The sequence below is a fragment of the Methylosinus sp. shoA genome, assembly GCF_059718125.1.
Map to the genome: position 1 here is coordinate 4,622,972 of NZ_AP046091.1, position 57,275 is coordinate 4,680,246.

A 57,275-nucleotide genomic window follows, 5' to 3' on the forward strand; every position below is an offset into this window, starting at 1 on the left:
GAGCGTGGCGCCGAGCGCGAGCGCGGCGGCGCCGGAGAGAAGAGCCATGCGGAAGGGACGATGCTCGGGCCGGCGCCAGCGCGCCGTCCGGCCTATGGCGAGAGCTCGACGAAAAAGCACAGGCAAGGTCATCAAACCGTCTCCATCGATCTGGCGCGCCCGTCACGGGCGCGGGGCGGGTCGCCCGCCTTGCAGAGGAAGATGGGGTAGGCCGGCTTACGCTGCAGTGGCGGCCGCATGAAACTTTCGTAAGGCGCGAGCGTCGGCGGCGCCGCGTTGCTCACGGGCAAATCTCACGAAGCAGAGCGGGCGCTCGCCATTGGACGGCGGGCCGTCTTCGCCGGATTCTCCGACTGTCCACAACGGTCAGGGAGGAGCGCCCCCATGCCGAATTTCGCCTTCGACGACCACAACATCGAATGGAAGCGCCTCGCCGGCGCCGATCATCTGTGGCTCTCGGTGCTCGATATCGACGACGTCAACGGGATCATCCACGTGCTCTACAAATTCGCCGGCAATGAGAAGATCCTGCTGCATCGTCATAAGACTGTGAACAAAACCTTCGTGATCCAGGGCGAGCACCGGCTCTATCACCCGAATGGAGAGATCGAGGAGATACGCCCGGTCGGCAGCTACAAGGTGAGCCCGCCCTCCCCGGACCCGCATCGCGAGGGCGGCGGCGACGAGGATGTCATCGTGCATTTCACGATCTATGGCGGCAAGGAGATTCTCTATGAGATTCTCGACGACGATCTGAACGTCGTCGCGCCGCTGACAGTCGAGGATTTCCGCGCGCTGATGTGAGGCGCCGCCTACTTGTCCGGCCGCCCGCCCGCGCGTAAGTGCTCCACGATGCTCATGCCCGGACGAGATTCATGAACGATACGTCGCAGAGACCCGCCCGCGAGCCCGGCGTCGTGGCGGCCGCCGTCTATGCGGGCGGCAAGCGGCTGCAGGACATCGACATCGATTCGGCCGGAGCCTTTGCGGCGCGTCCCGGCCATGTCGTGTGGATCGGGCTGCACGACCCCTCGCTCGAGCTGCTCGCACGCCTGCAGCGCCAGTTCGGCCTGCATCCGCTCGCCGTCGAAGACGCCGGCAAGGCGCATCAATATCCCAAGCTCGAACAATATGGAGAGGGACTGTTCATCGTCGCGCGCACGGCGCAGATGGAGAACGGCCGCATCGCCTTCGGCGAGACGCATCTCTTCGTCGGCAAGGGCTATGTGCTGTCGATCCGTCACGGCGCCTCGCGCTCCTATGCGCAGGTGCGCGAGCGCTGCGAGGCCGCGCCGCACGGCCTCTCCGAGGGCGAGGATTATATCGTCTACGCCATTCTCGACTTCATCGTCGACGATTATTTCCCAGTGCTCGCGACGATCAACGCCGAGGTCGAGGCGATCGAGGACGATATTCTCGCGCGCGCGCCGGGAAGGGCCGAAATCGATCGGCTCTACACGTTGCGCCGCGATCTCCTGCGGCTCGGCAACGCCGTCGCCCCGCTGGTCGATGTGTGCCAGCGGCTCGAGCATACGCAGGTCATGGCGATCGATCCGGTCATGCGGCCGCATTTCCGCGACGTGACCGACCATATCCGTCGCGTTCGCGAATCGATCGAGACCCTGCGCGAGGTGCTGGCCTTCGCCTTCGAGGCGAGCCTGATGAACGGCCAGATTCAGCAGACCGAGATCGCCCGGCGGCTCGCGGCCTGGGCGGCGATTCTGGCCGTGCCGACGGCGATCGCCGGCATTTACGGCATGAATTTCGAGCATATGCCGGAGCTGAAATGGCGCTTCGGCTATTTTCTCGTGCTCGGCGCGATTTCGGGGATATGCGCCCTGCTCTATTGGCGCTTCCGGCGTAATGGATGGCTGTGACGCCGCGCCGCCGGGGCCCCGGAATTCAACCCCCCTCGTCCCCGAGGCGCTGTTTGCGGTAAAAAGCCTCGAAGGATGCCCCGGCGCGCGGCGGCGCACCCTTCGAGACGCCCGCTGCGCGGGCTCTTCAGGGTGAGGGAGTGGAATTTGGGCCGGCTGCGCACCATCACCCCTTCGGGCCGCCGCGCGCGACGCCGACCTTGGCCGGGCGCAGCACGCGCTCGCCGATCAGATAGCCGGGCTCGACCACTTGGGCGATCGTCCCATTGGGCACGCTCTCGTCCGGGATCTCGAACAGAGCCTCGTGCTGATTGGGGTCGAAGCGCTGACCCTTCGCGTCCATGCGCTTGACGCCGAAACGGCCGAGGCGGGACAAAAAATCACGCTCGGTGAGCTCGACGCCCTCGATCAGCGTGACGACGCTCTGGTCCAGCGTCTCGCGCGCCGCCGGCGGCACGCTTTCGACCGCGCGGCGCAGATTATCGGCGAAGGTCAGCATTTCGCGCGCGAAATTGGCGACGCCGTAGATCTTGGCGTCGGCGACCTCCTTCTCCGTCCGCCGCCGCATGTTCTCCATATCGGCGAGGGCGCGCAGCAGCTTGTCCTTGAGACTGGCCGCCTCCGCCTGGAGCGCCTCCAGCTCGGACCCGGCGGCGGCGGCCGCCGTCTCCGCCGGCGCGTCGGCCTCGCCCGGGAGCGGCGGGACCCGGTCGGGCGGCGTGGTCTCGGTCTTCTTATCGTCGCTCATGATCTCTTCCATTGGCGATGAAACGTCCCCGATATCAGGGCGCCGTCCCGCAAAATCAAGTCGGCGCGGCGCCCGCCTCGCGGGCGCGGGCGCGCTTCTCCCGCGCCGGGGCGAAGACCTCGAGCAGCTGCCGCTTGATCGTCGCCTGGCGCGAGGCGGAGAGGATTTTTCCGCCCGTCAGATCGGTGACATAGAAGGAGTCGACGGCCCGCTCGCCGAAGGTGACGATATGGGCCGAGCCGATGTTGAGATTGAGGTTGGAGATGGCGTTGGTCAGATCGAACAGCAGGCCGACGCGGTCGAGGCCCGACACTTCGATGACGGTCGCGACATTGGAGAAGCTATTGTCGATGACGACGTCGGGCGCGATGTCGAAGGCGAGGGAGCGGTCCTTGGCGCTGCGCGCGGCCACCGCCTCGGAAATGGCGATCTCGCCGCGCAGCGCCTTCTCGATATAGTCGGCGACGCGGCGCGCGCGCCGCAGCTCGTCCTCGTCGAGCGGAAAGGCGCGCGAGAAGAAGATGGTGTCGAGCGCGAGCCCGTCGGCCGTGGTGAAGATGTGCGCGTCCACGATATTGGCGCCGCTCGCGGCACAGGCGCCGGCGATGATCGACAACAGGCGCCGATGATCCTGCGCGACCACGGTCAGCTCCACTGCGCCGCTCTTGGTATCGAGATCGACCGTGGTGGCGAGCGGGGCCCTGGCGTGGTTCAATTCGCGCAACAGGCGCGCGTGGCGTACCTTGCGCGGCAGATCGGCCTTCAGCCAATAAGCCGAATAATGCCGCTGCGCATAGGCCTCGAACTCGGCCTCGCTCCAGGCGCCGAGCGCGGCGCGCAATTCCTCCTTGGCGTGGGCGACGCGGCTCTTGCGGTCGGCCGCCGAATGGCCGCCGCCGAGCACCACCTCGGTCTCCCAATAGAGCACGTTGAGCAGTTGCGCCTTCCAGGCGTCGAGCACGCCGGGGCCGACCGCGTGAATGTCGCACATGGTGAGGACGAGCAGCATTTTGAGCCGCTCCATCGTCTGGACGACGCCGGCGAAATTCTCGATCGTGCGGCGGTCGGAGAGGTCGCGGCTCTGGGCGATGCTCGACATCAGGAGGTGATGCTGCACGAGCCAGGCGACCGTGTCGGTTTCGGCCGGCGTGAAGCCGAGGCGCGGACACAGCGAATAGGCGATGCGCGCGCCGACCGCCGAATGGTCCTCCTTGCGGCCCTTGGCGATGTCGTGCAGCAGCAGGCCGAGGTAGAGCGCCTTGCGATTGGCGATGGTCGGCAGAATATCGGCGGCGAGCGCCGCTTGGCCGGGACCGCACCCGGCTTCCATCGCGGCGAGCGCGCCGACCGCGCGCAGGAGATGCTCGTCGACCGTATAGTGATGATACATGTTGAACTGCATCATCGCGACGATGCGGCCGAACTCGGGAATGAACCGCCCCAGCACGCCGGTCTCGTTCATGCGCCTCAGCACGGTTTCGGTCATATTGTGCGAGGTGAGAATGTCGAGGAACAGGCGATTGGCCTCCTTGTCGGCGCGCAGATCGGCGTCGACGAAGCGCAGCGCGCGCGTCACGGCGCGCGCCGCATCCGGATGGATCGCGAGGCCGTGGCGGTCGGCGATCCAGAACAGCCGCAAGATATCGACCGGATCGCGCTCGAACACATGCTCGTCCACGACGCGGACGCGGTCGTGATCGACGAGAAAATCGGCGGAGGGAAGCTTCTGCGCGCGGCGGCGCAGGCGGCCGAGCACGCGGTCGAGCATGGCGCGCGGCTTGGCCTCGCGCTCTTCCAGCGCCGCGCACACGATCGCGGTCAGATCGCCGACGTCCTTGGCGACGAGAAAATAATGCTTCATGAAGCGCTCGGTGCGCGACAGGCCGGCGCGGTCGTGATAGCCGAACCGCGCCGCCAGCACGGGCTGCATGTCGAAGGAGAGGCGCTCCTCGGGCCGGCCGGTGAGGAAATGCAGCATGCAGCGCACGCGCCACAGGAATTCCTCGCACCGCTGGAACAAAGCGAGCTCGGCGCTGGTGAAGAGGCCCGCGGCGACGAGTTCCTCGGGCTCGCGCACGCGGTAGACATATTTGGCGATCCAGAACAGAGTGTGCAGATCGCGCAAGCCGCCCTTGCCCTCTTTGACGTTGGGCTCGACCAGATAGCGCGAGGAGCCGGCGCGCGAGACGCGCTGGTCGCGCTCCGCCAGCTTGGCGGCGACGAAGGCGCGCGTGTCGCCGCGCATGATCTCGCGCTCGAAGCTCGTCACGAGCTCGCGATAGAGCTCGGCGCTGCCGAGAATGAAACGCGCCTCGAGAATCGTCGTGCGGATAGTCACGTCGGCGCGCGCCTGACGCAGGCATTCGGCGACCGAGCGGCTCGAATGCCCGACCTTCTGGCGCAGATCCCACAGAATATAGAGGATCGCCTCGACGACGCTCTCGCCCCAGGGCGTCTGCTTGTAGGGCATCAGGAACAAGAGATCGATGTCGGAGCCGGGCGCGAGCGTCCCGCGTCCATAGCCGCCGACGGCGACGATGGTGAGCCGCTCGGCGAAGGTCGGATTGTCGGCCACATAGACGAAGCGCACGACATAGTCGTAGATCGCGCCGATAATCTCGTCCTCGAGATCGGAGAGATAGCGCGCGCAGTCCATGCCCTTGCCGCCGGCGTCGAGAAAAGCGCGCGCCGTCCCATGGCCTTCCGCCAGCGCGGCGCGCAGCAGGTCGACGACGGCGGCGCGCGGCGGCGCGCCCGGCTTCGCTTCGGCGCAGGCCGCGGCGATCGTCTCGCCGAGCGCGGCGCGGAGGCCGGCGGCGGACGGGGGCGGCAGACGCCCCCGCGACGGGGTCGGTTGGCGCTGCTCCTCCAGCGTTCGGGTCGCGCGCATCTCAGCCCGTTCTGCGCAGCAAGGCGAGCTTCGCTTCGATCGCATCGAAGATCGGGCCGGCGAGATCGGGGCCGCCGAGCCGCGCCAGCGCGCGCAGGCCCGTGGGCGAAGTGACGTTGATCTCGGTCAGATGGCCGTCGATCACGTCTATGCCGACGAACAAGAGGCCGCGCGTTTTGAGCGCCGGACCGAGCCGCGCGCAGATCTCGCGCTCGCGGTCGGTCAGCGCCGTCGCCGCGGCCGCGCCGCCGCGCACCATATTGGAGCGAATGTCGTTCTCGGCCGGAATGCGGTTGATCGCGCCCAAGGGCTCGCCGTCGACGAGCAGGATGCGCTTGTCGCCCGCGGCCACCGCCGGCAGGAAGCGCTGCGACACCCAGGGCTCGCGGAACATGGTGTGGAACAGATCGAACAGCGAGCCGAAATTGGGATCGCGCGCCGCCACCTTGAACACGCTCGCGCCCCCATGCCCGTAGAGCGGCTTCATGACGATCTCGCCCTGCGCGGCGCGGAAGGCCTCGATCGCCGCCCGGTCGCGCGAGATCAGCGTCGGCGGCATCAAATCGGCGAACTCCATGACGAATAGTTTTTCGGGCGCGTTGCGCACGGCCGCCGGGTCGTTGACGACGAGGACCCGCGACTGGATTTTCTCGAGCAGATGGGTCGAAGCGATATAGGCGAGATCGAAGGGCGGGTCCTGGCGCAGCAGCACCACGTCGACGGCGGAGAGGTCGAGAACGCGCCGCTCGCCGAATTCAAAGTAATGCGCGGGATCGTCGAAGACGGCGAGCGCGCGGGCCGGCGCCGCGAGCCGTCCGCCCTCGAGCGACAGCGCCTCGGGCGTGTAGTGCCAGAGCGCGAAGCCGCGCCTTTGCGCCTCGAGCATCAGCGCGAAGGTCGAATCGCCCGCGAAATTGATGCTCTCCAGGGGGTCCATCTGGACCGCGACGTCGATCATGTCTCATGCCTCGTCGTCGGCGGGCGCGAAGACCGCCGACAGGAAGGACAGCAGTTAACGCGTTTCGTGACGCGGCGAAAGCGCCGCCTCGTCCGCCGGCGCATAGGGCTCGCGGGCCTCTCTCGACCCTGCCCGGGCGTCGGCGCCTCGAATCTCGGCTACGCCTGTCGCGAACGCCCTTCTCGCGGGCGCCGTTAACTCGGCTTGAAGGAAGATCGCCTAGCGTTTTCGGGACGACGGGAACAAACAGGATACGTGTCCCCAATGCGGTATTCCTCGATCGGCGCCGGCCTCGTATTTCGGCAGTTCCTCTTTCTCGCCCTCTTGGTTCTCATGGGCGTCACCGCCTTCGTGTCGGTCGCCCATTTGCGCGATCTGGCCGACGCCGCCGCCGATCCTGCCAACGCCGCCCGCGTAGGCGAACTGGTCGTGGCCGCGAGCCGGGCGGCCGATTCGCTCTCGGTCGAGCTCGCGATCGGCACGCTGGCCTCGGCCTTTCTGGTGGTCGGCGTGTCGATCCCGACCATACATCGGACCGTCTCGGCGCCGATCAAGACGATCGCCCGACAGATGGCCGACCTCGCCGCCGGCGACACGACCATCGATGTGAAGGACGCCGACCGCGCGGACGAGATCGGGGCGATCGCCAAGGCGCTGATCGTGTTGCGCGACGCCGTGCGCGCCAACAACCAGATGACCGCAGAGATCAAGGCGCGCGACGACCGCGAGGAGCGGCTGCGGCGCGAGGCGGCGATCCGCGACAAGGTCGAGCATTATTCGCACGAGCTCTCGGCGACCACCGCCAAGCTCGGCGACATGACGAAGAAAATGGCCGCTGCTTCCGAGGATATGATCGTGCAGGAGCGCCGCGCCCGCGAGGACACGGATTTCGCCCGCACCGCCTCGCTGCAGGCGGCGGCGGACGTCTCCTCGGTCGCCACCGCCTCCGAGCAGCTGCTGGAGGCGATCGGCGAAATCAGCCGCCAGGCCGTCGAATCGACCTCGGTGGTGCGGCAAGCGGTGCAGGACACCAATGGCTCCAGCGCCGAAATGCTGCGGCTATCGGCCGCCGCCAATCGTGTCGGCGATGTGGTCAATCTGATCTCGCGCATCGCCGCCCAGACCAATCTGCTCGCGCTCAACGCGACGATCGAGGCGGCGCGCGCCGGCGAAGCGGGCCGCGGCTTCGCGGTGGTCGCGCAGGAGGTCAAGAGCCTCGCGACGCAGACCGGCAAGGCGACGCAGGAGATCGCCGACCAGATTGCCGAGATCCAGGCGGCGACGAACCAGTCGGTGCTGTCCATCGACAAGATCAAGACCAAGATCGCCGAGGTCGAGCATATTTCGGCGATCATCACCTCCGCCGTCCACGAGCAGGACGCCGCCACCAAGGAGATCGCCCGCGGCGTGCGCTCGGCCGCCGACAGCGCCGCGACCATGTCGCAGCATGTGACGCAGGTGGCGAGCGCCATGTCCCAGACCGGCGTCGGGGCCGAGGCGATCGTGACGCTGGCGCGCGAGATCGACCAGATGGCCCGCCGCACCCAGGCGCACACGGACGAACTGGCCCGGAGCCTGGCGAGCTGAGCGAGCCGTTCTCGTCCCGCCCTCTCTGTCGATCGGCGCGACGATGTCATATAAGCCGCTATGCTCGACGCGCTGATCGCCAGCATCGAACGAAAGAAAGCGGAGCTCGACCGGCTGCGCCCGCTGTCGGCGTCCGCTCTGGCGGAGCTTCAGAAGCATTACGATGTCGATCTCACCTATACGTCGAATGCGATAGAGGGAAACACCCTCACACTGCGCGAGACGGCGGAGGTGATCGAGCATGGCGTCACGATCGGCGGCAAATCGCTCCGCGACCATCTCGAAGCCGTCGACCATTATGACGCTCTGCTGTGGATGCGCGCGCTCGCCGCCTCACCGTCGCCGATCGACGAAAGCGTGGTGTGCGAGCTGCATCGGCGCATCGTCGCCCGCAGCCGGCCGGACATCGCCGGAGTCTACAGCCGCAATCCACGGCGGATCGCCGGCTCCCCGTGGTCTTTCCGAACCCCGCGAAAATTCCGAGCCTCCTGGAGGCGTTCGGCGTCTGGCTGACGACCGCGGCGCCCGATCCGGCCTCGGCCTTCGAAGCGCATTTCCGGCTGACGGCCATCCGTTCGGCGACGGCAACGGCCGCACCGCACGGCTGCTGATGAATCTGCCGCTGATCCGCGGCGGCTATCCGCCCATCGCCGTGCGCCCGGAAGATCGCAAGGCCTATCTCGACAGCCTGGAACACGCCTCGCTCACCGAGGACACGGCGCCGTATCGGACGCTCATGCACGAGCGATTGGACGCGACCCTCGAGGACTATTCGAGCGTCCTGCGCGAAGCGCTTCCGCGGCCGGACGACGCCCGGGAGCCGAAATCGACGCCCGGCCGACCTCGCGCGCGGGAGAAGCGACGCGCGGCCGAAATTATGCTATCGCCGCCGGAACATGACCGAGCCCGTTCCTTCGCGTTTCAACCTCGCCCGCTATTGCCTCGCCGAGCAGGCGAACGCCCATCCCGACAGAATCGCGCTCGTCGTCGTCGGCGACGAGGGGGAGCGCAGCTGGACCTATCACGCGCTCGACCGCGACGTGCGCGCGCTCGCGGCGGGCTTGCGCTCGCTCGGCCTCGCGCCCGGCGCGCGGGTGATGATCCGCATGGGCAATGAGGCGGGCGCCGTCCTCTCCTATTTCGCGACCATCGCCGCCGGCCATGTGGCGCTGCTCGCCTCGGCCCAGCTCACCCATGAAGAGGCCGCCTTCCTCCTCGCCGATTGCGGCGCCGAAGCGCTCGTGCTCGGCCGCGACTTCGAGACCGAGGCGCATTCGGGGGAGGTCGCCGTGCTGCGCGGGGACGATCTCGCGCGTCTCCTCGCCTGCGACCCCATCGACTACGCCGACACGGGCGCGGACGATCCGGCCTATCTCGTCTACACCTCCGGCACGACGAGCCGGCCCAAGGGCGTGCTCCACGCCCATCGCGCCGCCTGGGGCCGCCGGCCCATGTACGCCCATTGGCAGGGCCTCGGCCCGTCCGACGTGATGCTGCATGCAGGGGCGATGAACTGGACCTATACGCTCGGCGTCGGCGTCGTCGATCCGCTGGCCAACGGCGCCACGGCGGTGCTCTACAACGGCCGTCCCGATCCTTCCGTCTGGCCGCGCCTCGTCGAGCGCCATCGCGCGACGATCTTCGCCGCCGTGCCGGGGGTCTATCGGCAGATCCTCAAATATGCGGCGCTCGGCGCACATGACCTGTCGAGCCTGCGTCACGGGCTCACCGCCGGCGCGGCGCTCTCGCCGAGCCTGCTCGAGGACTGGCGCGCGCGGGTCGGGACCGAGCTCTACGAAGCCTTCGGCATGAGCGAGATCTCGACCTTCGTATCGAGCGGGCCGACCGCGCCCGTGCGCCCGGGCTCGCCCGGCCGCCCGCAGCCGGGACGAACCGTGGCGGTGCTCCCACGCGAGGGCGGGACGGAGCCGCTCGGCGTCGGCGAGACCGGCGTGCTGGCGGTGCGGCGCGGCGAGCCGGGGCTAATGCTGCGATATTGGAACCGGCCCGACGAGGAGCGCGATGCATTCCGCGGCGAGTGGTTCGTCTCCGGCGATCTCGTCGAGATCGACGCGGACGGCTATGTCTGGCACCACGGCCGCGCCGACGAGGTGATGAACGCGCTCGGCTATCGCGTGTCGCCGGCCGAGGTGGAGAAATGCCTGCTCGCCCATCCGCAGATCGCCGACGCCGCCGTGGCCGAGCGGCCGGGCCGCGACGAACAGACCATCATCAAGGCTTATGTCGTGGCGCGTGACGGAGCAGAACTCGGCGAGGACGCCGTGCTCGCCCATTGCGCGGAACATCTCGCCGCCTATAAGCGGCCGAGGGTCGTCGTCTTCGTCGACGCGCTGCCGCGCAATCGCAACGGGAAGCTGGTGCGGGCGAGTTTGCCTTAGAGCTGCGGCCGGCCAAGTGGGTCGATCGCAGGACTCTCGACGCGCGTCTCTTTCTCCCATGGGGAGAAGGAAGCGCCCCTCACACCGCCACCGAATGCCGCGCCGCCTGCGCCTCGAGATAGGCGTCGAAGGCCGCCGCCGCGAGCCGCGCGAAAGGCCGGCCGCGCCGCGTGACCGCGAGGCGCCGCCCGTCGAGCGTCGCGAGGCCTTCGTCGAGCAGCGTCTCGAGGCGCGGGACGGCGTCGTCGAAAGCGTCCTCGGAAAAGCCGTGCGTCACGGCGACGCGACCGAAATCCACCGAGAAGTCGCACATCAGCCGCTCGATGACGGCGCTCCGCGCACGGTCTTCGCCCGTGAAGGCCAGTCCGCGCGAGACGGGAAGGCGCTCCGCCTCGACGGCGCGGCGCCAGTTGCCGGTGTCGCCGATATTGCCGACATAGCCCTGCGGCAGCTTGCCGATCGAGGAGACGCCGAGCCCGAGCAGCGCATCGGCGTCGTCGGTCGTATAGCCCTGGAAATTGCGATGGAGCCTTCCCTCCCGCGCCGCGACCGCCATGGCGTCGTCGGGCCGGGCGAAATGGTCGAGGCCGATCGTCTCGTAGCCTGCGGCCTCGAGCGTCTCGCGCACCGCCTCGGCCTGGGCGAGGCGCTCATTGGCGCCGGCGAGCGCCGCCTGGTCGATCAGGCGCTGATGCACGGCGAACCAGGGCACATGAGCATAGCCGAAGACGGCGAAGCGGCTGGGCGACAGCCCGGCGGCGAGCTTCGCCGTGTGGATCACATCCTCGACGCTCTGCTCGGGCAGGCCATACATCAGATCGAAATTGATCGCCTCGAGCCCCGCCGCGCGCAGCAGCACGACGCAGCGCTCGACGACCTCATAGGGCTGCTCGCGGCCGGCGGCCTTCTGCACATGCGGATTGAAGTCCTGCACGCCGAGCGAGACGCGGTTCACGCCTGAGGAGACCAGCGCTTCGGCGAGCTCCCCGTCGACGAGGCGCGGATCGAGCTCGATCGCATGCTCGAGCGCTCCATCCATGACGAAATACTCGGCGAGAACGCGCGCGACCTCCCGGAAGCGCGACGGGCCGAGCATGCTGGGCGTGCCGCCGCCCCAATGGATCGAGCGCACGCGGCGCGCGCGCGTCGAGGCGGCGAGCAGCTCGATCTCGCGCAGCAGCGTCTCTTTATAGGAGGTGAGCGGGGCATCCTGGCGCAGCGCCTTGGTGTGGCAGCCGCAATAGGTGCAGATCGCCGGGCAGAAAGGAACGTGCAGATAGAGCGAGAGATTGGCGTCCGGCGAGAGCTCGGCGAGCCAGCGCGCGGCCGTGTCCCCCCCGACCTCCGCCGAAAAATGCGGGGCGGTCGGATAGCTCGTATAGCGCGGCGCCGAACGTTCGGCGAGGGCGAGGGAGGCGCTGGACATTCTGCCGGCTCCTGCAGGATGGGACGCGATCGTGTCGCCTTATTTAGACCTTCGCGGACCGCAGCGCAAAACCCGCCTCGGGTTTCTCGGCGCTACGAAATCGCTGCGCGAATTTGTCGCAATTTCGTTACACGCAGCGCCGCCGTTTGCGCCTCGAGCAATTCGTTAACCGGTCAAGTCCATGTTTAGTCTAGACGAACACCTCTAGGAGAGGATACGCCCCCATGGGGATCCTTCGTAATTTGATCCGAGGCCCGGCTGGAAACGCGATTCTCGAAGCCCTCGATCGCTCTCTCGCGATCATCGAATTCGATCCGCGCGGCTCCGTGCTCTCGGCCAACCTCAACTTCTGCAAGCTTCTCGGCTATGAGCCCGAGGAGATCGTCGGCCGACATCATCGCATGTTCGTCGACCCCGATTACGCCGGCAGCGCCGAATATGGAGAGTTCTGGGCCAAGCTCGGCCGCGGAGAATTCGACGCGCGCGAATATCGGCGCATCGGCAAGGGGGGCAAGGAAGTCTGGATTCAGGCCTCCTACAATCCCGTTCTCAATGGCCGCGGCAAGGTCGCGAAGGTCGTCAAGGTCGCGAGCGACGTGACGACCGAGAAGCTGAAGTCCGCCGAGAACAGCGGCAAGCTCGACGCCATCTCGCGCGTGCAGGGCGTCATCGAATTTCGCACCGACGGCACGATCATCACCGCCAACGAGAATTTCCTGCAGGTGGTCGGCTACCGTCTGGACGAGATCGTCGGCCGGCGCCACCGCATCTTCGTCGATGCGGCCTATGCCGAATCGGCGGAATATCGCGAGTTCTGGAACGCGCTCAATCGTGGCGAGCATCTCTCGAGAGAATTTCGGCGCGTCGGCAAGGGCGACAAGGAAATCTGGCTTCAGGCCTCCTATAATCCCATCTTCGATCCGAGCGGACGCATCGCCAAGGTCGTCAAATTCGCGATCGACATCACCCAGCGCGTGCGCGCGGTGAAGGAGATCGGCGAGGGATTGGGACAGCTCGCGGCGGGAAATCTGGTTCAACGCCTGCAGCAGCCCTTCATTCCCGAGCTCGACAAGCTGCGCACCGATTTCAATTCGTCCGTGGAGCGCCTCGAGATCGCGGTGGGGGCGGCCGTGAACGGCGCAGAGCTCATTCGCTCGGCGGCGCGCGAGATCACCGTCGCGTCCGACGATCTCTCACGACGCACGGAGCAGCAGGCCGCGAGCCTCGAGCAGACATCCGCAGCCGTCGCCGAAATCACCGGAACCGTGAAGAAAACGGCCGACGGATCTCGTGAAGCGCATGTCGTGGCGGCGCGGGCCAAGGCCGAGGCGCAAAGCAGCGGCGAGGTGGTCCGCAGAGCGGTGGAGGCGATGTGCCGGATCGAGAAATCATCCGCGAACATCGAGCAGATCACCGGAACGATCGACGAGATCGCCTTTCAGACGAATCTGCTGGCGCTCAACGCCGGCGTCGAGGCGGCGCGGGCCGGAGAAGCGGGCCGCGGCTTCGCGGTCGTCGCCTCCGAGGTCCGCGCGCTGGCCCAGCGATCCGCAGAGGCTGCGAAAGAGATCAAGCATCTGATCTCTGCGTCGTCGGCAGAAGTCGTCGCCGGCGTCGGCCTTGTCACGCGGGCTGGCGAAACCCTCGAGCAGATCGTCGAGCGGGTCAACGAGATCAGCGACGTCATCGCCGCCATCTCGAGCGCCACGACGGATCAATCGGCGTCTCTCCAGCAGGTCAATGTCGCCGTGAGTCAGATGGACCAGGACACGCAGAAGAACGCGGCCATGGTGGAGGAGACGACCGCCGCCAGCCACAGCCTGCGCAAGGAAGCCGAGAAATTGGCCGAGACCGTGCTCGTGTTCCGGGTGCGTCGTATTTCCCAGGAGATGGACGCCGTCTCCCGGGAATCGCGGGAATCGGGGACTCGCGCGCCGGCGCGGACGACGGAGCCGGCGCTGAAGACCATGGGCGGCAGGGGCCGTTCGGCGGCGAGAAAGGCCGAGGTCGAGGCCGCCGACGCCTGGCAAGAATTCTGATGAAGCGAGAGAAGCGAAGCGCCCGCGCGTCAGATGTCGCGCGCGCGGGCGCTTGGTCGATCCGCCCCGACAGGGCAATATCTCTCTACCGATTCTGCAACACGATATCCCTGGAGTGCGCCATGTCGAAATTCTCCGGACCGGCGATGCTCGCCGCGTGCCTCTGCCTCGTCGTCGCGGCGGTTCCGCCGGCCTCGGCCGCCGGCGCCGGGCGCTCGGGCGAGGTCGCCGGCCGCTACGCCATCCTGCGCGGCGGCGACAAGGACACGGGCTGCATGCTGACGCTCTATGACCGCGCCCGCGGGCAAGGCGGATTTCGCGCGCAGCTCGCCCCCGCCTGCCGGGATCAAGGCGTCGTCATCTTCGATCCGGTCGGCTGGTCTCTGGAGCATGGCCGCCTCGCGCTGACGGCCCGCAAGGGCCATCAGGCGCATTTCGAGCAGCATGCGGACGGCGTCTGGCGGCGCGACGCCAAGGAGGGCAAGGCGCTCGGGCTCAAGCGCCTGTGACGGAGGAGGACGCGGCGCGCCCTCTCAGATCACCACCACATTGGCGCCGAGCTTCACGCGATTGTACAGATCGATGGCGTCGATGTCGCGCATGCGGATGCACCCCGACGAGACGCTCTGGCCGATCTTGTCCGGCTCATTGGTGCCGTGGATGCGATAGAGCGTGTCCTTGCCGTCCTCGTAGAGATAAAGCGCGCGAGCGCCGAGCGGATTGTCCGGCCCGCCGGGCAGTCCGCCGGCGTCCGCCGTCGGCTGCAGATGCGGCCAGCGCTCCAGCATGTCCCTGGGCGGAATCCAGCGCGGCCATTCCTGCATGGAGCCGACCGTCGCGCGGCCGGTCCAGCCATAGGCCTCCTGGCCGGTGGCGACGCCGTAGCGGATCGCCTTGCCGCCACCCTCGACGAAATAGAGGAACTTGTTCTTGGTGTCGACGACGATCGAGCCCGGCGGCTCACTCGTCTTGAAATCGACGAGATAGCGCTCATAGGCGGCGCCGACGTCGGCCGTCGGCACCAGAGCCATATACTGCGCGTCTCTTCCGCTGAGCTTCGGGTCCGGGAGACGTGAGCCGGCGACATTGCAGCCGGCGACCGACAACCCAACTCCTACCGCGACGACGACCAGCCTCGCATTCATGAACGCGCCCTCTTTCCAACGCCGAGCAATCCTATTAGGAGTTTGCTTACCATAAACTTACTCGGCCGAAATATTCGGTTTTGAAGAATCCCCCGCCCTGTTGCGCATGGGAGACAGAAAAGCGCGAGGGCCGCGGCCACTCGAGAAATTTTCCCGTGAGGCTACGCCGATGCGGCGCCGGAACGTGCTATAGGCGCGGACAATCCCTGATCCGAGATCGACGGCGCGGCGTGGTGAGAACCCTATTCGTCACACATGAGAGCGGCCTCGCCCATCAGATGGGCGCCGGCCATCCCGAGCAGCCGGATCGCTTGCGCGCGATCGAGCGGAGCCTCGAGCAGGAGCGCTTCCAGACTCTCGCGCGCGTCCAGGCGCCGGCGGCGACGCGCGAGGCGCTGCTGCGCGTCCATCCGGAGAGCTATATCCGCAGGCTCGAAAGCGCCGAGCCGCGCGAGGGCCTGACGGCGCTCGACCCCGACACTCTGATGTGCCCGCACACACTGGAGGCGGCGCTCCACGCCGTCGGCGGCGCCGTCGCGGCGGTCGACGAGGTGATGCGCGGGGCTGCCGACACGGCCTTCGTCGGCATGCGTCCGCCGGGCCATCACGCCGGGCCATCGACGCCCATGGGCTTCTGCTTCTTCAATAATGTCGCGGCGGCGGCGCGCCACGCGTTGGCCGCGCACGGGGCGGAACGCGTCGCGATCGTCGATTTCGACGTGCATCACGGCAATGGCACGCAGGATATTTTCTGGTCGGACGCGCAGGTCCTGTTCTGCTCCACCCACCAGGCCCCTTATTATCCGGGGACCGGAGCCACGAGCGAGACCGGCGAGCACAACACGATCGTCAATGCGCCGCTCTGGGCGGGCTCGACCGGCGACGACTTCCTGGAGGCGCTGAAAACGCGCATCTTGCCGCGCGTGAGGAATTTCGCGCCGGACCTGCTGCTGATCTCGGCGGGCTTCGACGCGCATCGCGACGATCCGCTCGGCGGCCTGCGCTTCACGGAGCGCGATTACAGCGAGGCGACGAAGCGGCTGATGGACGTCGCGAACCGCAGCGCGGGCGGCCGCGTCGTCTCTATGCTCGAAGGCGGCTATGATCTCGACGCGCTCGGCCGCTCGGCGGCGGCGCATGTGCTGGCGCTGATGGGGGCGTGAGGACGCCCCGCCGCCTCAGCCCTGACGGGCCTTGTAGCGCTTCTGCAGCTTGTTGATGACGTAGACGCGGCCTTTGCGGCGCACGATCTGATTGGCGCGATGGCGCGCGCGCAGCGACTTGAGCGAATTGCGGACTTTCATCGGTCTTTCCCGGCAGAATGTTCCAAGGCCGGGGTGAACGCCCAGCTTCTCGTGGCCGCAGCCTATGCCCGATTTTCGGCCGCCGATCAAGTCCGCCGACATCGGGATTTGCGCAAGTCGACGCGGCCCGCCATTTTCCGTTTCGCGGCGACGACACGCTGAAGCCGATGGCGCGGCTCGACGCCATCGTGAGCGAGGCGCGGGCGCGCTCCATTCCGATTTCTGGCGGAGAACGGCGCAATGAGCGACGACATGCAGAACATCGCCCTGCTTCTGGCGGCCGATCATGCCGATCATTCGTCATCCGCCGACCCCGATCTTCGACAAGCTCGACATTCGACTGCACGCTTCCGGGCTCGTCAAAAGACGAAGTCGACGAACAGCCGCGCATTGGCGCCGGGCAGCGGAACCTCGTCCTTCTTGTAGGACACGCTGTTGCGAATATCCGCATTCAGCAGATTGTCGCCGACGACGCCGACGCGAATTTCCCGCGCGGGAAATTCGCCTTTCGGCAATTCGGCCCTGTAGCTGATCTCGGCCCTCAGCAAATTATAGTCTTTCGTCCGCGTCTCGGCGATCTGTGCGATATTGTTCTGCGCGAAGGCGTGCAGCACATTGATCCGCGCGAGCCAGTTGGAATCGCGCCAGAAGGCGCCGCCGCCGACCCGCACCGGCGGTATGCGCGGAACATTGGTCCCGTCCGAAAATGTCGCGCGCACGACGTCGAGCTGATTCTCGACGCCGATCACGCCGCCCATCAGCGGCGCGATCTCCCATTGGCTCTGGAACTCGCCGCCGAGAAAATCCGCGTCGCGTTGCGAATAGACCGCCTGATGCAGATCGCCGCCCTCGCCCGCGGGCGAGCAGCTCTCGAACTCGCCTTCGCAGCTCTCGCCGGTCAGGCGCCGATAGATGAAGCCGTGGAAATGCGTGTAGAAGAAGGTCGCCTCGAAACGGAAGGGACCCTGCGCGCGGCGCAGACCCGCCTCGACCGTCTCGGCGGATTCGAGCGAGAGACGCGGATCGCCGATGTCGAATGTTCCCGTCGCTTCGTGGACGCCATGCGAGAACAGCTCGGGCCCGCGCGGCGCGCGCTCGACATGGCTCGCGGCGAGGCTCGCCGTCAAGCCGAAGGGAATGTCCTGCAGCAGGCCGAAGGCCACGCTCTTCGGCGCGAAGTTGCGATCATAGCCATAGCCGACGCCGGGATCGACGAAGAGGTCGGGCGTCCGGCCCGTCGTCTCCACCTGCTCGATGCGGCCGGCGAGCTGCAGCCGCGTCGTCTGCGACAGAGCGAGCTCGTTGAACGAATAAAAGGCGATGCTGCGCGAATCGATCGGATCGAACAGCGCGCCCTCGGCGCCGGGCGCGATGAGCCGCTGATGCGATCCCTGCACGCCGACCGCGTTCGTGAGCCTGCCGAAGGCGAGATCGAGCGGGACGAACTGCAATTCGATGCGCCCTTCCTGCTCCTTATTGGCGAAGGTCTGCTGAATGCCGTCGAAGCCGCCCTCGTCGGCGAGCTCGTGATGCTTGTAGTCGGTGACGCCGGCGAAGACGCGAATGGCGTCGATGAAAGAGGCCGGCGGGCGATATTCGCCTTTTCCCGTCACCTTGGTCTGGCGCATGTCGATGCGCGTGCGCGTCTCCGTCGCTTCGATCCCGGGAATGCGATAAGCGCTGTCGAATTGCGTGACCGAGACGCCGAAGAAGCCGCGGTCGAAGATATAGGAGCCGCCCGCCGACCAGCCGCCCGAGCGCAGATAGGAATTGGGCTGGCGGCCGGCGACGACCGGCGCCGTTTCCTCCGGCGCGAGATAGGGATAGGCGGGAATGGCGTAATTGCTCGCGCGGCGCCCGTGGGCGTCGGCATGGAAGGCGAAATTCCCCTGCCCCACGTCGAGCAGCGCCGCCTGCGAGAGGCCGGCGTCGACCGTCGAGACGGCGCTGCGCGTCTCGAGCCGCGAGCAGAGCGCCGAGCCGTTCGCCTCGCCCTCGCGGCAGGGCGCGGCTTCGGGAATGCGATTGTTGGATGCGTCGACGACGCCGCCGATCGCCTGCGAGCCGAAGCGCAATGTGGCGGGTCCGCGCACCACCTCGAGCCGGCCGACCGCCAGCGGATCGAGCGGAACGCCATGATCCTCGCCGAGCTCCGACACGCCGCTCGAGCCGACGCCGTTCTCCTGTATGCGCACGCGATAGGAATCGAGCCCACGCACGATGGGCCGGCTCGCGGCGCCCGGCGCGAAGCTCGAACCCGTAATTCCCGGCTTGCCGAACAACAGATCGCCGAGCGTCGCGCCCGGCGAACGGCGGATCTCGTCGCCGGAGACGGCGGTCACCGTCGCGAATTGATCGGCGACGACGGCGAGCTGCCCGGGCGCCGATTTGTCGCTCTCGGTCTTCTGCCGCGCAGGGGCGCGCCGGCTGATCGGGCTCGCGGCCGCGACCTCGATGTCGGGAAGAATCTCCTGACCCCGCGCGCCCTCGATTGCGAACGGCAGAGCCGCGACCGCGCAACCGCCCGTGAGAACGGCGCGCAAAGAAAGCCTCGCCATGCAGCCCCTCCGATAAGGATGTTATAACATAACGTCAATATGCGCCGAGCTCGAGCCTCTTGTCAATGCGCCCGGCGGTCGCCGGCGAAGGGCGCGCGGCGGCGTCCCCGCCGCCGTTTCCGGCGCGGGATATGGGAGGTCCGGAACGCCGCGGCGCCGTTTCGGCCGCGGAAAAGGAAGGTTGGTCGGAGCCTCGAGCGTTCCGGACCACGGCCGCCTTTTCTGTTCGCCGCCTCCGGGGCCAGGGTTGTTTTCCCCTTTCGGGTAGTCTATCCCCGCGCCACCCTCGGATATTCGGCCCGGTCCGCACCTCGCTTTCGCGAGGCTTCCGCACGAAGGAAGACCGGCGCCGGCGGCGTGGCGTCGCGAGGGGGCGGGAGAGGGTCGCCTCCCGTCCTCGCGAACCGTGCCCCGCCGACGCCGCCCGACCCTTCGGGCGCCGCCCCATGCGGCGGAAGCGGGTGAAGAATAGGAATATTGTCCGATGCTGTCAAGGGCGCGCGCCGCCCTCGCCCGCTTCGCGTCGCGAGCGGGAGAAGGAAACACCCTTTGATTCAACGGGCTCTATCGTGATTTATTCTTCCCCTTGTCGAACGGGTTCTCGCCCGAGCGGGTCGAGATGCGGATCGGCGCGCCCGGAAGGTCGAAGGCGCGGCGCAGACCGTTCACGAGGAAGCGCATATAGCTCGCCGGCAGCTCCTCGAGCTGATTGCCGAACAAAATGAAATAGGGCGGACGCGCCTTGGCCTGCGTCATATAGCGGATCTTGATGCGCCGGCCGGAGACCGCGGGCGGCGGCGTCTCGTCGATCGCGCTCTCGAGCCAGCGGTTGAGGCGCGCCGTCGAGATGCGGCGGTTCCATACCTCATGCGCTTCCAGCACCGCGCGCATGAGGCCGTCGAGGCCGTAGCCGGTCGCGCCCGAGACGGGAACCACCGGCGCGCCCTTGATCTGCGGCAGCAGGCGCTCGGCCTCCTCGCGCAGCTTCGCGAGCCGCGCGCCGGGATCGTCGACCGCGTCCCATTTGCCGAGCGCGATCACCACCGCCCTGCCCTCGCGCGCGGCGAGATCGGCGATGGTCAGGTCCTGCTTCTCGAAGGGAATGGCCGAATCGAGCAGCAGCACCACCACCTCGGAGAAGCGCACGGCGCGCAACGCGTCGGCGCCGGCGAGCTTCTCCAGCTTGTCGACGACGCGGGCGCGCTTGCGCAGGCCGGCGGTGTCGAACAGCTTCATCTCGCGATCGCGCCAGCGAAATTCGACGCCGATCGAATCGCGCGTGATGCCGGCCTCGGGGCCGGTGAGCAGCCGATCCTCGCCGAGCAGCCGGTTGATCAGCGTCGATTTGCCGGCATTGGGCCGGCCCACGACCGCGATGCGCAGCGGCTTCGACGGATCGGCCTCGCTCCCGTCCTCGTCGGAAGAGAGGGCGACATCGGTCGCCGCCTCCTCGTCCTCCTCCGGCGCCTCGGTCGCCTCGGGCAGCGCCTCGCGCAGCGCGTCATAGAGCTCGCCGAGTCCCTCGCCATGCTCGGCCGAGAGCGGCACGGGATCGCCGAGGCCGAGTTCGTAGGATTCGACGACGCCGGCCTCGCCCTTCCTGCCTTCCGACTTGTTGGCGGCGAGCACCACGGGCTTGCCGGCGCGGCGCACGAGATCGGCGAAATATTTGTCGTCCGGCGTCACGCCGACGCGCGCGTCGATCATGAACAGAATGGCGTCGGCCGCTTCGACCGCCGCCTCGGTCTGCGCGCGCATGCGCCCCTCGAGCGTGGCCGCCGCGCCCTCCTCGAGCCCTGCGGTGTCGATGATGGTGAAGCGCAGATCGGCGAGACGCGCCTCGCCCTCGCGGCGATCGCGCGTCACGCCCGGCCGGTCGTCGACGAGCGCCAGCTTCTTCCCGACGAGGCGGTTGAACAAGGTCGACTTGCCGACATTCGGCCGGCCGATGATGGCGAGCGTGAACGACATGAGCGGCCTCTGGCCCGCGCCGCGCCCCTCGCTATTTCGCGTCCGGCGCGGAAACGGCGGGCGCTGGCGCAGCGGGCGCGGGCTTGCCGCCGCGCGCGGCGTTCAACAGCGCCTGATAGGCGGAGGCGCGCTGGCGCATCGCATGCGGCGCGTTGAGATCGTCGACGAGCAGTTTGAACACGCGCTGGGCCTCGTCGAAGTCGCCGTCGTTCAGCGCGTCGAGGCCGAGCAGCTCCTGCGCGGTGTAGCGGAACGGCCCGTCGGCGGTGACGAGCTCGCCGAAGCGATCCGCCATTTTGGCGCGATCGCCCTGCTCGAGCGCGACGAGCGCCGCCCTGAGCTTGGCCACTTCCTGGGTGAGCTTGTCGACGCTCTTGTCCTGCACGACGGCGTCGAAGGCCGCGATCGCCTTGTCCTTGTCGCTCTTGGCGAGCTCTTCCGCCGCGCGCAGCCTGGCCAGGGCCGCATAGCCCTTGGGCGCGTCCTTGGCGACGGCGTCGAAGGCCGCGACCGCTTCCGCGCTCTTGCCGGCCGTCGCCAGCTCGACCGCGGCGTCATAACGCAGATTGGCGGCGACCGCCGCCTCGAGGCGCCTGTTCTCGTAGAAAGTCCAGGCCGCGGTCCCCGCGACGATCAGCGCCGCGGCGACGATCACCGGCGTCTGATAGCGCTTCCAGAGATTGGCCGCCTGCTCGCGACGGACGTCTTCGTCGACCTCGCGGAAAATATCGGACATGGCCGTTCCCCGACAGCTGCGCGCCGGACGATCCGGACGCGGAGGCCGCTGTTAGCACGACGTCGGCGGCAAGACCAGTTCCCCTCGTCCTCGCTCCGACCGGCCGCTCACGGAGCCGCGTCATCGCGAGCGCAGCGAAGCGACCCAGAGCCATGGGGCGGCCTTGCGATCGCCTCGCTCGCGACGATGCGACGCTCGTCGCGAGCGAGGCTGCGAGCGACGATCAGTTCGCTCCGCCGGGCTCGCCGGAAAATTTCACCAGAATATCCTGGTCGCGCACCACATATTGGCAGGCGAGCCGATATTTCGGCGGAATATCGTCGACCTCGGCGCGGCGAATCTCCTCCGCCGTGATCTTGCCCATGGATTTCAACTGCGCCTTCTCCTTCTCGGTCAGCGTGGCGCCCATGGTCTTGTCGTCGAGCGGCATGACCTCGATGAGGCAGGAGCCGCATTCGCCGTCCTTGCAGTCGTGCGGAATGGGAATCGCGTTGGCCTCGGCGACGGCGAGGATCGTATGCGTGTCGCCCGCGACCGCATAGACGGTCACATTCCTGTGGAGGAGCGGGGTGGAGAAAGTGACGTCGGGCATGGTCGTTCTCCCTTAGATTATTCTTATTACAAAATAGACGGTACGCCTCGGCCGAACGGGCGTCAATCGATGATGGCGTGCGGCAAAAAGCGCGAGCGGTCCGAGGTGACGAGCGCGACATCCTCGCGCACGCCCATGCCGGCCGGCGCGTCGCCGACGAGCCAGCAGCCGAGCGCCGGGCGCCTGCCGTCGAACTCGGGAAGCAGATGCAGCTCCTGGCGCACGAAGCCTTCGGCGCCATAGGTTCCGCCCGTTTGCGCGAGGCGCTCGCGGCCATCGACGAGCGTCACATTGGCGCCCTCACGCGAGTAGAGCGGCTTGCGCGCATAGCTGCGCAGCTCCGCCGCCCGCGCGTCGTCCTCGAAGAAGCAGGGCAGGAGATTGGGATGTCCCGGCGCCGCCTCCCACAACAGCGCGAGAAAGCCCTTGTTGGAGGCGATCGCTTTCCACGGCGGTTCGACGAAACGCGCCGAGCGCATCGCCGAAGAAGAGCCGAAAGCGTCGGCGAACATCCACTCCCAGGGATAGAGCTTGAACAGAGTGTCGATCCGCCGTCCCTCGCGATCGACGAAGACGTCGCCGCGAAGACCGATGTCGCCCATGTCGAGCAACGCCGTCCGCGATCCCGCCTGCATCGCGCAATCGGCGAGATAGGCGATCGCGCCGCGATCTTCGACGCTCGCGCCGAGGCATGCGAGATGGACGAACTCGCCGCCTGCGATCTGGCGCCAGAGCGCGATCAGCCGCTCATGCAGCGAGTTGAATTGATCCGCGCTCTTCGGCAGCGGCCCGCGCTCGATCATCTGCTCCAGCCAATGCCATTGCGCGACAGAGGATTCGTAGAGGCTGGTCGGCGTATCGGCGTTGTATTCGAGCAGCTTCGGCGGCCCCTCGCCGCCATAGGCGAAATCGAAGCGTCCGTAGAGCGACGGCTCGCGACGCGAATGGCTGTCCGCGATCAGGCTCCAGGCGTGGCGCGGAATGCGCAGCTTCTCGAGCAGCTCTTCGCTCGCGACGACGCGCGCGATCACCTCGTCGCAGAGGCGCGCGAGCTCCTCCGTCGCCTGCTCGAGATCGTCCTCGATCTCGCGCATCGAGAACACATAGGCCGCGCTCTCGTCCCAATAGGGCTCGCCGTCGATCTGCGCGAAATGAAAGCCGATGCGCGCCGCCTCGGCAGCGAAATCGGGCCGCGGCTCGAAAGCCTGCCGCCTCACGAACCGCCGCCGTGGCCGAAGCCCGCGCGGCCAAAGCCGCCGAAGAAGGCGTGCAGGCCCGACGAGCCGCCCACATGCGCGGACGAGGAAGAGGAGGACGAGGATTCCTGCGCGCCCGAGCCGCCGAAGAGCCAGCCGCGGGCGGAGCCGCCATGGCCGCCGCAGCCCGAACGCCGGCAGTCCTCCTGCGGCTGATCGCCCTCGGGCGGGCACTCGCGATGCGCCGATTCATAAGCTGCATAGCCGCCGATCGAGCCGGCGCCGAGCGCGACCAGCGCGACGGCGAGCGAGCGCTTGCGCGCCGGCGAGAGATTACGCGCTCCGGGCAGGCCTTCCGGCGCATTGGTGACGACGGGCGGCGCGGCGACGCCGCGGCGGCCGAACTCCTTGCGTCCGCCGGCGGCCATTACGGGCTCATGCAGGCGGCGCTGAGCATGCCGGCCGAAAGGGAGACCGCGCCGAGCCAGACGGCGGCGGCGATCGCGTTCCGCTCGATCGCCTCGGAGAGGCCGGGATGCGCCAGGCGGGCGAGGAGATAGGCGACGATCTGCGTCGCGAAGGCGACGAAGCCCCAGACGATGAACTCGATCGCGGAGGTCGTATTGTGCACGGCGCCGGCCAGCGCGATCGCGAAGCCGACGAGGCTCGCCCCGAAGGCGATGGCCGCGGAGGCGTTGTGCTGCTCGACGATCAGCGCATATTCGTCATGCGCGGTGAGCCGTGTGTAGACGATGCAGAAAGCCGCGCAATAAGCGATGCAGCCGAGGAAATAGGCGGCGAAAGCGGCGAGGCCATAGACGAGATCGACGAGCAAGTCGTGTCCTTTCGACCGAGTCGGTCGCAGTCAGGTTAGCAGCGGGGGGAGGCGAAAGGAAGCGCGCCGCGCATCCCGCATTCGGGATTGCGATGCAACGAAGCGCGCGATGCGCTATATTGCGCCCATGAACCCGCATCTGCGCCCGCTCGGCCTTCCGCTCGAGACCCAGGCCGCCGAGGGACTCCCCCGGCGCTGCTGGAGCGTCGCGGAAATCGAGGAGATGGTCCGCGCCGGCATCATCGACGAGGACGAAAGGTTCGAGTTGATCGGCGGGGAAGTCGTGCCCATGTCGCCCAAGGGGGCCCGGCATGAATGGGTGAAGATCGCGGTCAATCGCCATTTGCAGCGCATCGCGCCGACTCATTTGGAGATCGCCCCGGAGACGACGCTGCGGCTCGACGCGCGCAGCTTCGTCGAGCCCGATTTCTGCGTCTTTCCCCGCGGCCTCGCGCTGACGTCGCTCGACGGCCCGGCGGTTCTGCTGGCGATCGAGATCGCCGATTCGAGCCTCTCCTACGACAAGGGCCGCAAGATCGGCGTCTACGCGGCTTTCGGCGTACGCGAGGTCTGGGTCGTGGATGTGCTGAAAGCAACCACATGGATTCATCGCCGCCTCGGCGCGGCCGGCTATGCCGAGATCGCCGAATATCCGGCGACGGCGCGGCTCGAGCCCATGCTCGCGCCCGAGCTCGCCTTCAGTCTCGCCGAGGTCGACGTCGGCCCGGCGGACGGGACCAACTGATCCGATGACGACGCCCTCGCCGGCGACCGCGCTGCTGCGCGGGTTCATGCGCAAATGTCCCCGCTGCGGGGAGGGCCGCCTCTTCGCCGGCTATTTGAAACGCGTCGAGACCTGTCCGCATTGCGGCGAGAGCTTCGAGGACGTCGAGGCCGACGACGGCCCCGCCTGGCTGACGATCGGCCTCGTCGCCCATATCGTCGTGCCGCTGCTCATCTTTCTCGAGAGCCGCGAGCTCTTGTCCTATCCGGCGGAAATGGCGGTGCTGCTCGGCGTGACGATCGTCTCGTCGCTGGCTCTGCTGCCGCTGTGCAAAGGCCTCTTCCTGGCGGCGGTCTGGTCGATCGCCGCCAGGAAGACCGGCTGAGCGGACGCTCAGGCCGCGCAGGCCTCGAATGCGGGCGCGCGCGGCGCGGAGGCGGCCCGCTCTCCGGCGGCCAGGACGCGGCCCTTCGCGTCGCGAAGCGCGCCCTTGGTCAGCTCGAGGCCGAGAAAACGCTCGCGCTCCACCGGACCCGGCATCGCCAGCCCCTCGGTCAGCGCCGCGTCGAAGCCGAAGCGCTCATAATAGGGCGCGTCGCCGACCAGAATCACGGCGCGGTGATTGCGCGTCTTGGCTTGCGCGAGCCCCTCCTCCATCATCGCCGCGCCGAGGCCGAGCGAGCGATGCGAGCGCGCGACGGCCAGCGGGCCGAGCAGCAGCGCCGCGCGGCCCATGCCGGCGTGGACCGCCCACATGCGCAGCGTCGCCACTATGCGCCCCTCGTCCTCGGCGACGAGCGCCAGCCCGCGCGCCGGAACGCGCCCCGCGCGCAGTCGCTCGCAGGTCTTCAGAAAGCGCGCCGGGCCGAAGGCCTCGTCGAGCAGCGCCTCGCGCGCGTCGACATCCGCGGCGCGCTCCTCGCGCAGGACAAAGGACGGAGCTGCGGCGTGATCGAGGGCCGCGACGGCGCTGAAAGGCGCCGCGACGAAAGCGTCGGGAACGGAGAGTTCAAAGGCCATCTCTTCCTCCATTCGAGGACGGACGACCCTCGCGCCTGGCGCGCGGATGCGCGCCCGCCGAACGGGACTGACAAAGGGCGGTGAGGCAGGGACCGCGAGCCTCACGGCTCGCGGTCATTTCAGGGGCGAGCCCGAGGGCTCGCGGTCCAGGATCAGATCACGAAGGATTCGAGCGGCGGGAAGCCGTTGAAGCCGACCGACGAATAGGTCGTCGTATAGGCCCCGGTTCCCTCGATCAGCACCTTCGAGCCGATCTCCAGGCTGATCGGCAGGAGATAAGGCTCCTTCTCGTACAGCACGTCGACCGAATCGCAGCTCGGGCCGGCGAGGACGCAAGGCGCGGTCGCCGCTCCGTCCGCCTCGGTGCGGATCGGATAGCGGATCATTTCGTCGGTCGTCTCGGCGAGGCCGTTGAACTTGCCGATGTCGAGATAGACCCAGCGCACCGGATCGTCGTCCGACTTCTTCGACACGAGCACGACCTCCGCCTCGATCACGCCGGCGTTGCCGACCATGCCGCGGCCCGGCTCGATGATCGTCTCGGGAATGCGGTTGCCGAAATGCTTGGAGAGCGCCCGGAAGATCGCCTGGCCATAGGCCTTCACCGCCGGGACATTCTTCAGATATTTCGTCGGGAAGCCGCCGCCGAGATTGACCATCTGCAGCTGAACGCCGCGCTCGGCGAGATCGCGGAAGATCTCGGACGCCGCCTTCAGCGCGCCGTCCCACATGCCGGGATCGCGCTGCTGCGAGCCGACATGGAAGGAGACGCCATAGGCGATGAGGCCCAGGCGATGCGCATGCTCGAGGACGCGCGGCGCCATCTGCGGCGCGCAGCCGAACTTGCGCGACAGCGGCCATTCGGCGCCGGTCCCGTCGCAGAGGATGCGGCAGAACACCTTGGAGCCCGGCGCGGCGCGCGCGATCTTCTCGACCTCCGCCTCGCAATCGACCGCGAAGAGGCGCACGCCGAGCTGGTAGGCGCGCGCGATGTCGCGCTCCTTCTTGATCGTGTTGCCGAAGCTGATGCGGTCGGCGGTCGCGCCGGCGGCGAGCGTCTGCTCGATCTCGACGACGGAGGCCGTGTCGAAGCAGGAGCCGAGACGCGCGAGCAGCGCGAGCACCTCCGGCGCCGGATTGGCCTTCACCGCGTAGAACACGCGCGTGTCGGGCAGCGCCCGCGCGAAGCTCGTATAGTTGTCGCGCACGACGTCGAGATCGACGACGAGGCAAGGGCCGGTGTCGCGTCCGGCGCGGCGGCGCGCCTCGAGAAATTCGCGGATACGGTCGGTCATTGTTGCGGCATCCCCAACGAAGTCGCGGCGCATGCCGCGGAGTGGCCAAGGGCTTCGAACGGATGCACGACGCCGTTTACGCAGGCGCTGTGGAGACGCGCTGCGTATCGATACGACTGCGATCCATGATCGCCGCCGCGCCGCCCGCGAGGGCGCCGCAAAAGACGATCGGGTGATGCGCCGTAGGCTATGCGAGGCGCGGACGCGCATGTCCTCGCGGACATGAGATCCGACCCGTATAGCCATCGCTTGGAAGGGGATTGATCCCTTTCCGCACGCCCGGCAAGAAAGACAAGCCTCTTCGGTACGCCGGCCTTTGGAGGGCCGACAGAGACGAAAAAGCCCGGTCCGTCGTTGCTTTAAGTCGCGATCCCCCGCTCAGGCGGGGTTCGCCGGTTTCGCCTCCGGCTGCCGGTTTTATTTCGGCGGTTGACCGGCCTCTTGTCCGGATCCCCGCCGACCGACACACGACCACAGGCACGTGCGAAATTGGGCAACCCTGTAAATACGCGCTTTGGTCGCCTTGACAAGAGGTTTTTTGCGCCGGCCGCGCATTTCCTCGCCGGAGCGCGCCGCGCGCGGCGCGCACTCACGCTCGAGCTGACGCAAACGCGCTCACGCGGCTTGCGAGGGGCGAGGAAGCCCGCTAGGCAGAAGCGGAACCGCGGCCGCGTGACCGGCAAAGCGCGCGCCAGGCCACTCGCGATCCGGTCGTCCCCAAGAACGCCCGATTCGTCTGCGACTTCGGCGCGCGCCTCCGCTCGTAGCGCGGGCGTCGGTCTTTTTCGGAAACAGGCTGAAATGAACGACATCACACGCCGCCGGCTGCTCGGCGCGATGGCTGCGGCGAGCGTAGAGGCGACGCCGCTCGGCCGGGCCGTGGCGCAGACGGTCCAGAACGGCCAAGTCCCCCACTTCGGCTTCGAGGATGTGGCGCGCCGCGCCCGCGATCTCGCCGGCGTTCCTTTCGAGGCGACGCCGCAGCAGCTGCCGGAGCAACTCGACCGGCTCGATTTCGATTCCTGGCGCGACATCCGCTTCAAGCCCGAACGCGCTCTCTTCTCGAATATTCCCAACGCGTTCCGGCTGCAGACCTTTCACCTCGGCTTTCTCTACAAGCGTCCCGTGACGGTGAATACGATCCGCGACGGCATACCGACGCCGATCCCCTATTCGCCCGCGCTGTTCGACTATGGCCGCAACAAATTCGACAAGCCTCTGCCGATCAATGTCGGCTTCGCCGGCTTTCGCCTGCATTATCCTCTCAACGATCCGCACATCTACGACGAAGCCGTCTCCTTCCTCGGCGCGAGCTATTTCCGCTTTCTCGGCCGCGACCAGAAATATGGGCTCTCGGCGCGCGCGCTCTGCGTCGGCTGCGGCGACAATTCCGAAATCTTTCCGTTCTTCCGCGAGTTCTGGATCGAGACCCCGCAGGCGGGAAGCAATCGCGCCACCATTTATGCGCTGCTCGACAGCGATGCGGCGACGGGCGCCTTCCGCTTCGATCTCGCGACCGGCCAGGACAGCGCGATCGACGTGCAGGCGACGCTGTTTCCACGTCGCGCCAACGTCAAACTCGGCCTCGCGCCGCTCACCTCCATGTATCTGACCGGCGAGAACGACCGGCGCATGCGCGACGGCTATCGCGGCGAGCTGCACGATTCGGATGGATTGCTCGTCTACGGCGAGTCGAAGGAATGGCTGTGGCGGCCGCTCGGCAATCCGCCGCAGCCGCGCATGTCCTCTTTCGCCGACCCGAATATTCGCGGCTTCGGGCTGATGCAGCGCGACCGTGACTTCGATTCCTATCAGGATATAGAGCTCGCCTACGAGACGCGGCCGAGCTATTTCGTCGAGCCGCAATCGGCCTGGGGCGAGGGCGCAGTCGAACTGCTCGAGCTGCCGACGCCCGACGAGACGAACGACAATATCGTCGTCTCTTGGGTCGGAAGCACCGCCCCGGAGGTCGGCAAGCCCTTCTCCTACGCCTATCGGATCACGTCGCTGCTCGACCTGCCCCGCCTGTCGCCCAATGGACGCGCCGTCAACACATTCGCCACGACGGCGCGGGCGCTCGGCTCCTCCGAGCCGGTGACGCCCGGCGCGCAGCGCTTCATCGTCGATTTCGCCGGCGGCGAACTCGCTTATTTCGTCAATGACTGCTCGCGAGTCGAGCTGATCGTGACCGCCTCGAACGGCGTGGTGATCCGCTCGAGCGTCGCCGGCAATCCACATATCGACGGGTTGCGCGCGATGTTCGACGTGGTCGCGAAATCGGGTCGGACCGCCGATCTGCGCGCCTTCTTGAAGGCGGGAGCGCAGACGCTGACCGAGACCTGGACCTTTCCCTGGACCCCGCCCTGACACGAGCCTTCAGACGGCGAGCGCGAGTTGCGGATCGGACGACCACTCCGCCGGGCCGAGCGACGAAAGCGAGACTCCGAGCAGACGCACGCCTGCGGGCGAAGGAAACAGCGAGCGCAGCAGAGCGTCCGCCGATCGATCGAGCTCGGCCGCGCTCGCGAGCGGCGCAACGCATGTGCTGCGGCGGGTGATCTGCCGGAAGTCGGCGTATTTGACCTTCAGCGTCACCGTGCGCCCGCTCGTTCCCGCCGGCTCGCAATGGCTCCAGACGCGCGCGACGATCGGCGCGAGCGCGGCGCGCGCCTCCTCATAGGCGTGGAGATCGCGCGCGAAAGTGACTTCCGCGCCGATCGATTTGCGGATGCGATCGGCGCGCACGGGCCGCTCGTCGACGCCGCGCGCGATCCAATAGTAGAACGCGCCGGATTTGCCGAAATTCCGCTGCAGAAATTCGAGGCTCTTCGCCCGAAGGTCGCGGCCCGTCTCTATGCCGAGCGCATTCATCTTCTTCGTCGTCGCCGGTCCGACGCCGTGAAAGCAGCCGACCGGAAGGTCGGCGACGAAGGCGGCGCCCATCGGCGGCGTGACGACGAACAGCCCGTCGGGCTTGCGATGATCCGAGGCGAGCTTGGCCAGGAATTTGTTGTAGGAGACGCCGGCCGAGGCGGTGAGGCCGGTGCTTTCTCCGATCCGTGCGCGGATCTCCTCGGCGATGCGCGTCGCCGAGGCGATCTCTTTCAGATTCTCGGTCACGTCGAGGTAGGCCTCGTCGAGCGAGAGCGGCTCGACCAGCGGCGTATAATCGAGAAAGATCGCGCGAACGCCGCGCGAGACCTCGCGATAGACGTCGAGGCGCGGCGGAACGAAGATCAGCGAAGGACAGCGCCGCAGCGCCGTCACCGAGGGCATGGCCGAGCGCACGCCGAATGTGCGGGCCTCATAGCTCGCCGCCGCGACGACGCCGCGCTCGCGCGGCGAGCCGACGGCGACCGGGCGGCCGCGCAGCGCCGGATCGTCGCGCTGCTCCACCGACGCATAAAAGGCGTCCATGTCGACATGGATGATCTTGCGCTGCGGCGGCATGTCCGGCCCCGTCCGAGGCGTCCGCCTCGCAACGCGAAGGTCTCACGCGGGCGTCGCGATTTCAACCATCGCCTCGTTCGCGGCTTGACGTTCGCAACGCGTCCGCCAATGTGAGTGGGAATTCGGATCGGGCGCGCACGGCGGCGTTCGCGCCCGGCGCTGCGACAAGCGCGGGCGAAGGCGCATGCGAGAGATCATGGCGACCTTTCTCGGCACGCAGCTCGACTTCATCTTTTTCTTCTACGGCCTCGCTTTCATGCTGCTCGGCGCGGTGTGCTTCGGCGGATCGGGCGCCGCCGCGCGCGAGGAGGGATGGGTCGCGCTCGGCCTGTTCGGCTATTCGCACGGCAGTCTCGAATGGATGGACCTGTTTGCGCTGGTGGTCGGCGACGATCCCTTTTTCTCGTGGCTGCGCCTCGTCCTTCTCGCCGGCTCCTTCTTCTTTTTGATGGAGTTCGCGCGCCTCGAATGGGCGCGCCTCGGACGCCGGCTCGACGCCGCGACTTATGCGCCGCTGGCGTTCCCGGTCGCGCTCGTCGCCCTTTCGTCTGGCCTGCCGACCGCGAACGCCGTCGCGCGCTATCTGATCGGCTTCACGAGCGCGAGCCTGGCCGCCTGCGCGCTGGCCCGTCGGGCGGAGACTCTGAGCGGGGACGGCCGACGCTTCCTGATTTTCGCTTCCGCCGGCTTCGCGCTTTATTCGATCGCCGCGGGACTCGTCGTCACGCCGGCGCCGTTCTGGCCGGCGAACGAGCTGAACGCAGATTTCTTCGTCGCCTCCTCCGGAACGCCGATCCAGCTCTGGCGCGGCCTCCTCGGTTACTGGATCGCCTTCTCGGTGTGGTCGATCCGCCAGAACCAGCTCGCGCTCGAGCTCGCCTCGCGACGCTACACCGATTACTTGCGCAAGCAATTCGTCTGGACCGTCACGGCGATGGGCGTGATCCTGCTGTGCGGCTGGATGCTCACCAATTTCCTCGGCAAGGTCTACAATGAGAGCATCGTCCATCAAGCGCGCGGCGATCTCGCTCTTCTGGCGAGCCGGCTCGGCAGCGAGACCGACGCGCTCGACGCCATGACGAGGACGCTGGCGGGAGCGCCATCGGTGCGGCTCGCTCTGCAGCGAGGCGATGCGTCCTCCGACGAGAATGCGATATCCGCGCTCGAGCAGCATGTCGATGCGTCCCGAGCCGAGCTCGGCATCATCATGGATCGCGCCGGCGCGGTCGCCGCCGCCGCCGGGCGGCGCGCGGCAGCGGCGGCCGACCGAGATTACGTCGAACGAAGATCCTTCGTCGAAGCGATGAGCGGCGTCTCCGCCCGCTGCTTCGTCTTCGACCGGGCGCGCCGCGCCGTCGAATATTCGGCGGGCGAGCCGATCCGCGATGAAGCCGGCGACGTGATCGGCGTCGCGCAGCTGGTGCGAACGCTCGCCGAGATAGAGATCGATCTGATCGGCTTCGATCGCGCTTATTTCCTCCTCGACCCTCTCGGCGTGGTGACCATGACCAATCGCCCCGAGCAGATGTTCCGGCCGATGTGGCGCCTCGCGGCCCCGCAAGCGGAGGAAGCGGAGCAGCGGTTCGGCGCGCTGCGCGGAACGCCGATGCTGAAGCGCGAGTTCGTCGGCGACGCCTGGGCCGTCGTCGACGGAGAGCGTGAATATCTGCGCCGCAGCTTCGTTCGCGGCGGCGGCTGGTCTCTGGTGCTCGCGGAGCCGACGCGCGAACTATTCGCCTCGCGCGTGCTCGGCATCATCGTCACGCTGCTCGCGACGACGATGACCTTGATCTATCTCGTCGGCAAGGAACGCCGGCTCCACGACGGCATTCAGATGGACAAGCGCCTGCATCTGCAGGAGCTCGCCCGCGATCTCGGCCAGCAGGCGGTGACCGATCCGCTCACCGGATTGTTCAACCGGCTGCGGGTCGATCAAGCCCTCGCCCACGAGATGGAGCGCGCGAGCCGCTACGGCGATCCACTCTCGCTCGTGCTGTTCGACGTCGACTTCTTCAAGGCGATCAACGACGCGCACGGCCATCAAGCGGGCGACCGCACATTGGTGCGGCTGGCCGACGCCACGCGAGCGGTGGTGCGGCGTTCCGATCTGCTGGCGCGCTGGGGCGGCGAGGAGTTCATTCTGCTGACGCCCGGCTCCGACGGCGCGATGGCGCGCCTCGCCGCGGAGAAGCTGCGCGCCGCGGTCGAGCGGCTCGAATTCGAAGACATAGGCAAGGTCACATGCAGCTTCGGCGTGACGCAATACGTCGACGGCGACACCCCCGAGACGCTCCTTCGCCGTGCGGATCGCGCGCTCTATCTCGCCAAGGTCAACGGCCGCAATCGCGTCGAGACGGCTTTCGCATCGGACGCGTCGTCGCCGAGCGGCTGAACGGCGATCGTTGCGGATCGCGAGCCTGCGGGCTCGCTCTCCGCGATCACGCGTGCCAGCGGCGCGTGGCGATCATCTTGCGCAGCCGCTGCTCGACCAACGACGTCGCGGCGTCGCGCAGCGACACGCCCGCCGCATCCGCGCGCTCGATGACGAGGCGCATGTTGCGGCCGATCTTCTCCTCGATCGCCGCGAAGGCCGCCGTCGCGTCGCCGCCCGCATATTCCACCGCCGCGCAGATGACGCCCCCGGCATTGGCGATGAAATCCGGCGCGACGACAATTCCTCGCTGGAACAAACGGCGCTCCGCCTCCGCGGTCGCAGGAATATTGGCGCCCTCGACGACGAGCCTGCAATCGAGAGAATCGACATTGTCGGCGCGCAACACGTCCGGCCGCGCCGCCGGTATGAAAATGTCGCAGGACGCGCGAAGCAGCGCGTCGGGGCCGAGCGCTTCGCCGCCCGGATGAGAGGCGACGCTCATGCCCTGCGCGCGCAGGCGCGTCAACGCCTCTATGTCGAGCCCGCGCTCGTTGTAGATCGCCCCGCGCCGGTCCGACGCGCCGACGAGGATCGCGCCCTTGCGCGCGAGAAAGCGCGCCGCGTGACGGCCGACGGCGCCGAAGCCTTCGACGATGACGCGCGCGTCCGCGAGCGTGAGCCCGGCGCGCGGCGCCGCCACTTCCGCCGCGATGGCGACGCCGAAGCCGGTCGCGCCGATCTCGTCCAGCGGCACGCCGCCGAGCTCCGCCGGCAGGCCGACGGCGCGGCCGATCTCGTCGCGCACCCAGGCCATGCACGTCTCGTCCAATCCCATATCGGGACCGGGAATATAATCGACGAGCGGCTCGATCCCCTTGGCGAAGGCGCGGATCACCCGCTCCTTCTCGCGGATCGGCATGGCGGGATCGCCGAAGATCACCGATTTGGCGCCGCCGTGGCGCAGCCCGCAAGCCGCGTTCTTCAGCGTCATCGCCCGCGCGAGGCGAGCGCACTCCTCGACGCCGACATCGGGCGCCATGCGCACGCCGCCGATGGCGGGACCGGCGGCGACATTGTCGATGACGACGATCGCTTCGAGACCGGCGGCGGGCGTGCTCAGATAGACGACCTTCTCGGGACCGAATTCGTCGACGAAGGAGAAGGCGTCGGATTTGAACGGCGTTGGCATATTGCGTCGATCTGGCGCGAGGCGGCGCGGGTTCAAGCCGGCGCGCGCCGAAAGCGCAAAAAAGAAAATCGGCCGGCGCTCGAAGCGCGCGTGGTTCCACATAGTCCCGCCACGCCTTGCCCGTCGTTTCGCCGCCCCCTACACTGCCCGCGTTTCATTGCTCGAGCGGCGAATCGGATTGCTCCGGCGTCACAGCCGCATCGAAGCCGAAGGCGCTGCTTTGTCGCGATTGCTCTCCTCCATCGTCGAACTCGTGCTGACGCTCACGCCTGCGAGCCTGCTCGGGCTCTTCAATCACTCCGCCCTGCACGACGCCATCGGACGCGATCGGATCGCCGCGGTCGGCGCTTGGATCGACAATGTCTTCATGCTGCCCTGGCGGCAGCGACGCGCGCGTCGCGCGCCGCGCGAGGAGGAGACGAGCGCCTATCTGCGTGATCATTTCTGCCTGCGCCCGTTCGAAACGCTGGAGACGACGCATACCGGGCTCGCCTTCGTGTGCTGCCCCGTCTGGCTGCCAAAGCCCATCGGCCCCCTCGCATCGAGTCCTCGGGAGCTGTGGAACAGCGCTGCGGCGCGCGAGATTCGCGAGTCGATCGTCGACGGCTCGTTCCGCCATTGCGATCATCGCACCTGCCCGGTCATCGCGGGCCGCACGCTGACGCGCCGCGCGTCGGCGCGAGCGCAGGAGGCGATCGCGCGACACGTCTCGAATGCGCCCGCGCCACTGCCGAGGCAGGTGGTGCTGAGCCATGACAAATCCTGCAATCTCGCCTGCCCGTCCTGCCGCTCGGGCCTCTATCTCGCGAACAAGGCGCGGCAGGCCGAGCTCGACGCCTTGATGGAGCGCTCCATTTTGCCCTTGCTGCGCAACGCCGAGGAAGTCGTGATCACCGGCTCCGGCGACGCCTTCGGCAGCAATCATTTCCGCAATGTGATCAAGCGCATCACGACGGACGACTATCCGGACCTGCGCATCCATCTGCACACCAACGGCCAGTTGCTCGACGAGCGCGCTTGGCGCGAGCTCGCGCTCGAAGGCCATGTCGGCGGGGTCCAAATCTCCATCGACGCCGCGCGCGCCGACACCTACGCCATCGTGCGTCGACCGGGAAATTTCGACCGGCTCATGAAAAACCTCGCCTTCGTAAAGGCTCTGCGCGAGCGCGGCGCGATCTCGCATCTGCATTTCTCCATGGTGGTGCAGACGGCGAATTTCCGCGAAATGCCGGAATTCGTAACGCTCGGAGAGAATCATGCGGCGGATGTCGTCTCCTTCAACATGATCCGTCAGCGCGACGTGTTCAGCCGCGACGACTTCGTCGCGGCCTTCATCGGCGCGCCGGAGCATCCGGAGCACCGTGAATTTCTCGACGTGCTCGAGGCGCCGGAGCTGAGGTCGAACATCGTGAACTGGGGCAATATGGGAGCCTTCGCGCCTCCGCCCGCGCTCACGCTCGCGCGGCGAGAGCGCGGGCGTCTGATCGCGTGACCTCACAAAATTTTTCGAGCGCCGATGAAATGCGGAAACCGGCGCCTTAAGTCTCGCATCGAAGCTCGAGGCTGAGAATGTCATGGCTGCAGACGTCTCGATCCCGCCGGATCCCATCCGCTTCCTGTCGCCCGACGGCGAGTTCTGCCCCACGGCTCCCGCGCGCGAGATCGACGCCGAGCTCGCGCTGAAGCTCTACCGCGCAATGGCGCGCACGCGCGCCTATGACGGCAAGGCCGTCGCATTGCAGCGCACGGGCAAGCTCGGCACCTTCGCCTCGGCGCTCGGCCAGGAGGCGATCGGCGTCGGCGTCGGCGCGGCGATGCGCGCCGAGGATGCGCTCGCGCCGTCCTATCGCGACCATGCCGCGCAGCTCCTGCGCGGCATGAGCATGGCCGAGAATCTCGTTTATTGGGGCGGTGACGAGCGTGGCAGCGATTACGCCTTGCCGCGCCATGATTTCCCGATCTGCGTTCCGGTCGGCACGCAGGTCGCTCATGCCGCCGGCGCGGCCTACGCGTTCAAGCTGCGCGCCGAGCCGCGCGTCGCGGTCACGATCATCGGCGACGGCGGCACCTCGACCGGCGATTTCTATTCGGCCTTGAACATGGCCGGCGTCTGGCGCGCGCCGCTCGTCGTCGTCGTCAACAACAATCAATGGGCGATATCGACGCCCTGCAGCCTCGAGACGGCGGCGCAGACGCTCGCGCACAAGGCGGTCGCGGCGGGCGTCGGCGGTCTGCGCGTCGACGGCAATGACGCGATCGCCATGCATCATGTGGCGGCGCTCGCGATCGAGACGGCGCGAAGCGGCGGCGGCCCAACGCTGATCGAAGCGCTGAGCTATCGCCTCGGCGACCATACGACGGCGGATGACGCCACACGCTATCGCGATCCGGACGTGGTGCGGCGCGAAGCGGCGCGCGAGCCGATCGGGCGCCTGCGCGCCTATCTCACGAAGCGCGGCCTCTGGGACGAAGACGCCGAAGCGAAGCTCGCGCGCGAGAACGCCGAGGAGGTGGAGCGCGCGGTCGCGACCTATCTGGCGACGCCGCCGCAGAGCTTCTCCGCCATGTTCGATCATCTGTTTGCACAGCTTCCTCCCGCCATGCGCGATCAATATGAGGAGGCGCGCCGCTTCGCTCCGGCGAACGGAGCGCGCCATGTCTGAAGACGCACCCGTCATTGCGAGCGAAGCGAAGCAATCCAGAGCCGCGGGGCGACTCCTGGGTTGCTTCGTCGCTCCGCTCCTCGCAATGACGGCAGGAGAATCACGCCATGGCTGAGCTCACTCTCGTCGAGGCGGTCAATCGCGCGCTCGCGCATGAGCTCGAGCACGACGGCGCCGTGCTGCTGCTCGGCGAGGACATCGGCGTCAACGGCGGCGTGTTCCGCGCGACGCTCGGATTGCAGCAGCGCTTCGGCTGCGAGCGCGTGATCGACACGCCGCTCGCCGAGGCCGCGATCGCCGGCGCGGCGATCGGCATGGCGGCGATGGGATTGAAGCCGGTCGTCGAAATTCAATTCAGCGGCTTCATCTATCCGGCGATGGATCAGCTGATCAATCACGCCTCGCGCCTGCGCCATCGCACGCGCGGACGCCTCTCCTGCCCCATGGTGCTGCGCGCGCCGAACGGCGCCGGCATACATGCGCCCGAGCATCATTCGGAGAGTCCCGAGGCGATGCTCGCCCATGTGCCGGGGCTGCGCGTCGTGATCCCCTCCTCGCCCTCGCGCGCATACGGACTTCTGCTCGCGGCGATCCGCGATCCGGACCCGGTCGTGTTTCTCGAGCCGACGCGGCTCTATCGCCTGTTCAAGCAGGATGTCGCCGACGACGGCGAGGCGCTGCCGCTCGACACATGCTTCGTCTCGCGCGAGGGGCGCGACGTCACGCTCGTCGCCTGGGGCGGCATGCTGCACGAGGCGCTCGCCGCCGCCGATCGGCTCGCCGAGGACGGGATCGATTGCGAAGTGATCGACGTCGCGACATTGAAGCCGCTCGACGCCGAGACCATTCTGCGCTCGGTCGAGAAGACCGGCCGCTGCGTCATCGTGCAGGAGGCTCCGCGCACGGGCGGCTTCGGCGCGGAGATCGCCGCGCTGCTCGCCGAGCGCGGACTCTATTTTCTGCTCGCGCCGGTGAAGCGCGTCGCGGGTTACGACGTCGTCATTCCGCTCGCGCGGCTCGAGAACCAATATCTGCCGAGCGTCGACCGCATCGCCGCCGCGGTCCGCGAGACGATGGAGGCGTCGTCATGAACATCTTCCGTCTTCCCGACCTCGGCGAAGGACTGCAGGAGGCCGAGCTCGTCGAATGGCATGTCGCGCCGGGCGAGGAGGTCGCGGTCGATCAGCCGCTCGTCTCCGTCGAAACGGCGAAGGCGGTCGTCGAAATCCCCTCGCCGCAGACGGGGCGGATCGAAAAGCTCTTCGCCGAGGCGGGCGAGATCGTGCGCATCGGCGGCCCGCTCATCGCTTTCGAGGGCGCGCGCGACGAGAGCGCCGACAATGGCACGGTGGTCGGCGCGATGGAGACGAGCGGTCGCGTGCTGCAGGAAGGCGCCGCGGCGATCGGCCAGGCGCATGCCGGCGTGCGCGCGACGCCCGCCGTGCGCGCGCTGGCGCGACGATTGGACGTCGATCTCACCATCGTCACGCCCTCCGGCCCCGACGGCGTCATCACCGCTGGCGACGTGCAGCGCGTCGCGCGCATTCTCTCGGAGACCGAGCCGGCCGAGCCGCTGCGCGGATTCCGCCGCGCCATGGCGCAGAACATGGCGCTCGCGCAGGCGGAAGTCGCCGCGGCGACCGTCGTCGACGACGCCGACATCGAGGCCTGGCCGGAGGGAACGGACACGACCTTGCGCCTCATTCGCGCGCTCGTGTGCGGCTGCCGCGCCGAACCGGCGCTCAACGCCTGGTTCGAATCCCATGCGCTGGCGCGGCGCGTTCTGAAGCGCATCGATCTCGGCATCGCCGTCGATTCGGGCGAAGGCGGATTGTTCGTGCCGGTGCTGCGCAATGTCGCCGAGCGCGATCCCGCCGACCTGCGCGAAGGGCTGAACCGCATGCGCGCGGACATAGAGGCGCGAACCATTCCGCCGGAGGAATTGCGCGGGGCGACGATCACCCTCTCCAATTTCGGCATGATCGCGGGACTCTACGCCGCCCCCGTGGTGCTGCCGCCGACAGTGGCGATCCTCGGCGCCGGGAGAATTCGCCGCGCCGCCGCGCCGCAAGGCGAGCGAATCGTCGCGCGGCGGCTGCTGCCGCTGAGCCTCACCTTCGACCATCGCGTCGTCACCGGCGGCGAAGCGGCGCGATTCCTTCGCGCGGCGATCGACGATCTGGCCCTCGCGGCGTGAAGAGCGCTCGCTCCGATCGCCTCACCGTTTCTGCGGCGTGCGCATGGCGGCGAGCAGCGCTTCGCCGAGCGCGCCGGCGCCCTTCGGCTGCTCCTGCGGCGCGCGTCGCATCGGCGCGCCGCTGTTGCGCTCGCGGCTTTCGGCCTGCCGCTGACCCGGCGCATCGTCGAGGCGCATCGTGAGCGAAATACGCTTGCGCGGAACGTCGACCTCCAGCACCTTCACCTTCACGATGTCGCCCGGCTTGGCCACCGCGCGGGGGTCCTTCACGAAGGTCCTGGACATGGCCGAGATGTGCACGAGCCCGTCCTGATGCACGCCGATGTCGACGAAGGCGCCGAAGGCCGCGACATTGGTGACGACGCCCTCGAGCACCATGCCGGGCTTCAAATCCGAAATGGTCTCGACGCCGTCCTGGAAGGTCGCCGTCTTGAACGCCGGGCGCGGATCGCGGCCGGGTTTTTCCAGCTCCGCGAAAATATCGGCGACGGTCGGCAGGCCGAAGCTCGCGTCGACGAAAGCCTGCGGCTTCAGCTTGCGCAGCTCGGCCGCATTGCCGATGAGCTGCCTGATGTCGCTCCTGGCCGCCTCGAGAATGCGCCGCACCACCGGATAGGATTCCGGATGCACGCCGGAACGGTCGAGCGGATCGTCGCCGTCGATGATGCGCAGAAAGCCGGCGCTCTGCTCGAAGGCCTTGGGCCCGAGCCGGTGCACCTCTTTCAGCGCCGCGCGCGTGCGGAACGGCCCATGCGCGTCGCGATGCGCGACGATATTGGCGGCGAGCGTCTCGCCGAGGCCCGACACGCGCGCGAGCAAAGGCGCCGAAGCGGTGTTGACGTCGACGCCGACGGCGTTCACGCAGTCCTCGACCACGGCGTCGAGCGAGCGTGAGAGCTTCAGCTCGGAGACATCGTGCTGATATTGGCCGACGCCGATCGATTTCGGATCGATCTTCACGAGCTCGGCGAGCGGGTCCTGCAGACGCCGCGCGATCGAGGCCGCGCCGCGCAGCGTCACGTCGAGACCGGGCAATTCGCGCGAGGCGTATTCCGACGCCGAATAGACGGAGGCGCCCGCTTCCGACACGATGATCTTGGTGAGCTTCAGCTCGGGGAATTTCGAAATGAGATCGCCGGCGAGCTTGTCGGTCTCGCGCGAGGCCGTGCCATTGCCGATGGCGATCAGCTCGACCGCGTGATCGCGCGCGAGCTTGGCGAGGGTCGACAACGACTCGTCCCAGCGGCGCTGCGGCTCGTGCGGATAGATAGCCGTCGTCGCGACGATCTTTCCCGTGCGGTCGACGACCGCTACTTTCACGCCGGTGCGGAAACCCGGATCGAGACCGAGGGTCGCGCGCGCGCCGGCGGGCGCGGCGAGCAGCAGATCGCGCAAATTGGCGGCGAAGACGCGGATCGCCTCGTCCTCGGCGAGACGCCACAAGCGCTGACGCAGATCGACGGAGAGATGCAATTCGATCTTGGTGCGCCAGGCCCAGCGCACCGTGTCGACGAGCCAGCGATCGCCGGGGCGGCCGCGATCGGCGATGGCGAAGCGCTGCGCGATGCGGCCCTCATAGCCGCCGCCGTCCTCGTTCGGCGCGGCGATCATCTCGAGATCGAGAATCTCCTCCTTCTCGCCGCGGAACATCGCCAGGATGCGATGCGACGGCAGCTTCGTCAGCGGCTCGGAAAAATCGAAATAATCGGAGAATTTCGCGCCGGCCGTCTGCTTGCCGTCGCGCACCTTGGATTTGAGCACGCCCTGCGACCAGAAGGATTCGCGAAGCGCGCCGATGAGATCGGCGTTTTCGGCGAAGCGCTCGACGAGAATGGCGCGCGCGCCCTCCAACGCGGCGTCGGCGTCGGCGACGTTCTTCTCCGCGTTCACGAACGGCTCGGCCTGCGCCCTGGGCTCGCGTTCGGGATGGCCGAGCAGCGCCTCGGCGAGCGGCGCGAGGCCGGCCTCGATCGCGATCTGCGCCTTGGTGCGGCGCTTGGGCTTGTAGGGAAGATAGATGTCCTCGAGGCGCGCCTTGTTGTCGGCCTCCAGGATCGACGCGCGCAGCGCCTCGTCGAGCTTGCCCTGCGCATCGATCGATTCCAGAATGGCTTTGCGCCGCTCCTCCAATTCGCGAAGATATCGCAGCCGCTCTTCGAGATGGCGAAGCTGCGCGTCGTCGAGCTGGCCGGTCGCCTCCTTGCGATAGCGGGCGATGAAGGGAACCGTCGAACCCTGATCCAGGAGGCCGATCGCGGCCTCCACTTGCCATTGCTTCGCCGCGAGCTCTTCGCTCAACCGCTCGACGATGGATGCCATCTGCGACGCCTCTCTCCGTTGACGGACGGAAGCTTTTTGCCAAGGCGCGCCGGCGAAGTCAAAGAGAGCGGCCGATTCGCGCACAGATCATTTCAGCTCCGCCGGGAGAAGCGGATGATCGGGCCAGCATATCCGGTCTTCGCGCGCGATCGGCTCGCCATTCGGGCGCATGAGCCAGGCGGGAACCGCGTCGCCGCGCGCCAGATAATTGCCGGCCGAAGCAGTCGGTTCGTTTTTTCGCCAAGATGTCAGGAAATTGCAGTCGCTGGCGGCGAAGCGTCCGACCGTCAGAGCCACCTTCAATTCGACGAGGGGCGTCGCGGCGGACACGAGAACGACGGTCGAGATCGCCGAGGCGAAAAGGCCATTGTCGCGCGGCGTCAGCACGGCGATGCGGGCGAAGACGTAGGACAGAAGGAAAAGCGGCGCGATCGACGCGCGCATGGTGAAATCATTGTAGAGCCCGATGCTGTAGATCGGGAAGAGCGCGAGCAGGACGAGCGCGAGCGCGATGAGCCGGCGGTCGCAGGGCTCGACCTTTCTCCAGGCGTAGAGGACGATCGCCGCCTGCGGAATCTCGAAGGCCAGATGGAGCAGATAGCGCGAGAGAAAACCGTCTCGCCAGACGAGCCATTCCTTGGCGACGGAAGCGTTGTCGAGCGTGAGATAATAGGCGACGGGCAGGAGAGCGAGACAGCTCGCGATCGCGGCGATATGCTCGCGCCACGACAGGCGGCGCGGGAAGAGCTCCAGCGCGAAGCAGGCCAGGAGCGGCGCCGCGCCCATCATGGAGAGCGGCGACCACAAGAGCATCGCCGCGAAAGAAACGAGCAGAACCGGAAAGGTCGTCGCGCCCCGCACATAGAGAAGCGAGAGTATCGCGAACCACCAGCCCGGCGCCATGTGATTCGTCGCCCAGGCCAGTAGCGCGACATGGCTCGTGTATTGCATTCGAATCGAAGAGAAATAGAGGCCCCACCATTCCGTGTGATGAAACGGCATGAACGGCCTGCCGTGGATCAACTCATTGGCCTCGGCGACGACGATCGGCAATATGTCGAGCCCGCCGAAGCCCATGAAGACGAGCAGCATCGCCGCTTCGCGCGCGCCCCTGCCGAGGTTGGCGATCGTCGTCACGAAATAGCAGCAGACGCCGACGATGACCGCGTTCTGGAGCAGAAGGACGAGATGCGCCGCGGCAAGTCCCGCGAGGCGGCCGAAGAGGCTCGGAACGAGATAGGCGCCGAGCGGCGCGCGCAACATGTAATCCGTCCCGCCCTCGCGATAGAGAGCGTTCGCGCCATATCGTGCGAGATCGGCGAGCACCGCATCGCGCACGAGCCAATCGCGCTCCGTATAGAAGAAATGGCCCTCGCCGCCGATCAGGCACAGAACGAAGCCAAATCCGAGACAGAGCATGAGCCGGCGCATATCCGCCGGCGCCGCCGAGAACGCGTTCGCAGCCCGCGCGCGCCATGCCGTCACGCAGGCGCCGACGCAGCCGAGCCAGACCAGCGCCGCGACGGGCCATTCGAAAGAGACCGAGAGAATCGCATTCGGCGCGACGAACAAGATGACGACGAGCCGGACGATATCGCCGTTGCTCGGCTTGACAATGGCGCAGAGCCGGCGCGCATTCGCATCGGAAGGCGTCTTTGCGGCGGCAAAAATCGAAGTGGTCGACATCGATGTCTTCCTCGAATACGGCCGACGGCGCGAGTCTCGCGCGCGCGTCTCGAAACTACTCTCTTCCGCCGACGAAGCGCGGATCGCCGTCGAACAGGCTCGACGTCAGCCGCGCCGCGCCCATGAAGGCGCGGCCCTGCGCCGTCAGGCGCCAGCCGAATGCGTCGTGCTCGAGATTTCCGGACAGCTCCTGCTCCTTCAGGCGCCGTTCGATCTGCGCCCAATCCCGCACATAGACGCGCAAGAAGGCGTCGCGCGCCTCGGCCTCGGTCAGCGGATGGTCGGCGGCGTCGAACTGCGACAGCATGAACACCGAGATCGAGCGGTCGACCGTCACCGGCCCGAGCACGAAGGCCGCGGTCAGCAGGGATGTGGCGGCGATGGCCGCGCCGATCGGATCGGCGCCATTCAGCGCGAAGCGCCCGACGAAGCGCGACGACAGCGCGAGGAAGATCGCGATCAGAGCGACGAAGACGAAAACGAGCGCGCCGATCCCGCGATAGAACATCACGCCGGGGCCGAGCAGCGCCGGCGCGCAGCGCATCAGCGCGACGAACAAGATCGCGCCGAGCGCGGTGGCGAGCGCATAGGAGAAAACCAGCGCGGCGATGCGCGCGAGCGTCGAGTGTGCTTCAATAGGTTTCGTCACGGCGGGGCGGGCTCAGCAGATAGATGCGGAAATTGGGATTGGCGTAGTCTGCGGGCGTCATCTCCGTCCAGGCGCCCGGCGCGGCGAACACCCGGTCTCGCGAGGAGACGACCAGCGCCGCAATGTCGAAGCGCGCGGCGCGGCGACGCACATCGTCCGGCGTGATCGTCGGCTCGGAGAAGATCGGCGACAGATAGTCCATGCGCTCCTCGATCTCCGCCGGCTGCGCACCGAACAGACGCGCATTGTGCCGATCCGCGATGGCGACGGGAAAGCGTCCATAGAGGCCATAGCCATATTCGCGGTCGCGGCTCGGATGCGGCTGCGCCACGGCGCCGCGCGGCAGATGAGCGTCGAGCCAATTCCAGGCGGCCATCTGATCGGGGAGCGTCGCGCGCATATGCTCGTGCGGGAAGAAGAAGCGCAATTGCAGCGTGGCGACGACGAGCGCGGCGTAGCCGAGCGCGAGGCCGACGCGCGCGGCGTGGCGCAGGCCGCCCTGCGACAGCAGACCCTGGCGCATCGCGGCCGCGGTCCAGATCAGCGCCGCGAATTGCGCGAACAGCATCACGCGCCAGCCGAGATCGTTCATGACGATCTGCGAGCACAACAGCGAGCCGATGAGAAAGGCCGCGCCGGTGAGGCAGAGCATCGCCGCGCTCAATTCATCGGCGAGACCGCGCCGTCCCGCCTTGCGCCAGAACAGATAGGCGCCGAGCGCGAACACGCCGAAATCGACGAGATAGAACATCGGCATGGCGAGGGCGCGCCAGAACGCGCCGGCCGGCTCCGATCCCGCGACGATGTCGATCCATTGCGGGCCGCGAATGCGCAGGCCGATCGGGCTCGGCCCGCCGGCGCCGAAGCGCGGCAGCAGCGTCGCGAGCCAAGGCGCGGCGAGCGCCAGCGCGCCGGCGCCGGCGAGGCAGAGGCGCGCGGCGATGTCGAAGCGGCGCCGCCACAGGAGCGAAGCGAGCCAGAAACCGGCGCCGAGCGCGGCGGGCATCGCCACATAGGCCGATTGGCCGACCATGGAGGCGAAGGCGAGCGCCGCGAGAAGCGCGCGCCGGCGATCCTCGCCGGGCCGATTCTCGCCCGGCGCCGTCAGCGCGATGAAGCCGACGATGGCCGCGCAGAGCGCCGACACGTGATGCGGGACCCACATCACGCTGTTGAACCAGGAGGTGACCTGCTCGCCCCAATCGACGAAATGCAGGAAGACGAAATTCGCGTCGCGCCCGGCGCCGAAATAGAGGATCGTCAAAGGAATGAAATCGAGGCCTGTGGCGAGCAGCAGCGCGAGCAGCGGCCAATTCGCGGGCCTTTTCTCCTCGCCCGCGGCCCCGTCGGCGCCGCTGCGCAGAAGGGCGGCGCGGGCGAGCGCGAACAGCGCGATTCCCATCAGCGGCGCGCAGGCGTAGGCGGCGTGACGCGCGCCGATCCCGAGCGGCGCGCCGAGCGCGGCGGCGACCGCCGGCAGAGTGTAGAACAGATAATAATAGGACATCGCCCGACCGGGGTCGTAATAGGTCGGATTCCAGGGGGGCGAGCCGTTCTCGGCGAGCGACCAGGTCGTCGCGGCGTGCTTCACATAATCGACCGCGAGCAGCGAATGCTGCAGATCGCCGATCCCCGGCATGTCGATGACGATGGCGATCGAAGCGGCGATCCAGATCAGCGCCGCCGCGATCCATCCGCGATGAAGCGGCGACGCCTTCGCGCGGAGGAGCGCCGGCGCGCCGAGCGCGGCGAGCGCGAGAGCCGCGAGCGTCATCGCGAAGGGCCCGAGGCGGCCGGCGAGATCGAGCGCGACCGGAAGACAGCCGAAGCCGCAGATCAGCCCGAGGCCGACGCGCTCGAGACGCGCGCCCTCCGCGAAGCCGGGAAAGCGCAGGCGATCGGCGACGGCGGCGCCGGCCGCCGCGACGATCGCGAGCAAGAGGACGAAGGCTGCGAGAGCCGCGCAAAATTCCGTCGCTGCGATGGTCATGCGCGTCCCGGGCGTCTCCGAATGACGAAATCGAAACGCACTATGCCGCGGACGGGTTAAGCCCGTGCTTATCGCGCCGACCTGTCGGGCGCAGCGGGCGCACGCCGGCGTTAACCTGTTTGCTGCGTAGAGGGGCGAATGCGTCGCGAGCGCCGCCTTCGGCGCGCCGGCGCCGCTGTGCCGAAGCCGGACGGCTTCGTTAAGGACCCGTCGCGGCTCCGCCGCCGGCGTGTCCCGCGCCGCGCTAGATATCGCGGTTCGAAGCGTGCGCGGCGCCAGATCGCGTGCGAACCGAACGCCAACATCGCGAGAATAGCGATTCGTCCGTGCTGCGTTCGCGCTTTCGCCGCTCCGTTAACGCGGAGCCGCGCAGGGGCCGCCGAAATCGGATTCCGGCGATTGACAAATCGCCTGCGGCGAGTCCGCGCGCATGGCGCGCTCGAAGCGCGACGCGACGCCCGGAATCGCAAGATACAGGCAGAGAAACGCCCGTCGATCCTATATCTTGTCAGAACGAAGGATGATTCGCGCCGAGTCAGCGATTCGGCCGCGATTCGTTCTCGCCCCGTTCGAAGGATGAATCGGCGCCCGCCGTGCGGCGCCGATTCGGGACAGCCGGATTTTTCTCCTCACGGCTCGTTTCCGTCGCGCGCATCCGGAAAAGCTCGCATCGCGCCGCCAGCTGAAATAGATTGACGGCCATGAGCCCAACGCTCGCCGCCCATCGAAGCGCCGCTCCCGGCCTTCGCGCGCGCATGCAAGGCGTCGCCGCCCTGCTGGGCCCGACCAACACCGGCAAGACGCATCACGCCATCGAGCGCATGCTCTCTTATTCGAGCGGCATGATCGGCCTGCCGCTGCGGCTGCTCGCGCGCGAAGTCTATCAGCGCGTCGCCGAGCGCGTCGGCGCGGACAATGTGGCGCTCGTCACCGGCGAGGAGAAGATCAAGCCGCGCGCGCCCGCCTATTGGATCTCCACGGTCGAGGCGATGCCGCGCGATCTCGACGTCGATTTCGTCGCCGTCGACGAAATCCAGCTCGCCGCCGATCTCGACCGCGGCCATGTCTTCACCGATCGGCTGCTGCATTGGCGCGGCCGGCGGGAGACGCTGCTGATCGGCGCCGAGACAATGCGTCCGCTCGTCGAGCGGCTGCTGCCCGGCGCGCCGATCTTCGCGCGGCCGCGCCTGTCGCGACTCACTTTCGCCGGCGAGCGCAAGCTCGCGCGGCTGCCGCCGCGCAGCGCCATCGTCGCCTTCTCGGCCGAGGACGTCTATGCGATCGCCGAATGGATCAAACGCCAGCGCGGCGGCGCTGCGGTGGTGCTCGGCGCGCTCTCCCCGCGCACGCGCAATGCGCAGGTCGATCTCTATCAGAACGGCGACGTCGATTACATCGTCGCCACCGACGCCATCGGCATGGGTCTCAATCTCGACGTCGACCACATCGCTTTCGCCGCCGACCGAAAATTCGACGGCCTGCGCCATCGCCGCCTCACGCCCGCCGAATTCGGCCAGATCGCCGGCCGCGCCGGGCGCCATATGAACGACGGCGCGTTCGGCACGACCGGCCGATGTCCGCCTTTCGACGAGGATCTGATCGAGGATCTGGAGATCCATCGCTTCGATCCGGTCACGCTGCTGCAATGGCGCAACGCCGATCCCGACTTCGACTCGATCGAGTCGCTCGTCGATTCCCTGGAGCGCGCTCCGCCGGAAGACTGCCTCGTCCGCGCCCGCACGGGCGAGGATCAAATGGTGCTGGAGGTCGCGGCGCGCGACGAGACCGTGCGCCGCAATGCGAAGACCAATGCAGATATTATGAGACTCTGGGACGTGTGCCAGATTCCCGATTATCGCAAGACCTCGCCCGCCGCTCATGCCGAGCTCGCCCTCGCCATATACGGCTTCGTGGTGCGCCGCGGCCGCATTCCAGGCGATTGGTTCGCAAAGCAAATCGCCGGGGTCGACCGCATCGACGGGGACATTCACACGCTCTCCGCCCGGCTCGCGCAGGTGAGGACATGGACCTTCATCGCCAATCGTTCCGGCTGGCTCGAGAATGCGGAGCATTGGCAGAGCGTCGCGCGTCAGGTAGAGGACAGTCTGTCCGACGCCCTCCACGAGCGCCTCACCCAGCGTTTCGTGGACCGCCGCACCAGCGTGCTGATGCGTCGCCTGAGAGAGAATGCAATGCTCGAAGCCGAAATCACGACAGCCGGCGACGTCTTGGTCGAAGGTCAGCATGTCGGTCAGCTCCAGGGATTTCGTTTCACCGCCGATCCGCAGGCGACGGGCGAAGCCGCAAAGGCTCTGAACTCCGCCGCGCAGAAGGCTCTGGCCGGCGAAATCGAGGCGCGTGCGACGCGGGTCTTCGATGCGGTGGACGACGCATTCCTGCTCGGCAATGACGGAACCATTCGCTGGCTCGGCGAGCCGGTCGGCAAGATCGTCCCGGGCGCGAGCGTGCTGAAGCCGGCCGTGCGGCTGCTCGCGGACGAGCAATTGACCGGCGCCGCGCTGGAGAAGGCGCAGCATCGCCTCGATCTGTGGCTCGCGAGCCATGTGAAGAAGCTGCTCGGCTCGCTCGAGGAGCTCGAATCCGGCGAGGGACTCGAGGGAGCGCCGCGCGGCGTCGCCTATCAGCTCGCCGAGGAGCTCGGCGTTCTCGAGCGCAGCCGCGTCGCGCGCGAAATCAAAGGCTTCTCGCAGGAGGACCGCGGCGCTCTGCGCAAGAAGGGCGTGCGCTTCGGCGCCTATCACCTCTATCTGCCCGCGTTGCTGAAACCGGCGCCGCGCGCGCTCGCCGCTTTGCTGTGGGGCTTGAAGCACGGCGGGCTGGAGAATCTCAAAGGTCTCGACGAGGTTCCGCATCTCGCCGCATCGGGGCGCACCTCCTTCGCCGCCGACCCCGACATTTCCAAGGGATTCTATCGCGCCGCCGGCTTTCGCGTGTGCGGCGAGCGCGTCGTGCGCGTCGACATTCTGGAGCGGCTCGCCGATCTCATTCGCCCGGCGAGCTCCTATCGGCCCGGCGTGACGCCCGGCGAGCCGCCGGCCGGCGCCGCCGACGGCGAGGGGTTCGTCGTCACAGTGGCGATGACCTCGCTCACCGGCTGCGCGGGCGAGGCTTTCGGCTCGATCCTGCGTTCGCTCGGCTATCAATCCGCGCAGCGCCCCGGCCCGGCGATCACCGTCCCGCTGCTGCCGGCGGCCTCCACCGACCCGCTGACGCCCAATGTCGCCGCTTCGGACGCCGGCGAAGCGCCGGCGGACGCGAGCGCGGAGGCCGAGGCGGTCGAAGCGGAGACCGCGCCCGAGCCTGCCGAGGCGGCGCCGGGAGCGGCCGCGATCGAGGAAGCCGCGCCGTCCGAGGCCGCCCTCCAGGAGCCGGAGGCTCCGCCTGTCGAGGCGGAAGCCGCGGAGCCGACCGCCGAAGCGCCGGCCGAAGCCGCCGCCCCGGCGGAGCCCGAAGCCCCCGTCCTCGTCGAAATATGGACCTTGCAGCGCCACGCCCATGCCGGCCCGCGACGGCGCCCGCAAGGCGGGCCTGCGGCGCGCGGCGACGCCGCGGCGAAGGAGGGACGCCCCGCCCGCGAACGGCCCGGCGGACCGCGGCGCGGTCATGCGGGCGAGGGACGCGAGGCCGAGCGGCGCGAGGCGGCCGGCGAGCACAGGCCGCGCGGCGACGCCGCCCGCAAGGAGTCCGGTCTGCGCGGGGGCGGCAAGCCCCGCCCCGATCACCGCCCGCCGCGCGACGACGATCGCCGCAGACATGGCGGCTACTCCGCGCCGGAGCGGCGGGAGAAGGAGCGCCTGCCCGACCCGGATTCGCCCTTCGCCAAGCTGCTCGCGCTCAAGGCCGAATTGGAGAAGAAGGGCAAGAACTGAATTCCGCCTCGAATTGCCGGCTTCCGGCGGTTCATGGACGGTTCCGGGAACCCCCGCCGAAGGCCGGTCGTCGCTCGGCCGCTCCGGGCCCTTCAGATTGCGCCAACTTGCAAAGCTCGCCCGACTCGGCCTAATTCTGGCGCAGTCTCGTGTGAGAGAGGCGCGTGATGCGCGCCATGCGCCGGCCGGCCTCGCCGCGCCAGGATGACGGGCCGACAGGTTTTCGGGCTCGTCCCCTCGTTGCGCTTGCGCGTTCGATGGACCCGCCCTCGACCGAAAGGCGAGCAATGACGAAGATACTTCCTGTGATCATGTGCGGCGGCGCCGGCACGAGAGTTTGGCCGGAATCGCGCGAAACTCTTCCCAAACAGTTCATTCCCCTGGTCGGCGACCGCTCGACCTTCCAGACCACGATGGCGACGCTCGCCGATCCGGCTTTCGAGAAGCCGATCGTCGTCTCCAACATCGACTATCGGTTTCTCCTCGCCGATCAGCTGCGCGAGATCGGCGCCGAGGCGGATATCGTGCTCGAGCCGATGCGCCGCGACTCCGCCGCGGCGGTGGCGGTCGCCGCCGGGCTCGCCGCGCGGCGCTCTCCGCAGACGGTCGTCGTGGTGCTGGCCGCAGATCATGTCGTGCGCGACCGCGCCGCCCTCGTCGACTTGTGCAAGACGGCGGCGTCGGTCGCGGCGGACGGCTATATCGTGACCCTCGGCGTGAAACCGGATAATCCGGCGACCGGCTATGGCTATATCCGGCCCGGCGGGAAACTCGCCGGCGAAGTGATGAAGCTCGACGCTTTCGTCGAGAAGCCCGATTTGGAGACGGCGCAAGCCTATGTCGACGCCGGCTATCTCTGGAACAGCGGCAATTTCATTTTCCGCGCCGATGTGATGCAGGCCGAAATCGCCCATTTCGAGCCCGCCATCTCCGACGCCGCCGAACGCGCGATCGACGGCGCGCGCCGCGATCTCGATTTTCTCGTGCTGAACGGCGAAGCCTTCGCGCGCGCGCCGAAGACGTCGATCGATTACGCGGTGATGGAGAAGACGACCAAGGCCGCGGTGATTCCAGCCGACATCGGCTGGTCCGACGTCGGCAATTGGCGCGCCGTATGGGAGCTCTCGGAGCGCGACGCGCAGGGCAATTCGGTGCGCGGCAACGGCCTCATCCGCGACGCGCGCAATGTCCATGTGCGCTCCGACGACACGCTGACCACGGTCGTCGGCGTCGACGACGTGATCGTGGTGACGACGCAGGACGCGGTGCTGGTGCTGAGCCACGAGCACGGCGACACGGTCAAGCAGCTCGTCGATCAGCTGAAGCGCGAAAACCGCCGCGAGGCCGGCGAGCACAAGCGCATCTTCCGCCCGTGGGGCTATTACCAATCCGTCGATTCCGGCCAGCGCTATCAGGTCAAGCGCATCGTCGTGAAACCCGGCGCGCGGCTGTCGCTGCAGAAGCATTTTCATCGCGCCGAGCATTGGATCGTCGTGAAGGGCACCGCCGAGGTCGGACGCGACAAGGAGACTCATCTCGTCCATGAGAACGAGTCGATCTATCTGCCGATCGGCTGCGTGCATCGCCTCGGCAATCCCGGCAGGATCGACCTCGAGCTGATCGAGGTGCAGACCGGCTCCTATCTCGGCGAGGACGATATCGTCCGCCTGGAGGATGCGTACAACCGCGGCTGAGCGCGCCTCGCATATCTGCCCGCGCAAGGGGCGTCACGCGCGTCTTATAGAGGCGCGAGGGCGCATCATGCCCCGCGCGCGGGCCGCCGATTGATTTTGCGCGATCTGCCCGGCTTTCGGACGACCCCGCCGAAGGATGAGCAGCGTCGCATCGGCGTTCCATTTTTGGGCAGGAAATCGGCGGGCTCCCGACGAATTCCGACGTCATATTTCATTGTGGCACGTGGCTTGAAGCCGGGCGTCGAGCCGATGCCGTTCGTTCCATTTCGAGACGGAGCCGGTCCTCTCACGAATCGCACCGCCGGCAGCGGCCGGCAGCGTGAGAGCGGCTCGAAAAGGGATATTATGGACAGGCGCATCAAATTGACCGACGTGGATCGCCCGCACGAACCATTGGAAGTGGAGATCGAACGCGTCACGGAATCGATATTGCGCGTGCTCGTGCCGAACACGGTCGTGCGCTTCGACATGCGCCGCATGCGCGAGGACGCTCCTTTCGAAGGCTCTCTCGGCGGCCGTTCTTTCGTGTTCGATCCAAACGAAACGACGAAAGGCAAGAAGCCGCGCAAATAGAGCGACGGCGCGCCCGGCTCGATATGGCACAAGCTCCGCCGCGCGCTGGCCGGGTGGGCGCCAAAATGACACATCCGACGTCGCGGCGCAGAGACCCGCCATTTCACGACTGATGCGACGCAATCGAGACCAGGACGCGCTCCGACGGCGCTCGCGTCTCGTTCATGCGCCACACGCGCGGCTCGTGTTCGGCGCGGCTGCAACGGACGCCGACGATCGTGATCCAACCTCGAGCCGTGCAGAGCATAGAGCGCGGAGTCGCCGGGATCTTCGGAGATTCGAGGCGGAGAGCGTGACGAATATGCGACGATCCTCGCCGGGACTGTCATGTAATTCGAGACGAAACGTCACGAAAGCGCAGCATCGCGCGCCTATTCGTTCGTCTCATGCAGATCGCCTCCAATCGACATGTCACGCAAGAGCGCATCGGCCTCCGTGAGACGGCGACGAGCTTGCGCAAGCGCTTACAGCAAGCCGACCTCGCCGGCGTGCATGTCGTCTCGCGCTCGGCGCGTCCGGCGCCGGGCCGCATTCTGGCGATCGTCATCAGCAAGCTCGGCAATGGCTGGATCTATCCGATCCTCGCCGCAGTGGTCTTCTTTTCGCTCGGACGCGCCGCGCTTCCCGTCGTCGCGCTCGCCGGCGCCAATGCGGCGGTGCTGCATATTCTCTTTCCGATCATCAAACGGCGCATCGGCCGGCCGCGCCCGTTCCATGTCGATCCGCGGCTCACCTCTCTGCTGCGCATTCTCGACGAACATTCTTTTCCGAGCGGCCATATGATGACGCTGTCCGGCGTTCTGGCGCCGATCGTCATCGCCTGGCCGTCCGCGGCGGGCTCCGCGGCCGCGCTCGTGCTGTCGATGGCCTGGTCGCGCATCGCCACCGCGCATCATTATCCGAGCGACGTGCTCGGCGGCTTCGCGCTCGGCGCCGCAATGGGCTATCCCCTGTCGGCATGCGCGCTCGCCTATCTCTGAGCCAAGGCGAAACACCCGCAAAAACAAGCTTCCCATTTCAGCGACGCGCCGCGGAGCGCGGGTGCGGTCGCCTTTGTCCGCGCGAGGCGAGTTCAAGCCCGCGCGGCTCTATGATAAGCCAGACTCCGGCCTCACAGCCCATCTTCCCTGTGCGAAGGAGCCGGACTCATGGCGGACGCCGACTCGACGCTTTCCGCGGCGGAGGAGATCGCGCCCGCCGAAGCGACGCCGGTCCCCGATTCGAATCATGGTCTTTTCGAGCGTGCGCGCACGCGTCTTCGCAGCGCGATCGCCGCGCCGCCCACGCTCGACATCGGCCGCATCGCGGCGGCCGTCGTCGTTCCCGTCTTCTGCTGGGTGTTCTACACGACTTCGAGCGGCATGATCGACATCATGCGGCGCGAGTCCGGCGACCTCGTCGGCGTCCTCGGCGCGATCATCGGCACGACCGCCATTCTGACCATGCTGGCGGCGACCTCCTGGTCGCTCGGCGCCGATCTCGGCGCGCTGATCATGCGACGCCAATTCCTCGGCGAGCGCATCGTCGTCAAGACCATCGTCACCGCGGCCGTGTTCCTGTTCGTCTTCTGCATCTCGGCCTTCTTCTCCTTCACTTACTACTACACCAACATCTTCAACCTCTCGTCGAAGAAGCTCGCCGCCGAGACGCAGCCGATGGAGCTCGCGGCCGAAGTGCTGCTTCCCGTTTCCAAGGCGATTGCGGGCGAATATGACGCGCAGACGGCGCGCATGGAGGCGACCCCGGGCCTCGGAGCCTATCTCGACGCGCTCGACGCTCTGTTGCAGACCGTCAATGTCGCCTCGATGCGCCTCGACGAAGGGCTCGAGAAGAGCCGCGAAGGGCGCCGCCGCATTGCGCGGGAAGCGGCGCGCCGCAAGGCGGCCGAGCTCGAAGACGCGCAGGCCGCCGCGCGCCGCATCTCGGAAATTCGCGCGCGCATCGCGGCGCTGAGCCAGACGGTCGCCGATCTCGATCCCATCATCAAAGCCAAGGAGGACGAGATCGTCGCGCTCACCTCGACCGTCCGGCAGGAAGAGCAGCTCGCGGTGGACGCCTCCAAAGGGCTCGACGGGCTCGGCGCGGCCTGCGGCCCCAATTGCGAGTCGCATCACGCCAAGGCCCGAGCGGCGCAGAAGCGCATCGGCGCGTTGCGCGAGACTCTGGCCGGTCCGACGACACAGAAGAGCGAAGCGATACGCCAGCGCGACGCGCTCGCCGCGGAGATCGTCACGCTGCGCGAGAAAGCGGAGAGCGCGAGCGAAACGCCCGCGCCGGCGTCCGCCCCCGCCGCAGCGGAAGAGGAGCCGCGCGACGTCGCCGGGGCCGCGCGGAGGCTCGCCGTTCTGCGCGATCAGATCCGCGCCGATCCGCGCTGGGCGAAAATAAGGGAGGCGAAGGCGCCCTGCGAGGAGATCGTCGGCGCCATGCGGCAGGCGGGCGTCGCCAACCCCGCCGTCCCCGCGGATTTTTCCTGCGAGCCGGAAGGGGTCGAGGCGCACGACCTGCTCACCGCGCGCGAGGAGGCGATCGCCGGCCGCGCCGCCTTCGATCAGAAATGCGCGCTCGACGGCGCCATTCGCAGCGAGCTCGCCGCGCTCTCCTCGCGCATCCGCACGGCGGTCGCGGCGGGCAAATCGGCCGCATCCGCGGGCTTCGACGACGCCAAGAGGCTGGTCGACGATTGCGTCGTCACGGCCAAGGCGGCGGGCCTGCCGGAAGCCGAAGTGCAAGCCTTCCTGAAGCGCAGCGACAATTTCCTGCGCACGCGCAGCATGGATCGCAACCGCTTCGAGTTGGCGCGCGAGGCCTTCGTCTCGATGACGCCCGACGCGACCATGGCGCTCGGCGTCGCCGTCGCGCAGGACGCCTTCATGTTCGTGATGAAGCTGCTCGCGGAGATTTTCAAAGGACGCGAGCAGCGCGCAAGAGCGCCGGCGTCGGTGTTCCCCGCCCTCGACGTCGCCGATAGCGACGGTGACGACAGCGACGTGCGCGTGATGAAAGCGCTGCTGCGCCTCTCCCGCCCGCTGCCCGGCGAAAGCAGCGCCTTCGACGGCGGCTCCAGCGGCGTCGCCGAGTTGCCGATCGAGGCGCGCAGCAATCTCATCGGCCTGCTCAACCGGCTGGTGCGCGAGGGCGTCGCCCATCTCGACCGCAAGGGCGTCTATCGTCTGGACAATCGCACGCTGGCCGAGGTGGAGGCGCGGCTCGCGCTCGCGCTGAAGCGGGCGTCTCGCGGGGGCGCGGCCTCGGCGCGCATGGACGCTCTCGCCGCCGAGCTCGCGGCGGGGGACGGCGGCCGCGGCGGCTGGCGCCGGCGCCGCAGCGCGCTCGACCGCTATTTGACGCCGCGCATCCCCGCGCCCGCGGAGGAGGAGGACGCCGCCGATGCGGATCATGCGCGGGGGTTCGGCTGACGGGGCTGGTCGATCGGCCGGCGAATCGCCGAGAATGCCGACCCAAGATCGGCCATATCGTCGTGCTAGCGATTCGCTCGCGGGCGCCCGAAGCGGCGCGCTCGACCCTTCGGAGCCCGGATTCTCGTGAAATTACCTCTCCTCGCCGCCCTATTGTCTCTGGCCTTCCTGCCGTGCTTCGCGGCGCCGGCCGGGGCCGAGCTGTTTCAGCCCTGGCCGACCCCCGTTCCCGCCAAGCCGCCGGCCAAGGCGCCCGCCCGCGCCGTGACCAAGCCCGCCAAGGAGGCGGCCAAGCCCACGGCTGTCAAGCCCGCAGCCGGCAAACCGGCGCCGGCCAAGACCGCGCATGAGAAGGCGCCGGCCAAGCCGGAGGAGCCGCATGCGGCGGCGGCCGCCAAGCCGACCGCGGCCAAGCCGCCCGTCGAAGGAAAAGCCGCCGCGACCAAGCCCGCGGCCGAGCCGGCCAAAGCGGCGGCCGCGACCGCCGCTGCCGTCGCGCCGCCAAAGCCGCTCGACAGGGCGGAGGCGATCAAGCGGGCCGAAGCCTCGCTCAATGCGTCGCCCGTGTTGACCGCCGATTTCGTCCAGATCGGCGGCGACGGCCGGCGCGCCGAGGGCAGGCTGTTCATCCACAAGGTCGGACGCATGCGCTTCGAATATGCGCAACCGGCGACGATGGAGGTCGTCTCCGACGGCGTCACCGTCGCCGTGCGCGACCGCAAGCTCAACACGCAGGACCTCTATTTCATCGCCCAGACGCCGCTGAAATTTCTGCTCAACGAAAAGATCGACCTCGAGAAGGACGTGAAGCTCCTCGACGTCGTCATCGACGATTCGGGAGCCGCGATCACGATAGAGGACAAGGCCACGCTCGGCGGAACGTCGAAGATCAAGCTCTTGTTCGACTCGAAGACGTTCGAGCTCAAGCAGTGGCAGGTCTCCGACCCGCAGGGCTACGAGACGCTGGTGTCGCTGTTCAACATCGACCGCGACAGCGCGCCCGATCCGAAGCTGTTCAAGGTCGCCAAGGATTGAAGCGCTCTCCTTCTCCCGCTCGCGGGAGAAGGAGAGCGCACTTTTTTGAATCGTCACGCCGCCTTCAGCGTCGCCATGTCGATGACGAAGCGATATTTCACGTCGTTCTTCAGCATGCGGGCGTAGGCGGTCTCGATTTCCGGCATGGCGATCGTCTCGATGTCGGCGACGATGCCGCGCTCGGCGCAGAAGTCGAGCATCTCCTGCGTCTCCTTTATGCCGCCGATCAGCGAGCCGCCGATCTGGCGGCGCTTGAAGATCAACCCGCCCGCCGAGGGCGAGGAATGCGGCGTCGCCGGCACGCCGACCAGGGTGAGCGCGCCGTCGCGCTTCAGCAGATTCACATAAGCGTCGAGGTCGTGGCCGACCGCGACAGTGTCGAGGATGAAATCGAGGCTTCCCGCCCGCGCCGCCATGGCTTGCCTGTCGGTCGAGACGACGACCTCGTCGGCGCCGAGCGCGAGCGCCGCCTCGCGCTTGCCCGGCGAGGTGGTGAAGGCGACGACATGGGCGCCGAGCGCATGGGCGAGCTTCACGCCCATATGGCCGAGACCGCCGATGCCGACGATCCCGACCGCTTTGCCGGGGCCGACGCCCCAATGCCGGAGCGGCGACCAGGTGGTGATCCCGGCGCAGAGCAGCGGCGCGACGCCGGCGAGTTCGGTATCGGGATGGCGGATCGCCAGCACGAAATGCTCGTCGACGACGATTTTTTCCGAATAGCCGCCGTAGGTGTTCTCGCCCGAGCCGTCGAGCGGCCCGTTATAGGTGGCGGTGAAGCCGTGCTCGCAATATTGCTCGAGCCCCTCGTCGCAAGAGAAGCAGCGGCGGCAGCTCGCGACCATGC

Annotated in this window: 45 protein-coding genes and 1 pseudogene (2 of these 46 running past the window's edge); 23 read left to right on the plus strand and 23 right to left on the minus strand. The window is 67.8% G+C overall.

What is annotated here, in order from left to right; genetic code table 11:
* Positions 1–132 carry the 5' portion of a DegQ family serine endoprotease gene (locus AC6IW9_RS21670; RefSeq protein ID WP_497767264.1) on the minus strand. Its footprint begins 1,431 nt before the window's first position, so 132 of the gene's 1,563 nt are visible here — the first part of the coding sequence; its start codon is at positions 130–132; its stop codon lies beyond the left edge, outside the window.
* Between the two features lie 252 nt (positions 133–384).
* On the opposite strand from AC6IW9_RS21670, the gene AC6IW9_RS21675 reads away from it, so the two are divergent.
* Positions 385–804 (plus strand): regulator, encoded by a 420-nt coding sequence (locus AC6IW9_RS21675; RefSeq protein ID WP_497767267.1) that lies wholly within the window; start codon positions 385–387, stop codon positions 802–804.
* 71 nt (positions 805–875) lie between these two features.
* Positions 876–1,877, plus strand: coding sequence for a magnesium/cobalt transporter CorA (gene corA / locus AC6IW9_RS21680; protein ID WP_497767270.1), 1,002 nt, complete (start codon positions 876–878; stop codon positions 1,875–1,877).
* A gap of 166 nt (positions 1,878–2,043) precedes the next feature.
* Here corA and grpE read toward each other — a convergent pair whose 3' ends face one another.
* Genes grpE through gshB form a run of 3 tightly spaced genes read right to left on the minus strand, consistent with a single transcriptional unit; the run spans position 2,044 to position 6,473 of the window.
* Positions 2,044–2,625 carry a nucleotide exchange factor GrpE gene (gene grpE, locus AC6IW9_RS21685; protein ID WP_497767272.1) on the minus strand — a complete coding sequence of 194 codons (582 nt, stop codon included), beginning with the start codon at positions 2,623–2,625 and terminating at the stop codon, positions 2,044–2,046.
* A 55-nt stretch (positions 2,626–2,680) separates the two neighbouring features.
* Positions 2,681–5,515, minus strand: coding sequence for a [protein-PII] uridylyltransferase (locus AC6IW9_RS21690; protein ID WP_497767274.1), 2,835 nt, complete (start codon positions 5,513–5,515; stop codon positions 2,681–2,683).
* A gap of 1 nt (position 5,516) precedes the next feature.
* Positions 5,517–6,473: a glutathione synthase gene (gene gshB / locus AC6IW9_RS21695; RefSeq protein ID WP_497767276.1), complete on the minus strand. Its 957-nt coding sequence runs from the start codon at positions 6,471–6,473 to the stop codon at positions 5,517–5,519.
* A 264-nt stretch (positions 6,474–6,737) separates the two neighbouring features.
* Between gshB and AC6IW9_RS21700 the strand changes: the two genes are divergently transcribed.
* The 4 genes and pseudogenes from AC6IW9_RS21700 (at position 6,738) to AC6IW9_RS21715 (ending at position 10,459) form a co-directional block, all read left to right on the plus strand.
* A complete protein-coding gene (locus tag AC6IW9_RS21700; protein ID WP_497767279.1) occupies positions 6,738–8,060 on the plus strand; it encodes a methyl-accepting chemotaxis protein in 1,323 nt (440 codons plus the stop codon).
* 60 nt (positions 8,061–8,120) lie between these two features.
* Complete coding sequence (locus tag AC6IW9_RS21705; protein ID WP_497772600.1) at positions 8,121–8,573, plus strand: Fic family protein; 453 nt, start codon at positions 8,121–8,123, stop codon at positions 8,571–8,573.
* Positions 8,566–8,658, plus strand: a pseudogene (locus AC6IW9_RS21710) (hypothetical protein); the annotation flags it as partial. The gene AC6IW9_RS21705 and the pseudogene AC6IW9_RS21710, both read left to right, overlap by 8 nt.
* A gap of 298 nt (positions 8,659–8,956) precedes the next feature.
* On the plus strand, positions 8,957–10,459 hold the full coding sequence (locus AC6IW9_RS21715) for an acetate--CoA ligase (protein WP_497767281.1): 1,503 nt from the start codon (positions 8,957–8,959) through the stop codon (positions 10,457–10,459).
* 79 nt (positions 10,460–10,538) lie between these two features.
* Here AC6IW9_RS21715 and hemN read toward each other — a convergent pair whose 3' ends face one another.
* Positions 10,539–11,885 carry an oxygen-independent coproporphyrinogen III oxidase gene (gene hemN, locus AC6IW9_RS21720; protein WP_497767283.1) on the minus strand — a complete coding sequence of 449 codons (1,347 nt, stop codon included), beginning with the start codon at positions 11,883–11,885 and terminating at the stop codon, positions 10,539–10,541.
* Positions 11,886–12,109: 224 nt separating this feature from the next.
* Between hemN and AC6IW9_RS21725 the strand changes: the two genes are divergently transcribed.
* Together AC6IW9_RS21725 and AC6IW9_RS21730 are read left to right on the plus strand one after the other, a co-directional pair.
* Positions 12,110–13,924, plus strand: coding sequence for a methyl-accepting chemotaxis protein (locus AC6IW9_RS21725; RefSeq protein ID WP_497767286.1), 1,815 nt, complete (start codon positions 12,110–12,112; stop codon positions 13,922–13,924).
* A gap of 122 nt (positions 13,925–14,046) precedes the next feature.
* A complete protein-coding gene (locus AC6IW9_RS21730) occupies positions 14,047–14,433 on the plus strand; it encodes an AprI/Inh family metalloprotease inhibitor (protein ID WP_497767289.1) in 387 nt (128 codons plus the stop codon).
* Between the two features lie 24 nt (positions 14,434–14,457).
* Here the strand turns inward: AC6IW9_RS21730 and AC6IW9_RS21735 are convergent, their stop codons facing one another.
* Positions 14,458–15,069, minus strand: a complete 612-nt coding sequence (locus tag AC6IW9_RS21735; protein WP_497767291.1) for a L,D-transpeptidase — start codon at positions 15,067–15,069, stop codon at positions 14,458–14,460.
* A gap of 230 nt (positions 15,070–15,299) precedes the next feature.
* Here AC6IW9_RS21735 and AC6IW9_RS21740 point away from each other — a divergent pair, with 230 nt between their 5' ends.
* Complete coding sequence (locus AC6IW9_RS21740) at positions 15,300–16,232, plus strand: histone deacetylase family protein (protein ID WP_497767293.1); 933 nt, start codon at positions 15,300–15,302, stop codon at positions 16,230–16,232.
* A gap of 15 nt (positions 16,233–16,247) precedes the next feature.
* Here the strand turns inward: AC6IW9_RS21740 and ykgO are convergent, their stop codons facing one another.
* From ykgO to AC6IW9_RS21780, 8 genes are all read right to left on the minus strand, one after another.
* Positions 16,248–16,373 (minus strand): type B 50S ribosomal protein L36, encoded by a 126-nt coding sequence (gene ykgO, locus AC6IW9_RS21745; protein WP_497767296.1) that lies wholly within the window; start codon positions 16,371–16,373, stop codon positions 16,248–16,250.
* A 359-nt stretch (positions 16,374–16,732) separates the two neighbouring features.
* Positions 16,733–18,931 carry a TonB-dependent receptor gene (locus AC6IW9_RS21750; protein ID WP_497767299.1) on the minus strand — a complete coding sequence of 733 codons (2,199 nt, stop codon included), beginning with the start codon at positions 18,929–18,931 and terminating at the stop codon, positions 16,733–16,735.
* 564 nt (positions 18,932–19,495) lie between these two features.
* Positions 19,496–20,902, minus strand: coding sequence for a ribosome biogenesis GTPase Der (gene der / locus AC6IW9_RS21755; protein WP_497767303.1), 1,407 nt, complete (start codon positions 20,900–20,902; stop codon positions 19,496–19,498).
* A 31-nt stretch (positions 20,903–20,933) separates the two neighbouring features.
* Positions 20,934–21,638: a tetratricopeptide repeat protein gene (locus tag AC6IW9_RS21760; protein ID WP_497767306.1), complete on the minus strand. Its 705-nt coding sequence runs from the start codon at positions 21,636–21,638 to the stop codon at positions 20,934–20,936.
* Between the two features lie 223 nt (positions 21,639–21,861).
* The gene (locus AC6IW9_RS21765) at positions 21,862–22,230 is read right to left on the minus strand and encodes a 2Fe-2S iron-sulfur cluster-binding protein (protein WP_497767308.1); all 369 of its coding nucleotides are present in this window, start codon (positions 22,228–22,230) and stop codon (positions 21,862–21,864) included.
* Between the two features lie 62 nt (positions 22,231–22,292).
* Positions 22,293–23,447: a glutathionylspermidine synthase family protein gene (locus AC6IW9_RS21770; protein WP_497767310.1), complete on the minus strand. Its 1,155-nt coding sequence runs from the start codon at positions 23,445–23,447 to the stop codon at positions 22,293–22,295.
* A complete protein-coding gene (locus AC6IW9_RS21775) occupies positions 23,444–23,854 on the minus strand; it encodes a hypothetical protein (protein ID WP_497767312.1) in 411 nt (136 codons plus the stop codon). The genes AC6IW9_RS21770 and AC6IW9_RS21775 overlap by 4 nt, the downstream gene beginning before the upstream one ends.
* Positions 23,854–24,261, minus strand: coding sequence for a DUF350 domain-containing protein (locus AC6IW9_RS21780; protein ID WP_497767315.1), 408 nt, complete (start codon positions 24,259–24,261; stop codon positions 23,854–23,856). The genes AC6IW9_RS21775 and AC6IW9_RS21780 overlap by 1 nt, the downstream gene beginning before the upstream one ends.
* Before the next feature lie 109 nt (positions 24,262–24,370).
* On the opposite strand from AC6IW9_RS21780, the gene AC6IW9_RS21785 reads away from it, so the two are divergent.
* The gene (locus AC6IW9_RS21785; protein ID WP_497767317.1) at positions 24,371–25,006 is read left to right on the plus strand and encodes a Uma2 family endonuclease; all 636 of its coding nucleotides are present in this window, start codon (positions 24,371–24,373) and stop codon (positions 25,004–25,006) included.
* Positions 25,007–25,010: 4 nt separating this feature from the next.
* Complete coding sequence (locus tag AC6IW9_RS21790; RefSeq protein ID WP_497767320.1) at positions 25,011–25,370, plus strand: DUF983 domain-containing protein; 360 nt, start codon at positions 25,011–25,013, stop codon at positions 25,368–25,370.
* Between the two features lie 8 nt (positions 25,371–25,378).
* Here the strand turns inward: AC6IW9_RS21790 and AC6IW9_RS21795 are convergent, their stop codons facing one another.
* Both AC6IW9_RS21795 and AC6IW9_RS21800 read right to left on the minus strand, forming a co-directional pair.
* Positions 25,379–26,005: a GNAT family N-acetyltransferase gene (locus AC6IW9_RS21795; RefSeq protein ID WP_497767323.1), complete on the minus strand. Its 627-nt coding sequence runs from the start codon at positions 26,003–26,005 to the stop codon at positions 25,379–25,381.
* Positions 26,006–26,157: 152 nt separating this feature from the next.
* A complete protein-coding gene (locus tag AC6IW9_RS21800) occupies positions 26,158–27,300 on the minus strand; it encodes a type III PLP-dependent enzyme (RefSeq protein WP_497767326.1) in 1,143 nt (380 codons plus the stop codon).
* Between the two features lie 801 nt (positions 27,301–28,101).
* Between AC6IW9_RS21800 and AC6IW9_RS21805 the strand changes: the two genes are divergently transcribed.
* Entirely contained in the window at positions 28,102–29,667 is a 1,566-nt protein-coding gene (locus AC6IW9_RS21805) for an OpgD/OpgG family glucan biosynthesis protein (protein ID WP_497767328.1), read from the plus strand.
* A 9-nt stretch (positions 29,668–29,676) separates the two neighbouring features.
* Here AC6IW9_RS21805 and dinB read toward each other — a convergent pair whose 3' ends face one another.
* Positions 29,677–30,750 carry a DNA polymerase IV gene (gene dinB / locus AC6IW9_RS21810; protein ID WP_497767331.1) on the minus strand — a complete coding sequence of 358 codons (1,074 nt, stop codon included), beginning with the start codon at positions 30,748–30,750 and terminating at the stop codon, positions 29,677–29,679.
* A 196-nt stretch (positions 30,751–30,946) separates the two neighbouring features.
* On the opposite strand from dinB, the gene AC6IW9_RS21815 reads away from it, so the two are divergent.
* Positions 30,947–33,142 carry a sensor domain-containing diguanylate cyclase gene (locus tag AC6IW9_RS21815; RefSeq protein ID WP_497767333.1) on the plus strand — a complete coding sequence of 732 codons (2,196 nt, stop codon included), beginning with the start codon at positions 30,947–30,949 and terminating at the stop codon, positions 33,140–33,142.
* A gap of 46 nt (positions 33,143–33,188) precedes the next feature.
* Here the strand turns inward: AC6IW9_RS21815 and AC6IW9_RS21820 are convergent, their stop codons facing one another.
* Positions 33,189–34,313 carry a Glu/Leu/Phe/Val family dehydrogenase gene (locus AC6IW9_RS21820; RefSeq protein WP_497767335.1) on the minus strand — a complete coding sequence of 375 codons (1,125 nt, stop codon included), beginning with the start codon at positions 34,311–34,313 and terminating at the stop codon, positions 33,189–33,191.
* Positions 34,314–34,533: 220 nt separating this feature from the next.
* Between AC6IW9_RS21820 and AC6IW9_RS21825 the strand changes: the two genes are divergently transcribed.
* From AC6IW9_RS21825 to AC6IW9_RS21840, 4 genes are all read left to right on the plus strand, one after another.
* Positions 34,534–35,805, plus strand: coding sequence for a radical SAM/SPASM domain-containing protein (locus AC6IW9_RS21825; protein ID WP_497767337.1), 1,272 nt, complete (start codon positions 34,534–34,536; stop codon positions 35,803–35,805).
* 82 nt (positions 35,806–35,887) lie between these two features.
* On the plus strand, positions 35,888–36,976 hold the full coding sequence (gene pdhA, locus AC6IW9_RS21830; RefSeq protein ID WP_497767339.1) for a pyruvate dehydrogenase (acetyl-transferring) E1 component subunit alpha: 1,089 nt from the start codon (positions 35,888–35,890) through the stop codon (positions 36,974–36,976).
* A 107-nt stretch (positions 36,977–37,083) separates the two neighbouring features.
* On the plus strand, positions 37,084–38,067 hold the full coding sequence (locus tag AC6IW9_RS21835; RefSeq protein ID WP_497767342.1) for an alpha-ketoacid dehydrogenase subunit beta: 984 nt from the start codon (positions 37,084–37,086) through the stop codon (positions 38,065–38,067).
* Positions 38,064–39,173 carry a dihydrolipoamide acetyltransferase family protein gene (locus AC6IW9_RS21840; protein ID WP_497767344.1) on the plus strand — a complete coding sequence of 370 codons (1,110 nt, stop codon included), beginning with the start codon at positions 38,064–38,066 and terminating at the stop codon, positions 39,171–39,173. Before AC6IW9_RS21835 ends, AC6IW9_RS21840 begins: the two co-directional genes overlap by 4 nt.
* A gap of 21 nt (positions 39,174–39,194) precedes the next feature.
* On the opposite strand, the gene AC6IW9_RS21845 is transcribed toward AC6IW9_RS21840, so the two are convergent.
* The 4 genes from AC6IW9_RS21845 to AC6IW9_RS21860 all read right to left on the minus strand — a co-directional run bounded on the left by AC6IW9_RS21845 (position 39,195) and on the right by AC6IW9_RS21860 (position 45,817).
* A complete protein-coding gene (locus AC6IW9_RS21845; RefSeq protein WP_497767346.1) occupies positions 39,195–41,492 on the minus strand; it encodes a Tex family protein in 2,298 nt (765 codons plus the stop codon).
* Positions 41,493–41,579: 87 nt separating this feature from the next.
* Positions 41,580–43,178, minus strand: a complete 1,599-nt coding sequence (locus AC6IW9_RS21850; protein ID WP_497767348.1) for a hypothetical protein — start codon at positions 43,176–43,178, stop codon at positions 41,580–41,582.
* A 55-nt stretch (positions 43,179–43,233) separates the two neighbouring features.
* Entirely contained in the window at positions 43,234–43,827 is a 594-nt protein-coding gene (locus AC6IW9_RS21855) for a hypothetical protein (protein ID WP_497767351.1), read from the minus strand.
* Positions 43,811–45,817 (minus strand): hypothetical protein, encoded by a 2,007-nt coding sequence (locus AC6IW9_RS21860; RefSeq protein ID WP_497767354.1) that lies wholly within the window; start codon positions 45,815–45,817, stop codon positions 43,811–43,813. Before AC6IW9_RS21860 ends, AC6IW9_RS21855 begins: the two co-directional genes overlap by 17 nt.
* 701 nt (positions 45,818–46,518) lie before the next feature.
* Here AC6IW9_RS21860 and AC6IW9_RS21865 point away from each other — a divergent pair.
* The 6 genes from AC6IW9_RS21865 to AC6IW9_RS21890 all read left to right on the plus strand — a co-directional run bounded on the left by AC6IW9_RS21865 (position 46,519) and on the right by AC6IW9_RS21890 (position 56,428).
* Positions 46,519–49,707 carry a helicase-related protein gene (locus AC6IW9_RS21865; protein ID WP_497767358.1) on the plus strand — a complete coding sequence of 1,063 codons (3,189 nt, stop codon included), beginning with the start codon at positions 46,519–46,521 and terminating at the stop codon, positions 49,705–49,707.
* A 287-nt stretch (positions 49,708–49,994) separates the two neighbouring features.
* A complete protein-coding gene (locus AC6IW9_RS21870) occupies positions 49,995–51,401 on the plus strand; it encodes a mannose-1-phosphate guanylyltransferase/mannose-6-phosphate isomerase (RefSeq protein WP_497767361.1) in 1,407 nt (468 codons plus the stop codon).
* Between the two features lie 96 nt (positions 51,402–51,497).
* A complete protein-coding gene (locus tag AC6IW9_RS21875) occupies positions 51,498–51,974 on the plus strand; it encodes a hypothetical protein (RefSeq protein WP_497767363.1) in 477 nt (158 codons plus the stop codon).
* A 386-nt stretch (positions 51,975–52,360) separates the two neighbouring features.
* Positions 52,361–52,954: a phosphatase PAP2 family protein gene (locus tag AC6IW9_RS21880; RefSeq protein WP_497767366.1), complete on the plus strand. Its 594-nt coding sequence runs from the start codon at positions 52,361–52,363 to the stop codon at positions 52,952–52,954.
* Positions 52,955–53,122: 168 nt separating this feature from the next.
* Positions 53,123–55,393 carry a hypothetical protein gene (locus AC6IW9_RS21885; protein ID WP_497767368.1) on the plus strand — a complete coding sequence of 757 codons (2,271 nt, stop codon included), beginning with the start codon at positions 53,123–53,125 and terminating at the stop codon, positions 55,391–55,393.
* 126 nt (positions 55,394–55,519) lie between these two features.
* Complete coding sequence (locus tag AC6IW9_RS21890; protein WP_497767370.1) at positions 55,520–56,428, plus strand: LolA family protein; 909 nt, start codon at positions 55,520–55,522, stop codon at positions 56,426–56,428.
* 53 nt (positions 56,429–56,481) lie between these two features.
* On the opposite strand, the gene AC6IW9_RS21895 is transcribed toward AC6IW9_RS21890, so the two are convergent.
* On the minus strand, positions 56,482–57,275 hold the 3' portion of the coding sequence (locus AC6IW9_RS21895; protein ID WP_497767373.1) for an NAD(P)-dependent alcohol dehydrogenase. The gene runs 262 nt beyond the window's last position; the window shows 794 of its 1,056 coding nt (coding positions 263–1,056); the start codon falls outside the window, past its right edge; its stop codon occupies positions 56,482–56,484.

Excerpts from the sequence above, each read along its gene's own strand:
- grpE (WP_497767272.1), bottom strand. The coding sequence starts at position 2,625 with ATGAGCGACGATAAGAAGACCGAGACCACGCCGCCCGACCGGGTCCCG.
- hemN (WP_497767283.1), bottom strand. The coding sequence starts at position 11,885 with ATGTCCAGCGCCTCCCTCGCCCTCGCCGAACGTTCGGCGCCGCGCTAT.
- AC6IW9_RS21835 (WP_497767342.1), top strand. The coding sequence starts at position 37,084 with ATGGCTGAGCTCACTCTCGTCGAGGCGGTCAATCGCGCGCTCGCGCAT.
- AC6IW9_RS21865 (WP_497767358.1), top strand. The coding sequence starts at position 46,519 with ATGAGCCCAACGCTCGCCGCCCATCGAAGCGCCGCTCCCGGCCTTCGC.
- corA (WP_497767270.1), top strand. The coding sequence starts at position 876 with ATGAACGATACGTCGCAGAGACCCGCCCGCGAGCCCGGCGTCGTGGCG.
- AC6IW9_RS21815 (WP_497767333.1), top strand. The coding sequence starts at position 30,947 with ATGGCGACCTTTCTCGGCACGCAGCTCGACTTCATCTTTTTCTTCTAC.
- AC6IW9_RS21760 (WP_497767306.1), bottom strand. The coding sequence starts at position 21,638 with ATGTCCGATATTTTCCGCGAGGTCGACGAAGACGTCCGTCGCGAGCAG.
- AC6IW9_RS21725 (WP_497767286.1), top strand. The coding sequence starts at position 12,110 with ATGGGGATCCTTCGTAATTTGATCCGAGGCCCGGCTGGAAACGCGATT.
- AC6IW9_RS21800 (WP_497767326.1), bottom strand. The coding sequence starts at position 27,300 with ATGACCGACCGTATCCGCGAATTTCTCGAGGCGCGCCGCCGCGCCGGA.
- AC6IW9_RS21820 (WP_497767335.1), bottom strand. The coding sequence starts at position 34,313 with ATGCCAACGCCGTTCAAATCCGACGCCTTCTCCTTCGTCGACGAATTC.
- der (WP_497767303.1), bottom strand. The coding sequence starts at position 20,902 with ATGTCGTTCACGCTCGCCATCATCGGCCGGCCGAATGTCGGCAAGTCG.
- gshB (WP_497767276.1), bottom strand. The coding sequence starts at position 6,473 with ATGATCGACGTCGCGGTCCAGATGGACCCCCTGGAGAGCATCAATTTC.
- AC6IW9_RS21765 (WP_497767308.1), bottom strand. The coding sequence starts at position 22,230 with ATGCCCGACGTCACTTTCTCCACCCCGCTCCTCCACAGGAATGTGACC.
- AC6IW9_RS21840 (WP_497767344.1), top strand. The coding sequence starts at position 38,064 with ATGAACATCTTCCGTCTTCCCGACCTCGGCGAAGGACTGCAGGAGGCC.
- ykgO (WP_497767296.1), bottom strand. The coding sequence starts at position 16,373 with ATGAAAGTCCGCAATTCGCTCAAGTCGCTGCGCGCGCGCCATCGCGCC.
- AC6IW9_RS21705 (WP_497772600.1), top strand. The coding sequence starts at position 8,121 with ATGCTCGACGCGCTGATCGCCAGCATCGAACGAAAGAAAGCGGAGCTC.
- AC6IW9_RS21730 (WP_497767289.1), top strand. The coding sequence starts at position 14,047 with ATGTCGAAATTCTCCGGACCGGCGATGCTCGCCGCGTGCCTCTGCCTC.
- AC6IW9_RS21870 (WP_497767361.1), top strand. The coding sequence starts at position 49,995 with ATGACGAAGATACTTCCTGTGATCATGTGCGGCGGCGCCGGCACGAGA.
- AC6IW9_RS21790 (WP_497767320.1), top strand. The coding sequence starts at position 25,011 with ATGACGACGCCCTCGCCGGCGACCGCGCTGCTGCGCGGGTTCATGCGC.
- AC6IW9_RS21880 (WP_497767366.1), top strand. The coding sequence starts at position 52,361 with ATGCAGATCGCCTCCAATCGACATGTCACGCAAGAGCGCATCGGCCTC.
- AC6IW9_RS21850 (WP_497767348.1), bottom strand. The coding sequence starts at position 43,178 with ATGTCGACCACTTCGATTTTTGCCGCCGCAAAGACGCCTTCCGATGCG.
- AC6IW9_RS21735 (WP_497767291.1), bottom strand. The coding sequence starts at position 15,069 with ATGAATGCGAGGCTGGTCGTCGTCGCGGTAGGAGTTGGGTTGTCGGTC.
- AC6IW9_RS21845 (WP_497767346.1), bottom strand. The coding sequence starts at position 41,492 with ATGGCATCCATCGTCGAGCGGTTGAGCGAAGAGCTCGCGGCGAAGCAA.
- AC6IW9_RS21750 (WP_497767299.1), bottom strand. The coding sequence starts at position 18,931 with ATGGCGAGGCTTTCTTTGCGCGCCGTTCTCACGGGCGGTTGCGCGGTC.
- AC6IW9_RS21690 (WP_497767274.1), bottom strand. The coding sequence starts at position 5,515 with ATGCGCGCGACCCGAACGCTGGAGGAGCAGCGCCAACCGACCCCGTCG.
- AC6IW9_RS21805 (WP_497767328.1), top strand. The coding sequence starts at position 28,102 with ATGAACGACATCACACGCCGCCGGCTGCTCGGCGCGATGGCTGCGGCG.
- dinB (WP_497767331.1), bottom strand. The coding sequence starts at position 30,750 with ATGCCGCCGCAGCGCAAGATCATCCATGTCGACATGGACGCCTTTTAT.
- AC6IW9_RS21860 (WP_497767354.1), bottom strand. The coding sequence starts at position 45,817 with ATGACCATCGCAGCGACGGAATTTTGCGCGGCTCTCGCAGCCTTCGTC.
- AC6IW9_RS21775 (WP_497767312.1), bottom strand. The coding sequence starts at position 23,854 with ATGGCCGCCGGCGGACGCAAGGAGTTCGGCCGCCGCGGCGTCGCCGCG.
- AC6IW9_RS21795 (WP_497767323.1), bottom strand. The coding sequence starts at position 26,005 with ATGGCCTTTGAACTCTCCGTTCCCGACGCTTTCGTCGCGGCGCCTTTC.
- AC6IW9_RS21715 (WP_497767281.1), top strand. The coding sequence starts at position 8,957 with ATGACCGAGCCCGTTCCTTCGCGTTTCAACCTCGCCCGCTATTGCCTC.
- AC6IW9_RS21675 (WP_497767267.1), top strand. The coding sequence starts at position 385 with ATGCCGAATTTCGCCTTCGACGACCACAACATCGAATGGAAGCGCCTC.
- AC6IW9_RS21785 (WP_497767317.1), top strand. The coding sequence starts at position 24,371 with ATGCGCTATATTGCGCCCATGAACCCGCATCTGCGCCCGCTCGGCCTT.
- AC6IW9_RS21700 (WP_497767279.1), top strand. The coding sequence starts at position 6,738 with ATGCGGTATTCCTCGATCGGCGCCGGCCTCGTATTTCGGCAGTTCCTC.
- AC6IW9_RS21885 (WP_497767368.1), top strand. The coding sequence starts at position 53,123 with ATGGCGGACGCCGACTCGACGCTTTCCGCGGCGGAGGAGATCGCGCCC.
- pdhA (WP_497767339.1), top strand. The coding sequence starts at position 35,888 with ATGGCTGCAGACGTCTCGATCCCGCCGGATCCCATCCGCTTCCTGTCG.